This is a genomic window from Mycolicibacter longobardus, from assembly GCF_002102265.1.
GTDB lineage: Bacteria > Actinomycetota > Actinomycetes > Mycobacteriales > Mycobacteriaceae > Mycobacterium > Mycobacterium longobardum.
Map to the genome: position 1 here is coordinate 1 of NZ_LQPG01000058.1, position 57,671 is coordinate 57,671.

The window sequence follows — 57,671 nt, forward strand, 5'->3', positions numbered from 1 at the left end:
CTCCGCCTCCACCACCTCCGCCGCCGGAGCCGCCCCCGCCGCCGCCACCGGCGCCGGAGGCCCTCCCGTGACGGAGGAGGTAGCCGAACGCGCGGTGAGCTCGCCGCGGCCGCTGGCCGCCGATCTTCGCAGCGCCGACGACCGCGACCTGCCGAGCCGCACCGATGTGGTCGCTCACGCGCTGTCGAACACCATCGGCGGGCCGGTCGGCCGGCACGCGCTGATCGGGCGCACCCGGTTCATGACGCCGCTGCGGGTGATGTTTTTGATCGCCGTGATGTTTTTGGCGTTGGGCTGGACCACCAAGTCGCCGTGCCTGCAGAGCATCGGCCATGGCAGCCCCGACCAGCGGGTGGCCAACTGGGACAACGAGCGGGCCTACTTCCAGCTGTGCTACTCCGACGTGGTTCCGCTCTATACCGCCGAGCTGCTGGATCAGGGCAAGTTCCCCTACAAATCCAGCTGGGTGGAGAAGGACTCCTCGGGCCACGAGCAGATCCGCTACGACGGCCAGCCCGCCGTGCGCTACATGGAATATCCGGTGCTGACCGGGCTTTACCAGTATTCGGCGATGGCCCTGGCGAAGACGTATACCGCGATCAGCAAGGTGGTGGCGATTCCGGCGTTGAGCGGGGTCGCCGAAGTGGTGGTCTTCTTCGACATCGTGGCGTTGGGCTTGGCCCTGGCCTGGTTGGCGACGGTGTGGTCGACTGCCGGGCTGGCCGGCCGTCGGATCTGGGACGCGGCCCTGGTCGCGGCGTCACCGCTGGTCATCTTCCAGATCTTCACCAACTTCGACGCGCTGGCCGTCGCCTTCGCCGGGTGTGGCCTGTTGGCCTGGGCGCGACGCCGGCCGGTGGCCGCCGGAGTGTTGCTCGGGTTGGGCACCGCCGCAAAGCTTTACCCGGTGCTGCTGCTGTACCCGCTGTTGGTGCTCGGCCTGCGCACCGGGCGGCTGCGGGAGGTCAGGCGCACGGTGGTGGCCACCGCGCTGAGCTGGCTGGCGGTGAACCTGCCGGTGCTGGTCTACGCACCCCGGGGGTGGAGCGAATTCTTCCGGCTCAACTCCCGCCGCGGCGACGACATGGATTCGCTGTACAACGTGGTGAGGTCGTTCACCGGGTGGCCGGGCTTCGACGGCGAGCTGGGGATGTGGCAGCCGCCGACGGTGCTCAATGTGGTGGTCGCGGTGTTGTTCGCGCTGTGTTGCGCCGGGATCGGCTACATCGCGCTGACCGCGCCGCGCCGGCCGCGCCTGGCGCAGCTGGCGTTCCTGGCGGTCGCCGCGTTCCTGTTGACCAACAAGGTGTGGAGTCCGCAGTTCTCACTGTGGCTGGTGCCGCTGGCCGTGCTGGCCCTGCCGCACCGCCGGCTGCTGCTGGTCTGGATGACCGTCGACGCGCTGGTGTGGATCCCGCGGATGTACTACCTCTACAGCGTCCCGGACCGCAGCCTTCCCGAGCAGTGGTTCACCAGCACGGTGCTGCTGCGCGACCTGGCGGTGCTGGGGTTGTGTGCGTTGGTGATCCGTCAGATCTACCGCCCGGATCAAGACCTGGTGCGGGCGCACGGGTGGGCCGACGACCCGGCCGGCGGGGTGTTCGACCGCGCGCTGGATTTCACGCCGCGGCCCAGCCTCCGGTAGCCTAGCCGGGTTGCCGACGCAGGCGACCCTCCTGCCGTGGTCAAATCCACGGCCGCACTACGACCATAGGAGGTGATGAGGTTCCCATGCGTCCATACGAAATCATGGTCATCCTTGACCCCACTCTCGACGAGCGCACCGTTGCCCCGTCCCTGGAGACGTTCCTGAACGTCATTCGCAAGGACGGCGGAACGGTCGACAAGGTCGACATCTGGGGCAAGCGCCGCCTGGCCTACGAGATCGCCAAGCATGCCGAAGGCATCTATGCGGTCATCGACGTCAAGGCCGCGCCGGCCACCGTGTCGGAGCTCGACCGCCAGCTCAGCCTGAACGAGTCGGTGCTTCGCACCAAGGTGATGCGCACCGACAAGTCGTAGCCGGCTGTCGCAGCCGTTGCGTAGGCTCAGCTCCACAAGCAGCGTGACACCGATCCTAGGAGGGCCCCGTGGCTGTAGGTGACACCACGATCACCGTCGTCGGAAACCTGACCGCGGACCCGGATCTGCGGTTCACCCCCTCGGGGGCGGCGGTCGCCAACTTCACGGTGGCGTCCACTCCGCGGGTCTACGACCGGCAGAGCGGTGAGTGGAAGGACGGCGACGCGCTGTTCTTGCGGTGCAACATCTGGCGTGAGGCCGCTGAGAACGTCGCCGAGAGCCTCACCCGCGGGTCGCGGGTGATCGTCACCGGGCGGCTGCGGCAGCGGTCCTTCGAGACCCGCGAGGGTGAGAAGCGCACCGTCTACGAGGTGGAGGTCGACGAGATCGGCCCCTCCTTGAAGTACGCCACCGCCAAGATCAACAAGGTCAGTCGCGGCGGCGGCGCAGGAGGCTTCGGCGGGGGCGGCGGCGCTCCGGCTGCGGCGGCCTCGTCCGCCCCGCCCGCGGAGGACCCGTGGGGCAGTGCCCCGGCGTCCGGCTCCTTCGGTGGGGCCGACGACGAACCGCCCTTCTAGACAAACGAACCACAGCACGAAAGAGATAGGTAGATGGCCAAATCCAACAAGCGGCGTCCGGCTCCCGAGAAGCCGATCAAGACCCGCAAGTGCGCGTTCTGCTCCAACAAGAAGCAGGTGATCGACTACAAGGACACCTCGCTGCTGCGCACTTACATCAGTGAGCGGGGCAAGATCCGCGCCCGTCGGGTGACCGGCAACTGTGTTCAGCACCAGCGCGATGTCGCGCTCGCGGTGAAGAACGCCCGCGAGGTCGCGTTGCTGCCCTTCACCTCGTCGGCGCGCTAGCCGACCACTCAAGTCAGAGAAAGTACGAAGCGATGAAGCTCATTTTGACCGCTGAGGTGGACCACCTCGGAGCGGCCGGAGACACCGTCGAGGTCAAGGACGGATACGGCCGCAACTACCTGCTCCCGCGGGGGCTGGCGATCGTCGCCACGCGCGGGGCGCAGAAGCAGGCCGACGACATCCGTCGGGCCCGCGAGACCAAGCAGGTGCGCGACCTGGACCACGCCAAGGAACTCAAAGAGGCACTTGAGGCGCTGGGCCCGGTCACGCTGCCGGTGAAGACCTCCGGCGACTCGGGCAAGCTGTTCGGCTCGGTGACTGCCGCCGACGTGGTCGCCGCCATCAAGAAGGCCGGCGGGCCGAACCTCGACCGGCGCATCGTCCGGCTGCCCAAGGCGCACATCAAGGCCGTCGGCAACCACCCGGTGTCGGTGCACCTGCACCCCGAGGTCGACGTCGCCGTCACCCTCGACGTCGCCGCGGCGAACTAACCGCGTATCTGTTCAGCAGCCCCGGCGGCGCCCTGATCGGCGCCGCCGGGGCATTGCTGTGCGGAGAATTTGAGTTAACTTTGATTAACTCCGGCTAACTTTTCGCGTCTTGCGCAACCGGGGCTCGTTTACCCGGTCGTGGAAGCGCGTCCACCTGTCAGCAAGCCAACACGCCCAAGATGGCAACCTGCGGCGACACGCCGAAGAGATTGTCTTCCACAGTAATAATCTCCCTGATCATCGCGTTGAGCTGCGGAGACAGCTGACCGTTGAAGAACAATCCACAAGTCTTCCCCACGGTGCCAAACAATTGTGGGAGCGGTGTGCACACTTGATGCACACCTTTGTGCACAAGCCCGTTTTGTACGGCCGCCAGCAACGCCTAGCGTCAACCCGGCACGACGCGACGGGGGTGTCGGTGTCCATGGTTAGCGTGGGCATCAACGTCGAATAGACGTTCGAGCGTGCTGTGGAGGAGGTGGGGCGTATGGCGGTGGTCGACGACCGCGGTCACTCTGAGCTTGAGGAGCCACCGCGCGAGGACGTCGGCCGCCAGCCGCCCCAGGATGTCGCCGCGGAGCAGTCGGTGCTCGGGGGCATGCTGCTGAGCAAGGACGCCATCGCCGACGTGCTGGAGCGGCTGCGGCCCGGCGACTTCTACCGGCCGGTGCACCAGAACATCTACGACGCGATCCTGGATCTCTACGGCCGCGGTGAGCCCGCCGACCCGGTGACCGTGGCCGCCGAACTCGACCGCCGCGGCCTGCTGCGCCGGGTGGGCGGCGCCCCGTACCTGCACACGCTGATCTCGACGGTGCCGACGGCGGCCAACGCCGGCTACTACGCCGGGATCGTCTCGGAGAAGGCCCTGCTGCGCCGGCTGGTGGAGGCCGGCACCCGGGTGGTGCAGTACGGGTATGCCGGCGCGGAGGGCGCCGATGTGGCGGAGGTCGTCGACCGGGCCCAGGCCGAGATCTACGACGTGGCGGACCGGCGGCTGTCGGAGGACTTCGTCCCGCTCGAAGATCTGCTGCAGCCCACCATGGACGAGATCGATGCGATCGCCTCGCACGGCGGGATCGCGCGCGGAGTGCCGACGGGCTTCACCGACCTCGATGAGGTGACCAACGGGCTGCACCCGGGGCAGATGGTTATCGTCGCGGCCCGGCCGGGTATGGGGAAGGCGCTTTCGTTGAAGACGCTGCTGGCCACGCCGACCGGGTGGACCACCATGGGTGAGGTGGCCGTTGGCGACGAGCTGCTAGGCCCCGACGGTCGTCCCACCCGGGTAGTCGCGGCCACCGAGGTGATGCTGGGCCGGCCGTGCTACGAGGTCGAGTTCTCCGATGGCACCGTGATCGTCGCCGACGCTGAGCACCAGTGGCTGACGGAAACGAGGGCATCGCGGAAGTCGGCGCAAGCCGCGGCAGTCGGATACAACGGCTACAAGAATCAGCGCACATTCGCCGAAATACGGACCACCGCCGAGATTTCCGCGACGTTGCGCTGCAATACCGCAGACCAACGATTGAACCACTCGGTCACCAACGCACAAGCACTCGATCTGCCGGATCGCGAATTCCTCGTTCCGCCATACACGCTCGGCGCGTGGCTCGGTGACGGCACCAGCGCGGCGGCACAGATCACCACAACTGATCCAGAGATCATCATGCGGATCGAGGCGGATGGCTTTTTGGCCGTCCCCTCGAAGTCGGCGAAGTACCGCTATCAACTGCGGCTGCCGGCCGAGGATAATCCGGTCTCGCGCAGCTGTGTGGTGTGCGGTGCCGCGTTCATTCCCCGAACCAGTCAGGTACGCACCTGCGGTCGCTCGTGCGGCGGGCGCGCACGGTTCAGCTCGCCGCCCGTACCGCAGCCCAGCTGCCCGCAGTGCGGCGGACCGTCGGCGGGATTGCGCATGTGCCAAACCTGCCGCGAAACAATCGGAACCCTGCAAGCACGGCTCCGAACGATCGGCGTGCTCGGCAACAAGCACATCCCGGCGGAGTACCTGCGAGGTTCGGAGTCTCAGCGCCGGCAACTGTTGGCGGGACTTCTGGACACCGATGGAACTGTTACCGTCAGCGGTTCGGTGCAATTCTCCGTGACCAACCGCCGTTTGGCCAGCGATGTCGCGGAGTTGGTCGTCAGCCTCGGCTACCGCTGCCAGACGGCAACCAAGCGGGTGCGCGGACGTCGTGAATCCTCCAGTACCGCCTACACTTTGAACTTCACCACCGACGACGACGTTTTCGCGCTAGGGCGCAAAGCGAGGGTGCACAAGGAACGCCGAGTTGCCGTCGGTACGGCACGCTCAGGCTCCCGGTTCATCGTGGCCGCCCGCCGGGTGGCGGCTGTGCCGGTCCGGTGTGTTCAAGTGGACAACGACAGCCACATGTATCTGGCGAGTGAAGCCATGATCCCTACCCACAACTCAACTCTCGCACTGGATTTCATGCGGTCGTGCTCAATCAAGAACCGAATGGCCAGCGTCATTTTCTCGCTGGAGATGAGCAAGTCCGAGATCGTCATGCGACTGCTCGCCGCCGAAGCCAAGATCAAGCTTGGGGACATGCGGTCGGGACGGATGAGCGATGACGACTGGACCCGGCTGGCCCGGCGGATGAGCGAGATCAGCGAAGCGCCACTGTATATCGACGACTCACCGAACCTGACCATGATGGAGATCCGCGCCAAGGCGCGCCGGCTTCGCCAGAAGGCCGACCTGCGCCTGGTGGTGGTCGACTACCTGCAGCTGATGACGTCGGGTAAGAAGGTCGAGTCACGCCAGGTCGAGGTCTCGGAGTTCTCCCGGCATCTGAAGCTGTTGGCCAAGGAGCTGGAGCTGCCGGTTGTCGCGCTCAGCCAGCTCAACCGCGGTCCCGAGCAGCGCACCGACAAGAAGCCGATGCTCGCAGATCTCCGCGAAAGTGGAAGTTTGGAGCAAGATGCAGACATGGTTATACTTTTGCACCGCCCTGACGCATTTGAACGCGACGACCCGCGCGGGGGCGAGGCCGACCTGATTCTTGCCAAGCACCGCAACGGGCCGACGAAGACCGTGACGGTGGCGCACCAGCTGCACTTGTCGCGGTTTACGAACATGGCGCACTGATCACGACCGATTTTGTAGGGTCTCACCGCTGATGTCACTTTCTCAGCGGTGGTGTCACCTCCGTGTCACCTGTCTCAACTCGTGTCATGCGGGTAGGGGTATCGAGAAAACGCGATAGCCGATTAGCTCTCGTGGAGTATGGCGACAATGGGGCCCGCGCGCATTGGTCATATCGAGCGGCTTGCGGGAAATCTGTTGAAGGCGGCCCGGAGTCAGATCGGTGTATCCCAGCGTCAGCTCGCCGAACTGGCTGGCGTGCCGCAGTCGACGGGCGCCCGTATCGAATCAGGGGCTCGGCAGCCGTCACTGCCTGTGCCGGCGCTCATCCTGGCTGCGGTCGACCTCGAAGTCAGGATCAACCTGGCTCCCTACGAGGGTCACGATGACGTACTTGATGCTACTGACGCACGTCTGACGCTGGACCAGTTGGCCCGGCGGCGCGCTGATCAAGGAGCCTTTGCGGTTGCTCTCCGGGACGAGGTCGACAACCTATGAAGCGGGGAGGAACACCTCGACGAGCTGTCCGTTGACATCCCCGTACGGCAGCCGCCTCGGCTCGACTCATATTGTGATGAACGTCACAATCCGTGGAGTCGCTGTTGGGGGTTGCACAACTCTGCGGATCGCGGCGGGAGTGTCCAGGGCTTTTGCCGCAAATTAAACAGCGGCGTGACGGTCTGCGTGTTCACGAATTGTGTCAGGCTGATTGACGGCGCCTGTTGTTATACAGCAGAACGACGAGACTTTCTGTCCTGCAAGGTGTTTGATACCGGTATAGCACCGGCGAAACGCCGGCATCCCGCCGAATTCGGGAATAGCAAATAGCGGAAGGGAGTCCTCATGGATCGCCCAGAGCTTGGAGTTCGGGACAGAATGCGTGTGGAGTTCCGGCTTCCGCGCGCTTCCGCTGAGGCTGCCTATCAGTGCGCTCGTGAGTGGAACGTGTCGTTGTCAGAAGCTGGGGCCAGGCTCATCGACCTGGGATACGAACGAATCGCCAGATCGGCGACCATCTCCGAAATCGTCAGGGCGCCAATGTATGGCGAACCCTTGGCGGATAGTCAAGCCGAAGCGAGCGGAGGACCGACGAGACCGGACTGACCAGTTGTTGTCGCACTGACAACGCATTAGAAATGCCGAAGGCCGGGCGGGCACCCGGCCTTCGGTAGCGGTACACGTACCACCATTCACCTCAATCCCCATGCGAAGGGACTTTCATGAGTTCAACTTATCCGACCGCGCTTGTCAAGACGGGGTCGCCTGTGTCGGCCCGTCGGGCGGGCGCACACACGCCTGAGCTGGCTACCCAGGTTGATCGACGCGCCGCCGTGATCTCGTTTCGTACGACCACAGGCGATCAGATCCAGACCGCTGATTGGGCGGATGCCGCTGCGGTGCTCTCGGCACCGTTGGCCCCGTGGCGGACCTTCCGGTGGTGGTATGGCCAGCAGCACTACTCAGGAACCTACTGGGCGAAGACTCAGAACGACCATGTCATCTACGAGTCCCGCCTGGAACTGGCACGGCTGCTCTACGCCGATTTCGAACCGGCGGTCACCTCCATTGCGGCCCAACCATTTCTGATCGAAGCCGATGTCGACGGCAAACGGCGCCGACACATCCCTGACTTTCTACTCAGTACCCGAAACGGCCCGATTGTCGTCGACGTCAAGCCGCGTCATCGCGTCGGCGTTCCCAAAGTCGCTTACACCCTGGCCTGGACGCGCCACCTCATCGAGGACCGGGGATGGGACTACGAGGTGTGGAGCGAACCACCACCTGTTGAGCTGAACAACATTCGGTTCCTGGCCGGCTACCGCGATGAGCAACGGATCAATAGGGACGTCCTGGACGCCGTGAGCCGCCTCGACGTCGAGGGCCTCACTATTGAGCAGGCGATAACAGCCCATGCCGGCCTGCCTGTTCCACTGGTGCGGTCCGCTCTGTGTCATCTGTTGTGGTGCGGGGCCATCGCCACCGACCTGGATGCACCTCTGCAATCGACTGCTGTCCTACGCAAAGGACCGAACTCATGATGGGCCGCCTCCGCATCGGCCCGGGCAGCCGACTGAGCTTTTATGGCGAGCTGATCGAGATCGTGGAAATCCGCACAGGATTCGGTGGTAACAGCGCAATCGTCAAAACGGTTGGTACCGAGCAGATTCGCCGCATTGCCTTGAGCACACTTCTGGCCTACCGCCACGACGAGCCCAACGACGAGCCCAACGAATCCGGGTCGTCGGACTGCCTGGAGGATGTGGCCGCCACGATCCTGGCGGTGATCAGTGAGTCGGAACGCGTCCGGATCCGGGACTGCGCTGCCCATATCCGCGAGGTCCTCACCGGATACCGCTCTGGCAGCGCAGAAGCGAGCGAAAAGGGCGAGCCCCGGCCGGAGTACGACCCCGCCCTGCCCCAGACAGACAGGTACAAGGCGAAGGCAGCCGAGCTCGGCGTCAAACTGCGCACCATTCAGCGGATGGTGGCCGCCTTCCGGCAGCACGGGGAGGCAGGGCTTGTCCAAAGCAAACAGGTGCGGGTTCGCAATCTACCCAGGGTTGACGACCGGTGGCGCGAGGCCGCCATCGAGGTCATGGTGGAACATGTCGATCAATCCCGGCCCTCGCAGACCGCAGTTATCAAGCATGCTAACGCCCGTGTCATTGCCCGCTACGGTCCCGATGTCGTACCAATCCCAAGTCGCGCCAGCGCATTTCGCGTCCTAACTGTCCTCGAGGCCAAGTACGCGACCTTTCGGCTCAGCACCAAACGAAACCGGGATATTGCTGAGCGTAATCCGGGAACCTATGGGAAATTGCGACCGACCCGGCCAGGTGAATACCTGCTGATGGATACCACCAGGCTCGATGTCTTCGCGATGGATCCCCTCACGCTGCGGTGGACCCAAGTGGAGCTCACCGTGGGCATGGATTGGTACACCCGCTGCATCACCGGCCTGCGCCTGACACCGGTGTCGACGAAGTCGGTGGACGCCGCGATGGTGCTATACCAGTGCTACCGGCCGCCGGCCGCGCCCGCCAGCTGGCCGAAAGAAGCGACCTGGCCCGAACACGGCATCCCTCGATCGGTACTGCTTGACGTCGATGCGATCGACCGTGACGGCACTCGCGCCGCTTGGCCGGCGATCGTTCCCGAAAGCCTGATTGTCGACCACGGCAAAATCTACGTCTCCGAGCACCTGACGAGTGTGTGCCAGCGCATGCAGATCTCGATCCAACCCGCACGATTGCGTATGGGGCGTGACAAGGGTCCCGTCGAACGGTTCTTCCTCACTATTAGACACGACCTGCTCCAGTACCTCCCCGGCTATAAAGGCCCGGATATCCATTCCCGCGGCCTGGCCCCGGAACATGAGGCGCACTTCTACATCGATGAACTCGAGGCGATCATCCGAGAGTGGATTGCGGTGGTGTACCACCGACGACCTCACGACGGACTGGTCGAGCCAGGACTTCCAGGATTGGACCTGTCCCCGGCGACCATGTTCGAGCACGGTCTTGCCCGCGCCGGCTACATCGAGGCCCCGCAAGACCCCGATCTTGCCTACGAATTCCTCGCAGTCGAGAAGCGCACCATCCAGCATTACGGCGTCGAGGTCGGTGGCCGCCGGTACAACGGGCCATCCTTGGACCCGTACCGCGGCCAGCGCAGCCCCTACCCCGGTGGGCGATGGCCAGTCCACCGCCATCCCGACGACATCAGCTGCGTCCACTTCCGCGACCCGAGCGATCAAAAGTGGCACACCCTGATGTGGGAGCACGCACCAGCGCTCACAGCGCCCTTTGGCGACGATGCCCTCGCCTTCGCCCGCAGCCTGGCACGCAAGAAATACACCTACCCCAATGACGAGCTCGCGATGGAGCTCCTACTGGAACGGTGGAACCTCGGACTGGGCAAAGCCCCGACCGAACGACGCCTGGCCTTGCGCCAATCCCGCGAAGACGAATTGCTCTGTGCCACGACAGGCAGCACGCAGCAATTGGTGCAGGCGCTGTCATCCGTGCAACAGGCACTGCCGGATCAGACCCCTGTGGAGGATGCGGACGGCACCGGCCGCCCCCCAGTTGAACCGCCGTCCGAGGACGACTGCGGAGACGACGACAGCAGCGATGACCCTGACGACTTCTACGCCACCGCATGGGAGGACGCATGACCGCCTCGGTGCAGCCGCCGCCACACCCGGCGAACCTGGACAATCTCACGCTGGCGCGCAACGAAGGATTCTTCGCTTTCGCCGAGGCCCCGGTGCTGACCCGTCCCGAACCGCTGACCCGGGCAGGGATCAAGGCACTCGGCGAGGCCGCGCTGATCGACTACAACGCCCAACGACGCACCTGGCACGCCAACCTCGGACCCTTGCGGACACCGCAACTCGCCGAGCTGCACGAACAACTCTGGGACATCGTCGACAGCAACCATCAAACCGGCGACAAACCCAAAAGCGCTGTCGCCATTGACGGATACCCCGGACTGGGGAAGACCACCGCAGCCCTAGCCTTCGCCCGCGACTTCCACCGCCGCGAAATCACCGAACGCGGATCGGCAACGCCAGGAGGGCACCGGCGAATCCCCGTCTGTCGGGTGGGCTTGACCGGCAACACCGGCATGGTCGATTTCAACCGAGCCATGCTCGACTACTTCGGCCACCCCGGCACCCATCGCGGGACCGCCGCGCAGTTGGCCCACCGAGCCCTGGACTGCGTACTGGCCTGCCAAACCCGCCTGTTGATGATCGACGACCTGCACTTCCTGCGCTGGCGCAACACCCAAGGTGTGGAAATCAGCAACCACTTCAAATACATCGCCAACGAATTCCCGGTCACCATCATCTATATCGGCGTTGGGCTGACCAAGCACGGGCTGTTCTCGGAGGGGTCGTCCTACCAGGATGCGATCATCGCCCAAACAGGCAGGCGTACAACAAAGCTCGGGATGGACGCATTCACCATCAAGACCAAGGCAGAGCGCAAACGATGGCGTGATCTCCTGTTGACCCTGGAGCGCCGGATTGTCCTGGCCGACAGTCACCCGGGCATGCTGGCCGATGAGCTCTCCGACTACCTGTATGCCCGATCCACCGGGCATATCGGATCACTGATCACGCTGGTCAACCGGGGCTGCCAACGCGCCGTGCGGACCGGATCCGAACGGCTTACCCGAGACCTACTCGACCGGGTGAAAAACGACGAAGCCTCAGAGAAGGCCCGCCAGGAACTGCAGTCTGCACTGCAAGCCGGCAAGCTCACCACGCGAGTCAGCGTGCGAGCGTCATGACCGACATCCGACGCATCCCCATCAATGTCGATCCGATTGCCGGCGAAGCACTCGACTCCTGGCTGGAAGCACTCGGGCACCGCACCCACACCAGCTGGGGCGATCTCCGCGTAGCGGTCCACCTGACCGAGCCAGCGCTTCACTCGGTGCCCCGCTGGATGATCAGACTGACCCCGAATCAGCAGACCGCCCTGCATGCGGCCACCGCGGTGAACTCGACAGTCCTGTCGGCAATGACGTTGTCGCACTACGACGGCCGAGCGGCAGCGGTGATAAAGACTCCTACCCGCTTGGACACCACCTTCCCTTGGGGGCCGCGGCCCGGCTCGCGCTACTGCCCGCATTGCCTGGCCGAGTCCGGTGGCCGCTGGAAGCTGGCCTGGAGACTTGGATGGACCTTTACCTGCCTCGAACACAGGTGTTTGCTCGCCGACGCCTGCCCTGCCTGCGGTGTCCGCCCCCGAATCCGGCAGTTAGCCGCTGACGGCATCCCACGACCGGGACACTGCGCAGCACCGGCGGACAATCGCACAACCCGGGCCGAACGGTGCGGAGCGGATCTGAGCACCGCTGAAGTCCTCACCTTCGACAACGACGAGCATCGCGTCCTGCGTGCCCAACGCCGAATCAACGACATCATCACCGCAGATGTCGTCACCAGCGGTGTCTATGCCCACGATCCGCAACAACCAGCCAAGGTGCTCGCCGACATACGGGCAATCGCCGTCAAAGCGCTCACTTATGCCAGCCCACCGGAACTCGAACCGATCATCGGCAAGGATCTGCTCACCGCCTACCAGCTGGACCATCCACAACTGCCGACCGCACGGGCGGCGAGTCCCAGGAAGTCACTCGTTGTACAGGCGCCGACGGCTGCGAGCGTAACCGTCGCGGGCGCCCTCACCGCACTACAGGCTCTCGACCAACGAGATGTACAAACCGCAGGCGACTCACTGCGGTGGCTGATCACCGCGATCCGCTCACGCGGCGCCCACTCGTCCACTACGCGCCTGGCGTGGACGGGAGGCATCGCTGGCGCTGCCCAACTTGCAGCACTAGGCCCGAGCCTCAAACCCAGCGAACAACTCCGATTCCGCACCACCAGCAACTGGCCGGCTTTCCCGACCCGAACATTGGGTTGCATCACCGAGGTTGACAAGCTCCCCACCTCACTCTGGCAGAACGTCGCCCTACGGTTGACCGTCCCCGGGAGTCATCTGCGTCAGCTGCGACCGGCGCTCTCGGCCGCAGTATTGCTCATCGACACAAAGACGAAACTGTCGCCGCTGGCCCGCAGCATAAGCAGCCCACTCGACGACCATGGGGTCTCGCGCGCTCTGCAGCTCCTCAACCAACACGCCAACTGGATCGATATCAGCAAGGCCCTGCTGTCCCTGGTTGAACACCTCGCCCAATCAACGGTCCCGATCAACTACTCACGCCGCCGCCGTCTTGACTACCGCGAGTTGCTGCCCGACGACACCTGGCTGCGCATCTGCCGCGAAACCGGCGCCACCAGCCGCGGGCCGGCCCGCGCCCAGGTGGCCCGAGCCTATTTGCAAGAACGCATCTCCAGCATGCCGGTCGGTAGCGAGAACATCAGCCCCGCTCTACGGACCAAAATCGCCGACTTCCCCTACTACCTCACCGCCGAGCTCAGCTACGCGCTCGATCACGTCGCACTGGAATTCCTTGCCGAGCAGGGGGTCCGGGACGAACCAGTACATTTCGAGCCAGACACAGACTTCCTGGAGGGCCTACGTCTGCCGGGCCAGAATCCCGACCACGTCGATCTCGACGCTCTGCACCGCGGCATCCAGCAGGGGCTGTTCCTCGGCCACGCCGCCGAAGATGCCGGCACAGACCTCGACACCGCCCGCTACCTCCTCACCTGCCACCCAACCCCATCGGCCGCCACCGACCTCAACGCCTACCGCCGCGCCAAAGAGGCCTACCCACGCGAGGCCTTCATCGAGCAGTACGCACTCTGCGGGTTGAGCCTTGCCGAGATCGCCGACCAGGCTGGTGTCAGCCGACAGACCATCGCGCGCCTGGCCGCCGACTACCAGATCGAGACACGCAAACCCGGCCGAGCAACCAAGCACACCGTTGACCCCGACTGGCTCTACACCCAATACGTCACCCATCAACGCCCGCTACCCGACCTCGCCCGCGAACGCGGCGTCAGCACGACAACGATGGCTCGATGGGCGAAAACCCATGGTGTACCCCTACGGACACGGGGAGGAGCGGCCAGGAATAAGGCCAAGATCGCCACCTGACTCGGCGCCATTGGCTGCACCGAATGCCGCGTCCTACGCTGCGAGCAGGACAGGAGTAAATCGATGAGCAGCTATACCGACCGTCGCGCGCAGGTTCTGGCTGATCTCACCCCCGAGGATCGGGCCGTTTTCGATGAGGCCTACGCGACCGCCAGCGTGGTAATCGAGTTGGCCGAAACCGCCTACCGTGCACGCGAAGCCGCCGGACTAACTCAAGTCGAACTGGCCCGCAAGATGGGCGTCACCCAGTCAGCGATTACCGCCATCGAATCCGGCGTCCGTACCCCTACGTTCGAGCTGCTCGAACGACTTGCTCGTGCCTGCGGCCAACGACTCACGATCACGATCGACGCGGCCTCAGCGCGGTATCCGGGGACTGCCCCCGGCCAGGTTGACTAGACGAGCCCGCCGCCTCACGGACCGCTTACCGCCAAGTGCATTCGGAAGTCCGTCACCCGTGAACGCCCACTACCGGATCTCGCCCGCGAACGCGGCGTCAGCACCACCACCATGGCCCGATGGGCGAAAACCTACGGAGTACCGTTGCGACCGCGCGGAGGCGCCAGGAATAGCGCACAGGTCGCCACATGACGCCGATGACGCAGGCAAAACGCCACGGGCCTCAGGCGAAACTCCCGGCCCGCTCATTGGCAATCGCATCGAGCACTTCGCGGGTCCGCCGCCGTCGGATGAGATCCGCAGGCCGACGGTCACCAAGGTTGGGGTTCAGCCCGACGAGCCAGCGCTGAGCGTTCTCGATCGAATGCAGCTGCAACAGGTGGGCCATAACGACTTCGAGAAGGTCCACCCGCTCCGCGTTGACCCCATCGATTGCATCGCCGTCCTGCCACCGCGCGACCTGTGCGGCGTCCACCCCAAGTAGCTCCGCGAGACGCCGCGAGCCGAAGTCACGGCTGAGCGCGGTCACCTTCTGCTCCGTGGGTACCGGCATAACCCAACGCTAGCCCGCGTCGTCATTGCGGGCGACCTGGTAGGCATCGCAGGGTACGGCAACCACAGTCGCTCCGTCGCTCGGCAACGACAGCTACCCGCTGGCCCTGTCACCCCCACCGCGGATACTCCACGCCATGCCGACTGGTTCCCCAGGCCGAGGGTCTTGCCGCCGATCCGACGTGATCGAGCAAGGTGGCCTCGGGCGATTGCCTAAGGTCTGTAGACGCAACTATCGACAGCTGAAGGCGCAGGCATGGGTTCCATTCACGAGGTGATCGAGGCGTTCCGCAAGGCGCCGTCGAACTCCGAGCGTGGCACGAAGTTCGAGCAGCTGATGGTGCGCTACTTCGAGTTGGACCCGATGCTGGCCCAGCAGTACGACGCGGTATGGCGCTGGGTCGACTGGCCCGGCCGCGCAGGCAAAGCCGACACCGGGATCGACCTGGTGGCCCGCGAACGCGACACCGGCGATTACACGGCGATTCAGTGCAAGTTCTACGAGCCCACCCACACCCTGGCCAAGGGTGATATCGACTCATTTTTCACCGCATCGGGCAAGACCGCGTTCACCAACCGGGTGATCATCTCCACCACCGACCGGTGGGGCAAGAACGCCGAGGCCGCCTTGGATGATCAGACCAAACCGGTGCAGCGCATCGGGATGGCCGAGATCGCCGAATCGCCGATCGACTGGGACATCGCCTGGCCCGCCGGTGACCTGCACGTTGACCTATCGCCGGCGCTGAAACACCAGCCGCGACCGCATCAGGAACAGGCCATCGACGCGGTGTTCCGCGGGTTCGCCGCCGGCAACGAGCGCGGCAAGTTGATCATGGCCTGCGGCACCGGCAAGACCTTCACCGCACTCAAGATCGCTGAACGCACCGCCACCGACAATGGCGGCGCGGCGCGCATCCTCTTCCTGGTTCCGTCGATCTCCCTGCTGAGCCAGACGCTGCGAGCTTGGACTGCTCAAACCGAGCTGGACTTGCGGGCCTTCGCGGTCTGCTCGGACACCAAGGTCTCGCGCACCGTCGAGGACTACAACGTCCACGACGTACCCATCCCGGTCACCACCGATCCACAGCGCCTTGCCGATGAGATGGCGCACCGCAAGCGTGCCAAGGGTCTGACGGTGGTGTTCTCCACCTACCAGTCCCTGTCGGTGGTGGCGGAGGCGCAGAAGCTCGGGGTCGATGAGTTCGACCTGGTGATCTGCGACGAGGCCCACCGCACCACCGGCGTCACCTTGGCCGGCGATGACGAATCGAACTTCGTGCGCATCCACGACGCCGACTACCTCAAGGCGCAGCGCCGGCTGTACATGACGGCCACACCGCGCATCTTCACCGACGCGGTGAAAGACAAGGCCGCCGCGCATTCGGCCGAGCTGGCGACGATGGACAGCGAAGAAATTTACGGCCCGGAGTTTCACCGGCTGTCGTTCGGCGACGCCGTGGAGCGTGGCCTGCTCACCGACTACAAGGTGCTGGTGCTGACCATCGACGAATCGGTGATCGCACCTGGACTGCAACGCCAACTGTCGGCGATCGACGGGGAGCTGACCCTTGATGACGCCTCCAAACTGGTCGGCTGCTGGAACGGATTGGCCAAACGCGCCGGAACCGGACCCGACGGCAGCGGCTTCGCTCCCGGTGAAGTGCCGATGCGCCGCGCAGTGGCGTTCGCCCGGGACATCAAAAGTTCCAAGCAGGTCGCCGAGATGTTCCCGATCGTGGTCACCCGCTACCAGCAACTGCTTGATGAGCACGAAAACGATGGCCAACACGTCGAGGCCACCAACCGCGGCTTGACCTGCGCGGTGCACCACGTCGACGGCACCTTCAACGCCCTCCAACGCAACGCCGAGCTGACGTGGCTGAAGGGCGTTGTCGCCGAAGACGAATGCCGCATCCTCACCAACGCCCGCTGCCTGTCCGAAGGCGTCGATGTTCCTGCGTTGGACGCGGTGCTGTTTCTGCACCCGCGCAATTCGGTCGTGGACGTGGTGCAGTCAGTCGGGCGGGTGATGCGCAAAGCCGACAACAAGGACTACGGCTACGTGATCCTGCCCGTCGCGGTCCCCCAAGGAGTCGAACCGTCGACCGCACTCGGCGACAACCAGCGGTTCAAGGTGGTCTGGCAGGTCCTCAACGCGCTGCGGTCGCACGATGAACGCTTCGATGCGATGGTCAACTCGATTGCCCTCAACAATGACACCGACAAGAAGGGCGGTGTTGGGACCAACAAGCTGCTCGGCGGCCACATCGGCCCCATTCTCGACCACATCAGCGACCAGGACGACCTGGACGCCGATCGTGCACAGCAGATGGCCCTGTTCTCGCTATCGGCGTGGCAGGAGGCGATCTATGCCCGCATCGTCGACAAGGTCGGCACCCGCACCTACTGGGAGCAGTGGGCCGCTGACGTCGCCGACATCGCCTCAGCTCTGGTCACCCGGATCACCGCGATCCTCGACGGCGCGGACGGGGCGGCCACCGAAGCGTTCGGCCACTTCCTGCAGGGCCTGCGGGACAACCTCAACGACTCCATCACCGAAGCCGACGCGGTGAGCATGCTCGCCCAGCATCTGATCACCAAGCCGGTATTCGATGCCCTATTCGCCGGCCACGACTTCGCTTCGCACAACCCGGTGTCGCGCACCATGCAGAAGATGGTCGACACGCTCGGCGGCACCGGACTGGAAGCCGAAACCGCCCGACTCGAAGGGTTCTACGAATCGGTGCGCCGTCGCGCAGCCGAAGTGAGCAGCGCCGAAGGCAAGCAGGCGATCATTGCCGAGCTTTACGAGAAGTTCTTCCGCATCGGTTTCAAGAAGCAGGCCGAAGCGTTGGGCATCGTCTACACCCCCACCGAGATAGTTGACTTCATCCTCCGCGCGACCGACATCGTGTCTCGCCAGCACTTCGGCCGCGGCCTGACCGATGAGGGCGTGCACATCCTCGACGGGTTCACCGGCACCGGCACCTTCGTCACCCGCCTGCTGCAATCGGAGCTGATCACCGCGCAGGACCTAAAGCGCAAATACTCAACCGAGCTGCACGCCAACGAGATCATGCTGCTGGCCTACTACATCGCCGCGGTCAACATCGAGACCACCTACCACGCCCTGGCGGGCAAAACCGCCGACACTGACGACTACGAGCCGTTCCCCGGCATCGTGCTGGCCGACACCTTCCAGATCAGCGAAGCTGATGACTCGATGGACTCGCTGATGTTCCCGCACAACAACGCCCGCATCGAAGCCCAGCTGGCGACACCCATCAACGTGATCGTCGGGAATCCGCCGTACTCCGTGGGGCAGACCAGCGCCAATGACCTGAACGCCAACGTGAAATACCCCACGCTGGACGGGCGGATCGAAGACACCTACGCGAAGCGGTCGACCGCGACCAACAAGAACAGCCTCTACGACTCCTACATCCGGGCTTTCCGCTGGGCAACTGACCGTATCGGGGATGCAGGCGTTGTCGGGTTCGTATCCAACGGCGGCTGGATCGACGGCAACACCGCCGACGGGATCCGGCTATCCCTGGCCGACGACTACTCGGCGGTCTACGTCTACAACCTGCGAGGGAACCAGCGCACCGCGGGTGAGTTGTCTCGTAAGGAGGGCGGCAAGGTCTTCGGCGCGGGCAGCCGCAACACCGTCGCCGTCTTCGTCGGGGTCAAAGGCGCCGACCGCAGCGGGCCGTGCGACGTCTTCTACCACGACATTGGTGACTACCTCAGCCGCGAGGACAAGCTGCGGATCGTAGATGAGACCCAATTCGACGCCGTGGATTGGAAGACCATCACCCCGAACGAACACGGCGACTGGGTGAATCAGCGCGATGACGCCTACGGCTCATGGCCTGTGATCGGGGATAAGAAGCCTGCTCCAGGATCCGTCACTATCTTCACCACGCTCTCGCGCGGACTGGAGACGGCGCGGGATGCTTGGGTGTACAACTACTCCCGCCAGGAACTTAAAGCCAACGTCTCACGCCTGGTCACCAACTACAACGATCAGCTCGAACCCTTTGACAGCTACTGCCAAGCCCAAGGTGTAACCCGCCGTGACGAGAAAGCCGTCACCGCATACCTAGCTCAGAACCCACACGCAGCGGACGAGACGCGCATCAAGTGGTCGGCAACCCTCAAACAACACCTCGCTCGCGGGACGGTGAGTGCGTACTCAGGCGAGGAGGTGCGGCGAGGTTGTTATCGCCCGTTCGACGTTGAACACGTCTACTTCGGCCCCATGCTCAACCATCGGCGTGGCGAGCTGGCACAGATGTTTCCGACGCCACACCACAAGAACATCGGCTTCCTCGTGCTTGCACCGCGTGACGGCACGCAGTTCGCGACCCTCGCGACAGACCTGCTACCTGACCTATCGTTCTTCACGTACACGGCGCAGTTCTTCCCTCGATGGACCTACAAGAAGGTCGAATCCACGGACGGTGAACTGGCGCTCCACAACAGCAGTGGCGACGTCGACGAGTACGGCTACCGCCGCGTCGACAACATCACCGACGGCATCCTGGCTCTCTACCGCGAGGCCATCGGCGACCAGGTGACCAAGGACGACATCTTCTACTACGTCTACGGCCTGCTGCACGATCCGGCCTACCGGACGGCGTACGCCGCGGACCTGAAGAAGATGCTGCCGCACATCCCGACCCCAGAGACCCGGGAGCGGTTCGGCCAGTTGGCCGACGCCGGCCGCCGGCTGGCCGAGCTGCACGTCGGCTACGAGTCGGTCGAGCCGTATCCGCTTGAGGTGCAACTCAAGCCCGGCGGTGATCCGTCAAGCCGTGAGACGTGGCGGGTGACGAAGATGAAGTGGGCCAAGAAGAAAGACCCCGAGACCGGTAAGAACGTCGACAACGTCACGACCCTGCTCTACAACGGCAAGGTCACCATCACCGGCATCCCGGAAGAAGCCGAGCGCTACATGCTCGGCTCACGTTCGGCGCTGGCATGGATCATCGACCGGTATCAGGTGAAGACCGACAAGGCGTCGGGAATAGTCAACGACCCCAACGACTGGTGCGACGAACACGACGACCCGACGTACATCATCGAGTTGATTAAGCGGGTTACAACTGTCAGCGTGGAGACCATGAAAACCGTTGATAGCTTGTAGCCAACTGCAACCTCCAACCTGCCGTAGGAGGTTTCGACTGGCGGCTGTTTGGACCGTGGATGTCGCCGGGGTCTGCTGCACGGATTGGTGACATCTTCACCTGATTGTGCAGCGGAGCCCCGTTCCTGCAGCCCGGGGGAACTCCGTGCCGCGTGCGATCAGTCGGCACTAGCGACAGACTGTAGGTGGATAGAGGTGCCAAGCGCCGTCAGCGAGGAACGTAGACACATGACCCACAATGAAACGAACATCTCAGAAAGTGGGCCATTATGGCCCGATATCACCGAACTGTTCCAGGGGCCCGAAGATCGGGCATGGGCTGCCGACCGAGACCGCTTAGTGCACGACGTGGGTGACCCGTGGAGCAGACATGATGGCAAACCCAACGGCCCCGACGACAGGTGAATACCGGTCGGAATGACGCCGTTGCTCAGGTCTAAGTTTCGGCGGGTCGTCGAGGGCTGCCGGCGCGATGCGCCCGAGAGGGCCGACGGAGTGGCATATTTGGTCATTATCGGCGCGGAGGACGACCCGGCCGGGGCGCACTGCAGGCACCAGACGATCGAGTAGGAGTCTCGTGGGCGTCAGAGTCGAAGCCTGTCCAACATGGCGCTGCTCGGACTCTTTTGCGTCCGCCAGGGCTGAGGATAGGAGTCGGGATGGCGCAGCACCCGTGCGTATTGTGCCTTCAAACTCGCCAGCAGCATCGGGCGAAGATCGCCGTCATCCGGCGCCACCGACAAAGCGCATAGAAGAACTTCAACGGCGGTGTCGTAGTCATCGTATTTGATCGCGGAATAAACCGTCCGAGACTTCCAGATCAACGGTGGCCATCCCTCTGCTGTGCCCGAATAAGCTTTCGAACCCGCAGGAGACGCGATGGGTTTCGCTTCCGCCACCAGTTCCTCCGGCAAACCGGCATACCGAGGGGGTTGCATCATCTCGACTTCGGAATCGCCTGCAATCCAACAAAGCTCAGACCCCGAGGTAAGTACGCCACGCATGTCGCACTCAGCGAAGACGTCGTCGCTCGGTTCGAGGCCCGTCCATGCCGTAACAGTTGTACCCAATAGCTCTGATTCTTTGATGTCCGTGTTCTCACTGGTCGGGAGGAGGTTGACGTGCAGCAGCTTTACGCGGGAGAAAGCGGGGGTCCGGTCCAGTCGCAACGGGGTCTCCTTGAAATGAACTTCATGGCAGGCAGAGCCAACGAACGGCGACGCTAGCAGGAGGCGCAGACCGAACCCCAACTGGCCGCACCGTCAACACATGCTCAGTGTGATCGCCGACTACCTGCGGAACCGGTACCTCATCAGCGCATTCTCGGGCTGGCCGAGGAGATGACGACACGAGGTGAGACAACCAGCATCGCCGCAGTTCAGCGCATCGTCGTATGACACGGAGCCGGCAACCCTACACTAGTATTACCCCGGCATTGCTCGTAGCCTTGTTCGCGGTGGGCGTCGATAAGTTGTTGGCATGTCGGCAGATAACGACGTCGCCCCGGCGGTGAAGTCCCGGCCGACCAGGTCATCATGCGCCGGCGGACCTACAGGGGTACGGACCCTCCCTGCCGAGGGCACCTATCAGAGTTTTGATTCGCAGGAGCGAAATTAGGCCGCCGAGAAATATGATGGCCAGCAAGAAGTGCGTCGTAGCACCGAAAATGAATGCAGGGCTGCACTTTGGAACAGTCGCTAGCGAAGCTAGGGCTACAGCGATCGACGCTAGGCCGATGGCAAAGAAGGCCGCTAGGTTCGCGGCGGCGAGGCACCGGGGTTGTCTGGAAACGCGCGAAACTCGATCGCCGGCGTCTGAGCCGAGCTGGTTCTTTTGCGGATCGGAAAGTCTTTCTTCGCCGTGTAGTAGTTTCTGCTCCAGAATGCGGATGGAATTCACCCTCACGGATGCCAGCACCAAAAGCTGCACCTGGTAACACAATAAACCCCAGAGCGGGATTCCGATGAATGCCAGTGCCCACGCGTTTTTGATAAAGTTTGAGCCGAGCGCAGCGAACACGAGAGCTCCGTACGTGGTGATCACGTAGAGGAGATTCATGTTGGCTTGGTAGATGGCGGAGCCATCAGCGCGGTCCGCCAGATAGATCGTCGAGATCGGGTCGTCGGCCATTGTGTGGAGCGTTAGCCTCTCTGGCAGCGATCGCCGCCACCGGAAACGTTCTGAAAAATTTTCTGCGCCAGCCCACCTGGCGATGAGGGTACTGCAATGTTGCGGTCGCGCCAGGGATGCGCTCGATATCACCGCACAAGTTCTTGCCAGTCGTCCTCGACATACTCAAGGAGATGCGGGTCTGGTTTGGTCGTCGACACGACGCCGGACACGAGCCGCTCGACAGCGCCGACACCGCGGACGCCCAACACGATTGGTTATTACCGGTGGCCACTGCTGTACGAGGGTTGCCGTAACGGGCGTGGGTTTCCCGCGACTGCGTGGTTCTCGCCAGGGATCCGTGTTGCCGTGCGAGATCGACAGTTTCTTCTTAGCCAGCCGTTGCACTCGCTCCCTCTGGACTCACCCGTCGAATAAGGTGCTGTCGCCCGGCCGGCTCCAGCGGTGATCCGCCGCCTAACTTGGTGAAGGCCGCGAAGGCGTCGTAGCGATAGCGGCTGTCGGCGTTGCGCAAATGCCGTAGGACTGGCCCCGACAAGGCGAGGCTCAGGTTAGCGCGCGGGGGTCAACCCCATCGACGTTGAGGACATCGATGTACCGCGCGAAGGCCTTGTCGACCTCGCTTTTGATCTGGACGAGCGTGCCTTCTTCCATGCGGTAGGTCCGGTTCGGATCGCCTTTGAATGAGAGCCAGTTGAAGCTGGTCGTGATCCACTGGTCGTCGAAGATCAGGATCTTGGCGTGGGTGTTCTGCAGGCGGACGATCCGCAGCTTGTCGTATCGAGCCGCCAGGTTGTTGAGCCTGCGAAGCGCAAAGTCATCCGATCCGCTGTCATCTGGCCCGTATCCGTGACCGATATGCACTTCAACGCCTGCTCGAAGCCGTCGCTCAAGGGCAGCAACGAAATCTGTGTTGACCACCCCGCCCTTGACCCAAGGTGCGATGATCAGCAGTCGCTTCTTGGTGCCGTTGAGCGCCTTAGTGAGCAGCTGCGGGTGCTCATGGACGTCGACACTGCGCACCGCAATGTCCTCGATGCGTTGCGGAATCTCGACGGATTCGTCGCCGTCTCGGATCCTCAACTCGCCAGCGGCCCTGAGGATCTCGACCTGATCGCCCGTCACCCGCTGGTCCTCGAGCTCGGGGGCTAGAGTCGGACGAGGCTCCGAGCGTGCTACAACGATCCCAAGTTTGACGACGGCATCCGTGGCCGCAAGTTCCAGTCCATGGTTCGGCTGAAGGTCTCCATCAACGCATAGCCCCAGTTCCACCTCGCCGGAGTCAGGATCGCCATAGATCAGCAGTTGGGCCGGCATATACAGGTGTAGGTTCTGTGCCGCGATCTTTCGAACGCGCAGGACCTCCACTTTCCGCGTCCGGTCGTCGCGTGACTCGACCAGCTCGTTGAAGCGTTGCACGGCAAGGTCGTCTAGGTTGACGCGCGAGCTCTTCTTGGCCGGCAGAAGCACGAGGCCAGCTTCCAATGCGTCCCGCTTCTTGAGCAGGCTGGAACGCGTGTAGTCCTCGGCGTTCCAGACGAGCCGATCGAACGGCACGTTGAGTTGAGTCAAGATTGGCTGTACCGCTTCGGCATTGCGCGCGGCTTCTAGCCCCAGCGTCGTCAGGCCAAGTTGTCCGCTCCAAGCCTTGGTGAGGTTGTTTGAGCTGATCTGGTCGGCGACTGTGGTAACGACCTGGCTGCGCTGTAAGCCAAGGAGTGCAGCGATCTCATCAATCTCACGAACCCCGGCGTGCACGAACCGCAGAATGAATTCTTCCAGCAGGGGGAGCGGCTTGCGTTCTTGAGCCAACACGTCCACGCGGAGCATCGTGACCGGTAGGGCGGCATCGACCACCCTAATCAGCTGGAGACCCGGCCTGTGGTCGCCGAACCGGCGCCGAATCATTTCGGCCGACGTAAGACTCATCGCTCCGCCGTCCGCAGTTCGCAGTCGTCCGGATGTGTCTCGACATAGGTCAGGACCTTCTTCAAGGCACCGGTTGTACCTCTGACGAAGCCAGCGTCGCCGACGATGGTGAGGCCGAATCGAGCTCGGGAGAGCGCAACGTTGATTCGTCGCCAGTAGTCGGGGCCGATGAAGCCGAGTTCAGCCCTGGAGTTGCTGCGCGTCACAGAGAAGAAGGCGACATCCGACTCACGCCCCTGCACGGCATCGACGCTCATAACCGTGATCGACAGGTGCCGCAATCGGTTACCAAGGGGAGCAAGCTGCTGTTTTAGGTCGGCGACTTGCGCAACGTATGGCGCGATCACAAGGACATCTAGCCGTTCACGGTTCCTCGGCAGGCCGACGACCTGCTTGTCGATGGATCCGTTCAGCACCGTCAGTCGATCGACGACGATGCGAGCCTCGGCACGGTTCGCGAAGCTCTTGCCCCTGCCCTGGGGAGCTGCTTCTCGGCGAGCCTCGCCGTGTGCCGACGTATCGAGCCACAGTACGGGCTTGCCGTAACCCAGAGAATAGCCGTCGAGCCCGCCGTCATTGGGGGAGCGCAACTGCTCTTTGTAGAAGCAGGTCGAGATCATGTCACCGATCGGGCGGATCATCCGGTACTGCTGATTAAGCATCACCTGGGAGTGTTCCGGCAATCGGTCCGTCAGTCTTTGGAAGAGCGTTTGTTTGACATATTCGGGCAGAAGCTGGTGGTCATTCATCAGATCCTTGTTTCGCAGCAGGTCTTCGTCGACTGGCGGCAGCTGGTTTGTGTCACCGACGACGACCCAGCGCTTGGCTCGGGAAATCGGCACCAAGGCTTCGGTGAGGGTTGCTCGAGACGCCTCATCGACGATGCACAGGTCGATGTCGAGATGCCGCACGGCGGGATGCCTGAGGTATCCGACACAGGTTCCAGCGATAACGCTCGTCTGGTCGAGGAACGTGTTTGCGAGGCCAGGATCCGAGGCGATCCGCTGCAGCCATTCGCCCTGCAACTGGAGCCGGGTTAGTAGCTGCTGCGCCTCGCTGCTTCCACCTATGAGGGCATCTACAGCAGTCATAGTGTCCTCTGCAGTCATCTCGACTGACAGAGTCAGGTCGCTGCCCAGCTCGGATTGCGCCTCGGCTAGTAACTCATCTCGGAGGTCAGCCAGCGCGTCGACCCTGTCTTGCACCGATGTTGTGGAGGTTGGCTCTGACAGGGATGTTGCCAACTCCGACCGCTGATCTTCCTCGTCATCTGGACGCGCGGCCTGGAGGTGGTCGAGTTGTGCCAGGGCGGCGGACAACTGCTGTAGCGCCAATGCGGCTCGCAGATGTGACGGTGGCAACCCCGCTTCAGTGGCACGTGCTCCGAGGTGACTCTCCGCGTTCTTGCGCACTGCTCGTGCCCAACGCTTCATCTGAGCATCGAGCAGAAAGTGCCGCACTGATTCATCGACGCGATTCGGGTCAGCGCTTGCGAGCCTGACCATGCTGGCTTGACCGCCGTCGGCAAGTCGCTGCAGTGCGTTATCCACGGCGACGTTCGTCTGCGAGGCGATGAGCACCCGTGCCTCGGCGTTTACCCGCAGTGTCTGCTCAACGAGCTCAGCGATGAAGCTCGTCTTGCCTGTACCCGGTGGTCCTTGGACAACGAAGATGTCAGGCGATCCCATCGCTGTCTCGATGGCCTGGCGCTTGCGTTCGTCCAGATTGCGGTTCCAGATTTGGATCGGAGCCGACTTGGGCTCCGTGTTGCGGCCGGGATCGAGCAGCAGCTCCCGTAGGTCCGAGCGGGCTGACTTGTCGCGCTGAACGTCGTCGACGGCCCTACGCTGCCGGTTCAGAGCCGCTTCGTCGGGGCCAAGGTGCGGATCGAGGACGGCCCGGTCGGGAAGTCCCTCCCACCTCCGAGCACTCAGGATGACAACTCGGTCGGCCTCGTGATCGATGACTTCGCCCCATCCGAGCTTTCGGTCGGTCACCAAATCTCGAACGCGCCATTCTGTGCCGACTAGATCGTGATCTACCGCGGTTTCTAGAATGAACGTGGCCTCGCGGCCCCGTGCCTGCCACTTTTTGTAGGGAAGTGGCTTCTTCTCTCCGCGGGCAAGCTCTTCGCGGGCATTCAGTACTCGACGCCAGATGTCGAATAGTTCGTCGCCGTCTCGCTCCCCTCCGTCAGTTGGGTCCGCGTGATCCCGAGCGGCGTAGAAGGCATCGACGGTGTCGATCAAGGTGGCGATGCCGGTCCTGGCTAGAACAGGATTGGCCGGCTGGCTAAACATCCAGTCGAAGATTTTCGGCACCAGAAGTGCTCGGCGCCTGTGATTTTCAAGTCGCTCGAAGTCCAACTCTGCCGCTTTGATGATCACAGCGCCGCTCTCGTCGGACTTCAAAGTGAAGCTCCAAGCCTCGCCGTCGATGCGGATGCTGTCACGCTGGGGTTCGCCCGACTCCTGGTCGTTGAAGAAGGAGGCGTAGACATCCCCCGACAGGTCGGCGTTTGCCTTGCCGATCGCCTCCTGTCGTGCGTCATCGCTACCCGCCAGCGCTCTGACCGCCGATTTCGTAAGACGCAGCCAGACGGGATTTCGCGCGAGCTGCTGTTGCGCCCGTCTGCGCTGTTGGATGGCCTTTAAGCCGCCTAGGAGGTCGCCGGCGTTCTTAGGCCGGGCGTCAGGCTGCGTGGCGATGCACGAGCCCAGCAGATGCCGAACATCAGGAGGAACGGGGATTGTCTCCAATGCCCGTTCGACACCTGCGAGGTCCTTAAGTTGCTCCTGGGTCATGCATTGAATGAGGAGAACACCCATTGAGTAGACGTCTCGCACGTACTGGATATCTGCGTTGAGTTCCGGCGGTGCGTACGGCTTCGAATGCCAGGCTGCGACGGTATGCGAAGTTGCTGGTGCCTCGCCCCGGATCTTCGCGATTCCGAAGTCTGCGAGCAGTGGAACGCCGGAGTCTGAGACAAGGACGTTCTGCGGCTTGATGTCTCGGTGCTCTATCTGCTTCAGATGGGTGTAGGCGAGCGCATCCACCAACGGCAGCGCTATCTCGGTAGCCAGACGATCCCACGAGTCCCAAGGCCCGGATGCCTTCAGAACATCGTCGAGGTTCCGCTCGACCCAGTCCAGGACGAGGACGTAGGTGGCGGTCTCGTCTATGCCGGACCAGCGGCAGCGCACGATGTTCGGGTGCGAAAGGTTCTTGAGCGTCGTCGCTTCGTTATTGAAGACCTTCCGGGTCACATCGTCGGACTGACCGGAGAGCAGTTTAACTGCAACAAATGATTCGTCGCGATCATCAATCGCCTTGCGAACGACGGAGAAGGTCCCGCTACGGCGCTCGACCTTCAGAAGCATGTAGTGGTCGGCAATGACGTCGGGCATGCCCAGACCTCCTCTTGTTGTCGACGCTGACTGACGGGAGATCCCTATCGAAACATGGCCGTCGGACACGAAGGCGTCTACCCCGAGTCCGGTGGACTCGCCCGGTGCTCGACGCTCGACTTGGTCGCCGGACTGCGACGGCTACAGATTCAACAACGAACCTGGGCGGACTCCAGGCAACTCTGCGATCCTTTCGGCGGACGAGACGCGCGCGGCGGTCCGCGCGCCTGGGGGATTGCTGTCGCCATGCGTACTTAACATCGTCATCATGACCGGAGAGGGCGATTGGCCCGAAGAGAAGACAGCCGGCGAAGAGCCGCGACAATCCGCTGCGGCGAACCCAAGTCGTAAGCCCGCTCGCGACGAGCGCGACCGAAGTCTTGAACGCATCGAGAAAGTTCTCTATGGGGTGCGACGTACGCGATCAGCCAAGCTGGCGCCTGATCGGTTCCTGACGCCGATCGACTACCTCATCAACCTAAATATGCAGTACCGCGCCCACCGCAGGGCGCTAGCCGGCTTCCGATGGGGCGATGAGGATGAGTGCACCGTTCCACCCACTGACCATGTTCGAATCCCGTCGCTGTTCGTCGTCGAACTCTTCCCACCGAGTGTTAAGGAAAATCTGGACCAAGCAATAAATCGAAACCGCTGGGATACAAAGCAATTACGAATGCTCGGCCGCCGCTATATGCCTACTCCCGACGAGGCTAGATCGGGAGCCCGCTGGACGTGGTGGAACCTCGGCGAGGTTGTACGTCGCGGTAGCAATGCCATCGGCCATGATGCCGTCCGTCGAAAGATGCCCAAAGAGTTCGATCGAGTCGAACTCAAAGCTCTTCAGATCGGCCAAGGGATCACGGCTGTCATGGCGAAGTTCGATCTTGATGACGACGCGATATCTCGGCTCGATGAGGCTTGGCACCGGGATTACCAGCCTGAAATGTATTGGGGTAAGCGGGGTGGGGAGTGGCCACGACCCTTGGACCCCGATTTTGTGGCGTTCCGAAGGGTGCAAGAGGAACGAGGTCGCCTGCATGGTGCTGCACGGCAATGGTTTTCCGCTAAGTGGCCCGGGTTTTTTGCAACAAATGGACAGCCGCAGCCTTTACTGGATGTCGTCCTGTTCGATGAGATAAGTGCCTACCCCGAGACGCGTCCAGCGAGAGGGGTTGATGGAGCTGTTCGCGCCCTCGGGCTTCCGCATACGGTCTACGTTCAGAGGTCGAGCAAGCTCCCGGCAATGACCATCGGGGAGCGGGATATACGAACTGACTCGGACATGGAGGATCGCCGAACGTGGGCGATTTGGGGCAACCGAACCGAGATCCTCGCCGGCCTCACGAAGGAGCTTACGTCCTATGGGCTTGGCCAGAATGACAGTTCGATCGCTTACTACGTCCGAGGCGCGGTTGAGGACTATTTTTTACGGTTGTCCATAAGCGAAATGCTGGAAGTGTGTCAGGGGCGGTACGCATCGATGCGAGACGCTGCCCGCCAACACGGCCAGCTGGGCCGCCTACGAGCTAGCTTGCTGACCCTCAGCGTCGACATGAGCAGCATTGACCGAGACATTCGGGCATACAACGGACGCGGCTGGCGGCGAGACCCGGCACAGTTCTTCTTCGAAGAAGCGCCGTTTCTCGTCGCCGAAGGCGTCGAACGCGGCCGTGAGATACGTGAGCCGATCAACATGAATGAGCACCTACTGAATGAACAGATGGGAATGCTCGAAACGCTGCTGGCCGCAGACGAGGATTATCGCGGCATTTTGACTGCGGCAGCGTCTCTGACGTCGTCGCTGGAGTCCCTTCGGGTGGCCAAAACGGCTGTATGGGTGGCGATCTCCTCGCTGGGCGTTGCCGCGGCTACTTTGCTGATTACGAATGTGTCAGACGACAACCTGTTTGGCGTCCTTGCGCGTTGGCTTGGCCGGCTTCACTGATTGGGACGGAGCCGCCAGCGCCATCATCACCCGGACGGTCGCCTCAGAGGTGCTGCCGGCTCGGGGCGACCAGATACCTGGCGGTCACGTGACGAAACGATGTGCGCGTCGCCGGTTGCCGGCGCACCGGGTCATCTCTGCATAAGCCGCAGATCGTAGATGTCCGTTGGCATCTGACGTGGGGCATTGTCACGGCATCTGAGGTATCGGCGTGTCTTTGCCAATCTATCTGGGGTACTGCCCGTAGCCTCGACTCAGTGTGCGCTGCAACGGTGGCGGCATGGCCGCAGGTCACTCGACCTGGCGGACCCGGGCATACCCCCAACCGCCCAGCACACCGTTCCGACACGTCGGACAGCCGATCTCGCCGGCCAAAAGCCGGGACTCGACGCAGGCCAAATCAACCTCTACCGTCACCATCAGTGCCTGCGAGCACTACAGCGCGGCACCCAGCGAGCCGACAAAGACTTTAGCGGGGTGTCGCGCACCCATCAGTTACCTCGTCACACTGATGGTGAACACGAGCCCAAGCAACCGGCAGATCCGGCCGACCGGCCTATCGGCAACCCCAGTGGCGAATCCCCACCCCGTGGTCGTCACCCAGAGAGACGGTCAACATCCGTTCTCGCTTGACCTGAGGCACTGTTTGCTGCCTGACCAGCGGTTGAATTATCGCCGGCCGGTGTGGTTGCGGGTTCCCTGTCCTTGTGTCGGTGGGAGGCGAGGAAGTCGTCGACGATGCGTGTGCAGTCGTGGGCAGTCATGGTGCGCAGGCCGGTCATCCGCGCGAAGGCGAATGGCCCGATGAGTTGGCACAGTACGAGTTCGACGTCGAAGTCGCCGAGTTCAGCGCGGGCTTCGGCGCTTTGCAGTATGGCGTCGAAGGGTTGTCGGTATTGGTCAATGACTCGTGCGCGCAGGGCCCTAGGGGCGTGCTCGGTACTGGCGTGATCGGTGGTTGCGGTGGGGCCCAGGGCGAGCCAGGCCAGCGCGGTGACGTGCAGCGGGGCGTCGTCGAATAAGGCGGCCTGGCGGGTGAGCAGTTCGATGAGCCGTTCGCGCAGCGTTCCACTGGCGGGTGCAGGCGGGGTGACTTGGGGCAGTAGCCGCTCGAAGGTCGCTGCAAGCAGCTGCGACGAGCTGTTGAAATGACGGTAGAGGGTGGTGCGAGCCACCTTGGAGGCTTTGGTGACCGCATCAATGGTGACGGCCTCAACGCCGCCGCTGGTGAGCAGTGCGGCCGCTGCGTCCAGTAGGCGATTGCGAGACCGGATCCGGCGGGGGTCGATGTCGTCATCGTCCTTGCTGTCATCGTGGCCGAACTGCAACCGGCTGCTCACCTCGCTCACCTCGCTGCTTCCGGGTTTTTGGCCGGCGTTGCGCGCTTGGGCCGATTATGGCACCAACGGTAGCCCAGCGAAACGGTTCGTCGCTGGCAGTGCCATCGTGTTCCGGATTGGCTCCGTGACACCCAGTGATTGCTACCGCTAGTAGTGTAGCGCTACCAATAGTACCATTTGTGCATCGCTCGACGGTTGATGGAGGCGCCATGTACACCCAATGGATCCAAGCGTGCACTGTGCAGCGGGTGTCGCTGCGTGGCGGGCTGATGTTGGGCTTCGATGACGGCAATGAGGTGGTCATCTACAGTCCGCTGCTGCTTACGTTGCCCGCTGTCGGTGACTTTCCGATCGAGGCAGTGTTCATCGACCCCGCCCGGGTCGCGACTCATGAGATCCCACTGCTGGACTTCGCCGGCGCGGTGTGCACGCAGGCATGGTGCGGTGATGGCGGTGCGCTGCACCTTGGCTTTTCGAGCGGACACGGCATCGACGTTGACGCCCATCCGGAGGTCACCGCCTGGGAGTTGTACGGCCGGCACCATGGCTACATGGCGTGCCTGCCGCAAGGGCGGGTCCGGGTGGTCCGCTATGACGTCCCCGAGGCCTACGACTCCGAGGTAGATCTCGCCGCACGTCGTTAATGGTTCATTCCGCAATGGCCTACGCCGGGCCGCGCGTGGGGCCCGGAATAGCACCCGTTTCGACCACTGTGGCACTATGAGTAGCGTAGCGATATCGAAAGTTTCGTTTGATGGGGGGTGGGGTGATCGACGGCGATCGGGACTTCTCGGGTACCACAGCGACACTGCCGAAACGGACTGGCGGTTCGGCCCCTGCGGCCGCTTCCAGCGAGTACAGCGTGCGATTGGCCGCCCTGGCCGGGTTCACGGTGCGACACAAGGCGCTGGTGATGGGGGCATGGGTCGGCGTTGCGCTCGTGCTGGCGCTGCTGTTTCCTCAGCTGGAGACGGTGGTGCGGCAGCAGTCGGTAAATCTGCTCCCCGGCGATGTCCCGTCGTTTCAAACGGTGGACCGCATGAGCGCGGCGTTCAGCGAACAGGGTTCCAAAACGATGGTGTTCGTGGCGATGGAAGACCCCGCCGGGTTAACCCCCGCGGTGCGGCAGCACTACGAGCAGCTCGTGGCGCGGCTCAGCGCCAACACCGATCACGTCCTGCTGGTTGAAGACTTGCTGGCCGACCCTGTCACCGCGGCCCACGCGGTCAGCAACGATCACCAAGCTTGGTATCTGCCGGTGGGTGTGGCTGGCACCCTGGGTGACCCCACCGCGGCCGCCTCCGTGCAGGCGGTGCGCGATATCGCCGCTGGGGTGTTCGCCGGCACGTCGACCACAGCGTATGTGACGGGGCCGACGGCGACCTTCAGTGACATGATCGCCTCTGCCGAGCATGACCTGCTGCTGATTTCGATCGCGACTGCCGGCTTGATCGCGCTGATCCTGCTGATCGTGTACCGGTCGGTATTCACCGCGCTGCTGCCGCTGCTGGTGATCGCAGTGAGCCTGGCCGTTGGGCGCGGTGTGCTATCGGTACTGGGCGAGCTGGGCATGCCTGTCTCGCAGTTCACCGTGGCGTTTATGACCGCGATCCTGCTGGGTGCAGGCACCGATTACACCGTATTCTTGATCAGCCGCTATCACGAGCAGCGGCGCACACACGTGCCCGCCGACCAGGCCGTTATCCACGCTACCGCCAGCATCGGTCGGGTGATCCTGGCCTCGGCGGCCACCGTCGCGTTCGCGTTTTTGGCTATGGTGTTCGCCCGCCTGAGTGTGTTCGCCGCGCTCGGCCCTTCGTGTGCGGTCGCAGTGCTGATCGGATTCGCAGCCACCGTCACACTGCTGCCGCCGGTGCTGGCGCTCGCGTCCAAACACGGCATCGGCGAACCCAAATCCGATCGCACCCGCCGGTACTGGAACAGCGTCGCGGTCGCGGTGGTCCGGCGCCCCGGCCGGTTATTGATCACCAGCCTGGTCATATTACTGCCCTTGGCAGGAGTCGCAGCGACAATGAAAATCAGCTACGACGACCGCAAAGGCCAGCCCGCCAGCACCGCGAGCAACCAGGGCTACCAGCTGCTGGACCACCACTTCGGCAAAGATATCGTCATCCCTGAATTCCTGGTGGTGGAAAGCCCCACCGACATGCGCACCGGTAAGGGGCTGGCAGACCTCGACGAAATGGCCTCCCGCATCTCCCAGATCCCCGGCGTCACCAAAGTCTCCGGGATCACCCGGCCCACCGGAGAGCGCCTCGAACAGGCCCGACTCTCGTGGCAGAACGGCCAGATCGGTGACAAGTTGGCTGGCGCCGTCGCCGACGGCAACGAACGCAAGGACGACCTCACCAAGCTCACCGACGGCGCCGACCAACTCGCCAGCGGGCTCGCACAGCTTGACACCACCCTGCGCAGGGCTTTGACACCACTGACCGGGATACTGGCTCAAGCTCAGTCCGCGGGCGCTCAGGCCCAGCAGTTCCGACCGTTGCTCCAACAGCTTTCAGCGACCGCCCCGGCCATCGACCACGCAATCCAATCCGGCCCCGGGCTGCGACCTTTGGCGGAACAAGCCCAAAGCGCCATCACAATCCTCGACCCCCTCGCCGCCGCCCTCAACACCTCCCCGTGGTGCCTCACCACGCCGCAATGCGCCCAGATCCGTGATCAGGTTCAGATTCTGGTGAGCTTGCGCGACAGCGGATTCTTCACCGAGGTCGCCGACCTCGGTGACCACTACAACCCCACCAGCAACGCCACCGTGGCTGGCGCCCTCACCGATGTCCAAAACGCGGTGACCGGCCTGGACAAGGCCTTCGGAGCCCTCGGTGATCCCACTGATCTGGCCGGCAACATAGGTCGACTCCAAGACGGCATCAGTCGACTCGCCTCGGGCGCCCAAGCACTGGCAACCGGCGTGCACACCTTGGCCGACAGCAACATCGAACTGCTGTCCGGGATGAGCCAGATCGCCACCCAACTGCAGAACTCGGCTCGCGCCAGCGCCTCCTCAGACTCTGCCAGCGGCTTCTACCTGCCCGCCAACGTCTTCGAGAACCGCCGATTCGCCGATGTGGCGAAACAATTCCTGTCAGCCGACGGCAAAGCCGCACGCTTCGCCATCGAATCGACACCCGACCCCTACAGTGGCGCAGCAATCCGCCTGGCGCACGAGATCGTCGACGTTGCCAACGCGGCGCGCCCCAACACATCACTGGCAGACGTCACCGTCTCGGTTGCCGGGTTCCCCGCCGTCAACTCCGACATCCAACGGCTGCTGCGGGCGGACTTCGCCCAACTGGCCATCGCCACCCTGCTCATTGTCGGCCTCATCCTCGTGGTGTTGCTGCGCGCCGTGCTGGCCCCGCTGTACCTGCTGGGCACCGTCGTGTTGAACTACCTGGCCTCACTCGGCATCGGCGTCCTGATCTTCCAATGGGGACTCAACTACGAAATCGCCTGGCCGGTGCCGCTGTTGGCATTCATCATCCTGGTAGCAGTCGGCGCCGACTACAACATGCTGCTCGTCTCACGGCTGCGCGAAGAATCCGGACCCAACATCCGCGTCGGCGTACTACGCACCGTCGCCAACACCGGCTCCGTCATCACCTCAGCCGGCCTGATCTTCGCCGCCAGCATGTTCGGCCTCACCACCGGCTCGATCGCCATCATGATCCAGGCCGGCCTCATCATCGGCTGTGGGCTCCTCCTCGACACCTTCCTGGTGCGCACCCTCACCGTCCCCGCCATCGCCACACTGCTGCGCGAAGCCAGCTGGTGGCCCAACGTGCGGCACCGTCATCGCGGCCGACGGACCCGACAAGTTGCTGATCGTAGATCCACTAGCGAATCGGCCAGGCATGGTCAGGATGGTCAGGGCGTACCGGGAAGCGGTGAACGAGGCTGATGGGACCGAGCCGACGGCACGAGCGCGGGCTCGTGTCTCATGCTTCGGGTCCCAGCCGGAGCCAAGCAGTGTTCCTTCTGGCCGACAGCCCGGGCCCGCGCTCGTTCCCCGCCACGAAAGTCCACTTACCCCAGTTCAAATGGCAAACCATCCGCTGCCGATTGTCACTTGATCTGAGGCACCGCAGGTCAGCGTCCCCGACCTGCCTCAGATAGATCGACAACGGACAGTAGAACGGCCGAAGAAATGACACGAACTTGAGACAAACCCAGATGACAACACGTGAGACAACCTGCATCGCCGCAGCTCAGAGCGACACCGTATGACGCGCAGCATGAGAACCTACAGATTTGTAGGGCCTCACGCTGCGTGTCATATTCTCAGCGGCGGTGTCATCTCCTTGTCATACGTCTCACGAACGTGTCATACACGTTTACGCATACCTACCGGGTGGGCATCGGTGGCAAGCCCGTGGCCCAAATGCGCGCGGGCGAGCGGAATCCCAACTCCATTTCGGGTCGACCCGGCATCGCAGTCACCGACCAGAACTTCCGAATCAGACAGAGCCACAGCCCATTTGCTCACACCGTCGCGATCGCCGGCTAGCACCAGTGCCTTGAGTCCGAAGCGGGTGCGCACGACCAGGGACGATGTCGGCGAACACGACCGGGGCACTGGGAGCATGCTTAGGATAGGGTAACCTATGCACGTACCCTATACGGGTACACCGCATATGTTCCGTTCACAGGTGGCGTGCGCTCGCTCAAGGCGCACGCACATACTTAGCAAGGGAGATGTCGTGTCATTAGTTCTTGGATCCGCTCCGACCGGATCCGGCGCCGCCAGCACGAGCCGATTCGCGGCAGCAGGTGTCGCCTTGGTAGGAACCGCCCTGATTCTCGCCAATCCGGCCGTACCCGCTCCGCCCGATATTCAGCACAGTCATGTTCACCTGACCGCTGGTGCCGACGACTTCATGGGCTGGTCCTCGGTATTCGAGCGGGCGGGGGACAACCTCGACGCATTGTTCAGCAACTCCAACATCCCCGGGCTGCTGGAGCAGATCGGCGGCAACCTGACGGACTACAGCCAGCTGATCATCGGCATGGAAAACGTCCCGCTCGACGTGAGAATTGTCGATGGAGAACCCATGACCAGGTTCGTCACCTCGGGGTTTGCGGGTGTCGGTGAGGCGTTGCAGAAGATGATTTTTGGAGTTGAAAGCGACCCCTTCAAGTACCCCGGGCTGGAAACTCTGTTCGAACGCATGGCCGGCTACGCCGCGGACGGCAACGCTTTCGGGGTCTTCAACGACCTCAACGTCTGGGCTCTCTACGGACTCGAGGACATCGGGAAGGCTATGGCTCCCGTGCTGTCCATTCCCGCCCGGATGCTGGAGAACGTTTCGAGTGCCGTTTCTGAGTTTGTTGGGCCCCTCGACGCGTGGTCTTTCATAACGGAATTCAGCGGGACTCTGATGGAACCGGTGATCGGGGTCTTTTACCAGCTGTCGAACACCATCACACAGGCTGTCGGCGGAGACCTGAATGCGCTGCTCAGTGCCCCCGCCGATCTCATGAACGCCCTGATCAATGGGTGGGAGGTCCCCGACACCCCAAACGTGTTCGTTGGGCTGCTCAATGACGGAAGCCTGTTTGACGTGCTGCTGGTGGACTGGCCGGCACGGTTGGCCGAAGCGCTTGCGGTGGGCACGGCGGATCTGCCGACCAATGTGGCCAGCGCCGCGGCGGACGCCGTCGACCCCGGCGCCTTCCTGGACCTGTTCGGGTCCGGGGACGTGCTGAGCGGTCTTTTCTAGCGAAACGGCGGGCGGGACGGACTGCGACCGGTTCGTCCCGCCCCGCCGCGGCGGTGCAGTCAGGGCGGGCGCCAACCAGGGGGAGCACGGCATCCGCTGACCGCTTGCCATCAATACCCCATACGGGTATATGTTGGCGGTATGACTGCCCCCCATGAACACGGTCACGCCATGCTGATGGACGCCGACGCCCCGAGCCACGCCGACCATGGTCATGGTCACGGGGATCATGCCGCGCAGTTCCGGCGGCTGTTTTGGATAATGCTGGTACTGGCGGTCCCGACCGTTGCGCTGTCGGGAATGTTCGCGATGATCGTCGGTTACACGATCCCGGCGTTGCCCGGCGTGACGTGGGTGGCGCCCGTTCTCGGCACGATTATCTACGTCTGGGGTGGTGCGCCGTTCCTCACCGGGGCGATCAGCGAGATCCGGTCCCGCGCACCGGGAATGATGCTGCTGATCGGATTGGCGATCACAGTGGCGTTCGTCGCGTCGTGGGGTGCGAGCCTGGGTGTGTTGAGCCCGCAGTTGGAGTTCTGGTGGGAACTGGCGCTGCTGGTCGTGATCATGCTGCTGGGGCATTGGCTGGAGATGCGGTCGCTGGCGCAAACCACATCGGCGCTGGACTCATTGGCGGCGCTGTTGCCTGATGAAGCCGAACGCGTCGAGGGCGACACCGTGGTCAGTGTCGCGCCGGCCGAGCTGCGAGTCGCTGATGTGGTGTTGGTGCGCCCGGGCGGCACCATTCCGGCTGACGGCACGGTGGTCGAGGGTGCGGCGGCACTGGATGAGTCTATGGTCACCGGTGAATCGCGCACGGTGCGCCGCTCAGTCGGGGACAGCGTCGTCGCCGGCACTGTAGCTACCGACTCCGGGCTGCGGGTGCAGGTCACCGCGGTCGGTGATCAGACGGCGCTGGCCGGGATCCAGCGTCTGGTCATGCAGGCGCAGAACTCGTCATCGCGGGCGCAACGGCTCGCCGACGTCGCCGCCGGCTGGCTGTTCTGGTTCGCGCTGGGCGCGGCGGTCATCACCGCGGTGGTGTGGGGCATGCTCGGTCACCCGGACCAGGCGGTGACTCGGGTGATCACCGTGCTGGTGATCGCCTGCCCGCACGCGCTGGGGCTGGCCATCCCGCTGGTGGTGTCGATCGCCACCGAGCGGGCCGCGAGAGGCGGCGTACTGATCAAAGACCGGCTGGCACTGGAAAGCATGCGCACCGTCGGCGTGGTGCTGTTCGACAAGACCGGCACCTTGACCAAGGGTGAGCCGGCGGTGACCGACGTTGTCGCACAAGCCGGTGCCGAGGACGACGTGCTGGCTTTGGCGGCGGCCGCCGAATCCGACAGCGAGCATCCGCTGGCCCGCGCGATCGTGGCCGCCGCCCGCTGGCGCGAGCTGACGGTGCCCAAGGCGAGTGAGTTCGCGTCGTCGCCGGCCGTCGGTGTGAGCGCCACCGTCGGCGGGCGCGCCGTGCACGTCGGTGGGCCGGCGATGCTGGCAGAGCAGCACCTCGACGAATTACCGCAGGTGCAGCCGTGGCGCGACGAGGGCGCGATCATCTTGCACGTGGTAGCCGACGGCACGGTGGTCGGGGCGCTGAAACTGGCAGACGCGGTGCGTGCCGAATCCGTGCAGGCCGTCAATGCCCTGCACCGGCTTGGGATCCGAGTCGCGATGATCACCGGCGACGCCGAAGCCGTCGCGCAGGCGGTGGCCGGCGAGCTGGGCATCGACCGGGTCTTTGCGGGAGTACGTCCCGAAGACAAGGCGGCCAAGGTTATCGAGCTGCAGCGCGAGGGTGCCACGGTGGCCATGGTCGGCGACGGCGTCAACGACGCGCCGGCGCTGGCCCAAGCCGATGTGGGCATCGCGATCGGCGCCGGCACCGATGTCGCGATCGCCTCCGCGGGGGTCATTTTGGCCAGTTCGGATCCGCGTTCGGTGCTCTCGGTCATTGAGCTGTCCAAGGCGACCTACCGCAAGATGACGCAGAACCTGTGGTGGGCGGGCGGCTACAACGCCATCGCGGTTCCGCTGGCCGCCGGCGTGCTGGCCCCGGTGGGCTTTGTGTTGCCCATGTCGGTGGGCGCGATCCTGATGTCGCTGTCGACTATTGTCGTCGCGCTCAACGCCCAACTGCTGCGGCGCCTGGACCTGCACCCGCAGGCCAGCGTGGCGGCGATGGATTCCGCGAACGTTGACCATGCACACCACGTGCCGGCGGGAACGAATCCCCACTAGAGCGGGCACTAACCGGACGACAGGCCAAAAAGATGAGAGAGTCGGCGTGAACGGATCGATGGACCTTCAGCTGAACCGGCGGGCGTTTATCACCGCCTCGCTAGTCGGCGGAGCCGGGGTGGTGCTGGCCGCTTGCGGCCGCTCGACGAGCCCGGCAGGGGTAAACCTCGACGCGGCGATCGCCGCGGCCGAAGCGGCCCGCCCGCACACCGGACGCACCGTCACCGCCACGCTGACACCGCAACCGGCGAGCGTCGATCTCGGTGGCCCGCTGGCACGGACGCTGGCCTACGGCAGCGGCATACCCGGCCCGCTGATCCGCGCCAATGTCGGCGACGAACTCGCCGTCACCGTCGCCAACCGGCTCGATCACCCCACCTCGGTGCACTGGCACGGCATCGCGCTGCGCAACGACATGGACGGCGCCACCCCGGCCTCGGCCAACATCGCCGCCGGCACCGACTTCACCTACCGGTTCTCGGTGCCGCATCCGGGCACCTACTGGGCGCACCCGCACACCGGGCTAGACGCCGACACCGGCCTGTACTTTCCGGTGATCGTCGACGACCCGACCGAGCCGGGCGCCTACGACGCCGAATGGATCGTGGTGCTCGATGACTGGACCGACGGGATCGGCAAAAGCCCCCAACAGATCTACGACGATCTGCGCGGCGGGCATCAGATGCCTTCGATGGACACCATGCCCGGCATGCCCGCCGCGTCGAGCGCTCTTCTGGGTGGGGACGCCGGCGACGTCACCTACCCGCACTACCTGGTCAACGGACGCATCCCCGCCGCACCGACTGTCTTCGACGCCAAACCCGGGCAGCGGATCCGGATCCGGTTCATCAACGCCGGCTCCGACACCGCCTTCCGGGTCGCGCTGGCCGGACATGTCATGACGGTCACGCACACCGACGGCTATCCGGTGGTACCCACCGACGTTGATGCGCTGCTGCTCGGGATGGGTGAACGCTACGACGTCATCGTCACCGCCGGCGACGGCATGTTCCCGTTGGTGGCGCTGGCCGAGGGCAAGAACACGCTCGGACGGGCGCTGCTGTCCACCGGGGCCGGTGCACCACCTGAGGCCAGTTTTCGGCCGACCGAACTCAACGGCAGGGTCGGCACGGTGGAGATGTTCACCGCCACCCCCGCCGCCGGGCTCGGGTCGGCGAACTCCGACGTTGACCTCGCCGTTGATCTGACCGGTTCGATGGTGAAATACGACTGGGGCATCAACGGCAGGCCCTACCCCGACAACGCGCCGCTGACCATCAAGCAAGGCCAGCGGGCCACCGTGGCGTTCACCAACTCCACCGAGATGTGGCACCCCATGCACGTGCACGGCCATACGTTCCAGATGATCAAACCCGATGGCAGCCTGGGGGCCCGCAAAGACACCGTCATCGTGTTGCCCCAGCAGAAAGTGAGCGCCGTGCTGGTCGCCGACAACCCCGGCGACTGGATGATCCACTGCCACAACACCTACCACAAAGACGCCGGCATGATGACCAGCCTCAACTACACCACCTAAAGGGTGCGCCGAGCCGGTAGCTGTCTTTGCGTGGTGGCGCGCTGGTCCCCGGCGATCCGGATGATCTCGTCGGCGACCAATTGCGGTTCGGTCAGGAGCGCTTGACGATTCGGGTGCACCGCGGCGACGTGACGCGCGGCGAGCCGTGTCGCAGTGTGGCGGTGCGCCGCGATGAACGCCTCACGAATGGGCCTGTCGAAGATCGTCGACTTCATCCCCGAGAACACCGTGACCGGGGTGTCGCCCACGGTTGGCGGGTTTCGTCGCAGGCCGCGCAGGTCCTCGAGGACCGCTTGCTGCGCCCGCCTCCCCAGTCGCCGGGCAGACCGTTGTGGTTTAGGTGCATACCCGCCCCGGGTACAGCGTTGCTGTCACAACGAGAACGCAGCAATCCACCCCAAGGAGGGGCACATGAGCACCGCTGGCAGCATGCTGAAGTCCTACCCACAAGACCTCGGCGGTGTCGACCGAGACAAGCTGGTGGCCTGTATCGAGGCCTGCATCGAATGCGCGCAGGTATGCACCGCGTGCGCGGATGCCTGTCTGAGTGAAGAATCCGTCGACCAGCTGACCAAGTGCATCCGCACTAACCTTGACTGCGCGGATGTCTGCGAGGCCACCGGCCGGGTTTTGTCTCGACACACCGGCTACGACGCCAATATCAGCCGTAATGTATTGCAATCCTGCGCCACCGCCTGCAAAACCTGTGCCCAAGAGTGCGATAGCCATGCCGGGAGCCATGAGCACTGCCGCGTGTGCGCAGAGGTATGCCACCGGTGCGCGCGGGCATGCCACGAACTCATCGAGTCACTCGGCTGAATGCCTCGCTGGCATCACCGGCCCCCAACACGGTGGCCGTGTGGAGCGAGTCGGACGCTGACGGTGGCGATCTGATGTAGGGGCATGCGGCCGGGCAGTGCCGTGGTGATCGCCACCGTGAACTGCTGGGATTGTCGGGGCGGCGCCCGCGCCGTCATCGGGGGTACCCCTACGGGGTAGGTATCATGGGCGGCATGACACCTACCGATCCTCTGCCGTCCGGCGGTCCTGGCGTATGCCGGGAATCGTTGACGCCGTGGTCGACGATCGGTCGCCGCCGGGGCGCGATCGGCATGGCCGATGCTGCCGAGATCGCCCCGCGGCGAAGACGCCAGGAGGCCAGATGACAACCCCCCACGGATATTCGGCGCAGAAAGAAAACTATGCCAAACGGCTGCGTCGCATCGAAGGGCAGGTGCGTGGGATCGCCAAAATGATCGACGACGACAAGTACTGCATCGACGTCTTGACCCAGATCAGTGCGGTCAACAGCGCAATGCGGTCGGTAGCGCTCAGCCTGCTCGATGAGCACCTCGACCACTGCGTGACCCGCGCGGTTGCAGAGGGCGGCGACGATGCCCACGCAAAGCTGGCCGAAGCCTCTGCCGCCATCGCGCGCCTCGTGCGCTCTTGAGCGCGACGGCGCGGTTAGGCGCCCACGGCCGGGCCGGCGTGCCCCAATTGGCATCGAACAAGCCTTGACCCTCGTACCCTACCGGGGTATGGTCGAAGACATGAACGAGACCAAGGAAACCCAAGCCAGTTGTTGTAAGTCGGGCACCTGTAACTGCGGCGACGCCGCATGCACTCAGGGCCCGGGCTGCCAGTGCGGCCACCCGAAGTGCACTTGCAACAACTGATCAACCCACCACCCAAGCACCGCCACAGCTCTTCGCCCCCTTGGCCTGGGTTCGCTCACTGCGACTGAAGGCCAAGGGGTGCGGCGCGAGCCGAATCCTTCTCATCGCAGGCCGCTAGCGCAAGCGCGACATGCGTCGTGCCCGACGGGCCAGCCACCGACATAACACCGCCGGGCAGGAGCACCAGGGCCCGGCGGGCGTTTTTTCGTGTGCTGACGTCGGCGGGTGAACACCGCACGTCCGGAGCCGCCACGGCGCCTGGGCGGTGGCTTACCTCTGGCAACACCAAACGGACCGTAAGGCAGATTTGATGCAGACCGCGCAGCGCGCAGACCGGTACTGGTTGAGGGCACTGTCGTGTGCCGGATTTGGGTCAGCGGGAGCCCGGCCGGTGTCAGCGTCGCACGGAGCGTTCGCCACGTCGCGGCGTGGCGTTTCGTGATCGACGACCTCGCGCTGCGGTGGATTGTCACCGTCCTGTTCGCCGCGAGCATCGCTGGATACGGGTGCATCCTTGCCGCGCAACACAACCGGTGGACATGCACTGTCAATCACGTGCTGCATCTGGCGATGTCGGCAGCCATGATTGTGATGGCGTGGCCCGCTGGGATGGCCCTGCCGGTGGTCGGCCCGATGATCTTCTTCTTGCTCGCCGCGGGCTGGTTCGTGCTGGCGCCCGGACGGGTGTTCTCCGGTATCGCTGACCGCCTGATCAACAGCTATCACGCCATGAAGATGACGGCGATGGCGTGGATGTATGCGGTGATGAGCGGCCACTTGCCAGGCCAGACCTGCCACCCATCCGGTCACTCCGGACATGGCTCGCCGGGCATGCAGATGGCCGCGATGGACATGTCAGGGCCGGAGGCCGCCTGGACGGAAACCGAACCCGGGTGGATCATCATCGTCAACGCGATCGCCGCTGTCGGCTTCGCCATCGCGGCGCTGTACTGGCTGTATCGCTATGCCGCCGAACGTCGAAGCAACGCTGTGTCGCACCGCCCGCAACCGGTCGTCCTCGGGCCGTTATGCCAGGCATTGATGGCGGCCGGCGCGGCCCTCATGTTCGCCGTGATGGTGTAGCGCTCAACCGGTTCCCCCACGGTCTGCGCGATGCCCTGGCGGGAGGGAAATGACCGACATCGGAGCCGGGCGCCTCCAGTCCTGATCGGCGAGCTATTGCCCGCCACGCCGATAATGCTCTCCTCGTTACAGGAGGTGGCTGACCGATGCGGGGTGCACCAGCAGCGCAACGCCGAGGACCACAAACGTCGCCCCCGCCACCCGTCGCGGCCAATCGCCGAGGGAGGCGATTCTTTCCAGCCAGATCACCACCGAGAGCGCCAGCATCCACGCCAATTGCATGGTACCGAAGGCGATCAGGAGTACGAAGAGCATCCAGCAGCTGCCGAGACAGAACATGCCGTAGCGGGCGCCGGCACACAGGGCCCGGCCCGGGCCGTTGAGCTGCGCGCCCGGCCGCGGGGACGTCGGCGGCTGGCAGTGCCGCAGGCAGGTCGCTTTCAGCGGCGTGAGCTGATACAGCCCGGCGGCCAAAGCTGCGGCACCGGCCAAGCGGCCCGCCCACGGATCGGCGTGTGCCAGTGGTCCATTGAGGCGGCTCCACGCCAGATAGGCCGGGAACCCCGTGGCGCTCCACAGGGTCAGGTATCCGGCGACGAAGACAACCGCCGGGGCGGCGTTACCGACGGCAGCGCCGATATAGGTGCGTACCACGGGCAGGACCGCGGGAAGCATCATCGCCGCCATCATGGCCACCCACGCAAGCAGGAACGCGGCCAACGACATCGGCGTCATGGTGTCCATGGGCATATCTGAGGGGGCGTCCATGGGCATGGCGTCGCCGCCCATTCCTGCGGCGCTGACCACAGACCACCACCAGCCCACACCCGCCACACCCAGCAGGCCGGCCGGCAACCACGTATCGGTCCACGACTGCTGACGTACCTCGCTGCTGCTCACTGCCTATCGCCAACAGGAGCAGGGTCGACGGCGGCGGCGTCGGTCTCCAGATCGGTTTCCAAAATCCAGCACACCGTGGACTGGTCGTGTTCGGTGGGCGCGGCGTGCGCTGCGCGCTCAAGCAGGGTCTGCAGGTGGCCTTCCAGGGCGACCAGTTCGGCGATCTGCGCGCGGACCTGATCGAGACGGGTGCTCAGGATCTGCCGCACGTGCCCGCACGGCAGCTGACCGCGGTCGTGGATCGCCAGGATTTGGCGCACCTTCTGCAAGGTCAACCCCGCCGCTTGGCCCCGATGGATGAACCGGAGCCGTTCTACGATCTCGGGCCCATAGTCGCGATACCCCGATGCGGTACGTGCCGGCGGCGGAAGTAGCCCCGAGTCCTCGTAGAAGCGAATGGTTTTCGCGCTGGTATTGCTGAGCTTCGCCAACTCACCGATCTGCATGGCACCCATCCTTGACCTTCCACTGTACTGGAAGGTCAAGGATGGGTTCAGGTAGCCACACAGCGGGGCCATCAGCGCGTCAGCGCTTGGCGGGCAACAAACAGAAAGGGAGTGCTTGGCATGGCGTGGCATGGATTCTTGGTGAAAGCGGCACCGACAGTGGTGACCGGGGTGGTGGGGGCCGCGGCGTATGAGGCGCTGCGCACGGCCATGGCGAAGGCTCCGCTGCGTCAGGTGACGGTCGCCGTGACCGCCTGGGGCATCCGCGCTGCCCGCGACGCGCAGCGAAAGGCCGAAAAGAACTCTGAACAGGTCCGATTGACGGTCGCCGACGTAATGGCCGAGGCGCGAGAGCGCGCCGGGGACGACGCCGAGCCGGCAACGGCGACGAGCCCCGGTGGAGACCATGACCACTGATGTGCTGCGGGCCGCCGACGCCCCGTTTGAGGTCGTATCGAATGCATCGGGTCGGATGCGGGTGCACGTCAGCGGGTTTGGTGTCGATGCGGTTCGGGCCGTGGCGATCGAGGAGGCGGTCGCCGCGGTGCCGGGTGTGCAGGCGGTGGCAGCCTATCCGCGCACCGCGTCGGTGGTGATTCGGTATTCACCGCAGCGCTGCGACACCGCGGCGGTGCTGACGGCGATCGGGCAAGCCGAGCACCTCCCCGCGGAGTTGGTGCCCACCCGTGCCCCGCACTCGGCCGAGGTGCGCACCCCCGGTGTGGTGCGCAAAGCCTTCGATGGAATCCGCCGATTGCTGGGCGGCCGGCCCGATACCGACGGGCCGCCAGACACCGTGGCCGGTGGCGGGTGTGCGCAGGCACCCGGCGGCGCGTGCGGCACACCGTCATCGGGCGAGCTGAACAGACGGGAGCAGCGCAGGTGGTTGCGGCGGCTGTGGCTGGCAATGCCATTGGCGCTGCTGGCGTCGGTGTCGACGATGGTTTTCGGCGCCTTTGCGTGGGCGGGGTGGGTGGCGTTCGCTGCGACGGTGCCCGTCCAGTTCGTCGCGGGCTGGCCGTTCCTGCGGGGCGCGGTGCAGCAAGCGCGGGCAGGCAGCGCGAACATGGACACGCTGATCGCCCTGGGCACGCTGACCGCGTTTGGTTACTCCACCGTCGAGTTGTTCGCCGGTGGAGCGTTGTTCTTCGAAACTGCGGCGTTGATTGTCGCGTTCGTGGTGTTGGGCCGCTATTTCGAGGCCCGGGCTACCGGCAAGGCGTCCGAGGCGATCAGCAAGCTTGTGGAGATGGGCGCCAAGCAAGCCTGCCTGCTCGTCGATGACCAGGAGCTGCTGGTCCCGGTCGAGCAGGTGCAGGTCGGGGACCTGGTGCGGGTACGGCCCGGGGAGAAGATCCCGGTCGACGGTCAGATCGTCGACGGGCGCGCCGCCGTCGATGAGTCGATGCTGACCGGCGAATCTGTCCCGGCGGAAAAGGGGGTCGGTGACCGAGTGGCCGGGGCGACGGTCAACATCGATGGGCTGCTGAGTGTGCGCGCCACCGCGGTCGGCGCCGATACCGCGCTGGCTCAGATCGTGCGCCTGGTCGAGCAGGCCCAGGGCGGCAAGGCTCCGGTGCAGCGGCTGGCCGACCGGGTTTCGGCGGTGTTCGTTCCGGCTGTTGTCGGTGTTGCCGCGGTGACGTTCGCCGGGTGGACGCTGCTCGCCGCCAACCCGGTCGCCGGGATGACCGCCGCGGTCGCGGTGCTGATCATCGCCTGTCCGTGTGCGCTGGGCCTGGCCACCCCGACGGCGATCACGGTCGGCACCGGCCGCGGCGCGGATCTGGGGATTCTGGTCAAGGGCGGCGAGGTGATGGAAGCCTCGAAAATGATCGACACCGTGGTCTTCGACAAGACCGGCACCCTGACCCGCGCCCAGATGCAGGTCACCGACGTGATTGTCGGCAAGCGGCGGCAGCCCAACCTCGTGCTGCGGATCGCCGCCGCGGCCGAGTCAGGCTCCGAGCATCCCATCGGTGCGGCAATCGTCGCGGCCGCGCGTGAGCTCGGCTTGCAAATTCCGGCAGCGACACAGTTCACCAACCACGCCGGGCGCGGCGTACGGGCCGAGGTCGACGGCCGGAGCGTGCTGGTCGGACGGCGCACGCTTGTCGACGACGACGGTTTGGTGCTGCCGGAGCACCTCGCCGCGGCGGCCGCCGAGCTCGAAGAGCAGGGCCGCACTGCGGTGTTCGTCGGCCGCGACGACCACGTTGTGGGTGTGCTCGCCGTGGCTGACACCGTCAAGGACGACGCTGCCGACGTGGTCGCTGCGCTGCACGCCATGGGGCTGCAGGTCGCCATGATCACCGGCGACAACGCCCGCACGGCCGCCGCGATCGCCACGCAGGTCGGCATCGACCACGTGCTGGCCGAGGTGTTGCCGACCGACAAGGTCACCGAAATCCGGCGGCTCCAGGACGCGGGCAGGGTGGTCGCGATGGTGGGCGACGGCGTCAACGACGCCCCCGCCCTGGTGCAGGCCGATCTGGGCATCGCGATCGGCACCGGCACCGACGTGGCCATCGAGGCCTCCGACATCACGCTGATCTCGGGCCGCCTCGACGGCGTTGTGCAGGCGATCGGGCTCTCACGGCAGACTCTGCGCACCATCCACCAAAACCTGGGCTGGGCCTTCGGCTACAACACTGCCGCGATTCCCCTGGCCGCCCTCGGCTTGCTCAACCCGGTCATTGCCGGAGCGGCGATGGGGCTCTCCTCGGTCAGCGTGGTGACCAACTCGCTGCGGCTACGCCGATTTGGCCGCGACACCCGACAGGGGCTCGCCGCGGCCGCCTAGTTACCCGGCAGTGTTGGGTCACCGCTGCGCACATGGTGCGCCGACCTGCGACGGTCGTGCGGTCAGCGGCCGTGGGGGTGCGATGGGCCCCGCGTGACATCGTGACCGGTGGCAGTTCGAACCTACTGATTCGGCCCTCTTCGTGCGGTTATCCGGCCGCCGGCGACCCGGGGTATCACGGTGGGTGCTTGAAGGCGGAACTGGGGCCGCGTACCGGCGGTGTCGGTAGCGCGTCCGGCCATGCCGGTCAGGGGTGCTGCGCCGAGCAGGCCCGGCGCATCGGTCGAGCCGGTCGCCGTGGCGGTGAGGGTCGCGCCGGACAGGGCCGTGGGGGGGCTGATCGCCGAGGGCAGCCCGGCCCAGGTGTGCGGCACCGACAGGGCGCCCAGGGACGCCGCCCGGCCTAATCCGGCCGACACCGTAGCCGGGGCTCCGGCGCCACCGGCGCCCGCCCAGCCTGCCGGCGCGCCGAGCCCTGCGGTTGGACCCGCCGCGGGTGCCACAGTGGCGCCGGGCGCGGAGGTGCTGGCTGCGGCGGCTGGAAGCAGGGACTTGAGCTGGTTGGCATTTGAGAGCAGTGAGCTGGATATCCATCCGGCCGAACTGGTCATGGATAGACCGGTAGTCAGGGGGCTCAGCGTCGAACTCAGCGACGACAGTGACGAGGAAGTCGATGCGTCGGAGGTCAGCGGCAAGGCGAGCCCCTGCAACGTCGTGGGCACCGCCGACATCGCTTGTGACTCTTGTGACAGTGCACTTTGGGTGTTGGTGGCCGCCGATGTCGCGGTGGCTTGGGTGAGCGCGGCGGCCTGCCCGGTCAGCCCGGACGGGCTGGTGCTGGGGTGCGGAGAAGTGAACGGGGTCAGCGTGGACGCAGCTGCCGAGGCGCCCGCATAGCCATACATGGCAGCGGCGTCTTGGGCCCACATTTCGGCGTAGAGGGCTTCGGTGGCCGCGATCGCCGGGGAGTTTTGCCCGAGGATGTTGGTCGCGATCAGTGACATCAGCTGGCTGCGGTTGGCCGCGATCAGCGGGGGCGGCACCGTCATGGCCCACGCGGTCTCATAGGCGGTGACCGCGGCGCGGGCCTGGGCGGCGGTCTGCTCGGCTTGGGTGGCGGTGCTGTTCAGCCACGCCACATGGCCGGCGGACCCGGCTGCCATTGACGCCGAGGCCGGGCCCAGCCACGGCCCACCGGTGAGATTGGAGACCACCGATGAGTAGGAGGCGGCCGTCGAATACAAATCGGCGGCCAACCCGTCCCAGGCCGCGGCGGCGGCCAGCAAGGGCCCCGACCCCGGCCCGGAATACATTCTGGCGGAGTTGATCTCCGGTGGGAGCGCCCCGAAGTCCATTGTGCTTCCTCCGATTGCTTAGGTGGCCGCGGCCGCGTTGGCGGTTTCGGCGGCCGCATACGATCCGGTGCGGGCCGCCAAGGTGGCCGTGAACTGTTCGTGAATCGCGGCGGCTTGGCCGCTGACCGCGTGGTAGATCTGGACGTGCGCGACGAACTGCGCGGCGCTCAGTGCCCGCACCTGGTAGGCGGCGGCAACGATCACTGTGGTCGCCGAACCCACAGCGGCCAGGTCCCCGGTGGCTGCTGCCAGCAGGTCCGGGTGGGTGACTAGAAATGACACGGGATGTCCTTGTCTGAGCGGTATTCCAAGGGCGGGCAAGCAGGACGGCTGCCGTGGAGCCGATGCCGGTGACGCTGTCGCGCTGAAGGTTTCGGATCCGCTGCCATGTCATATGCAGGGCGGGACACGCGTTGCTTTCAGCGTTAGCTGCCGAGGCGGCGCTGTCGGGCGGTACTGCTCATCAGTCGGTTATCACCGGCGGTCGTGGTATCGCACAACAGCCCTGATGTGGACCGATCAGCGACGAGAAACACAGAACCGCGTCAAACGGTCCTGGCCCGTGAAATGTGCGGCGAGCCCACGTGGCGGGCCCCGCCCGGCTACCGCCACCGGCTGCGTGTGCCAACCGGCGACAGCGACCACTGCCACGATCACGGCCAGGACCGGCAGCGTCGGGGATGACGACTGGGGCAAGACCGCGGCCACGAACGCCTTGTGGCACAGGCTTGTTGGCCGGTGGTCGAGGTGCGGCTGGTCGACGGTGCCGGCCACCGGACCCGCGTGTGAGGTCAGTACCGGTTGCGGTGCTGTAGATGCCGCCGGCCCGGATCGCAGCAGTCCACAATGGGCCCCACCAAACACCCACAAGATGAACACCGTGGCGATGGCCGCCATCGCGATCGCCGACCGTGACCGTGGCACACGCCCAGCGTGGCACCGCACCACGCTGCGGTGCGGCGGGCCGGTTCGATACCGATAGTTCATGATTTAGCGCCTGATCAACTGGCCGTGCGGGTTGGGCACAGTTTTCTTGGCCTCAAGGTGGTGTCCGCGGTCGAGGCGGTACAACGCGGCTGCGGCGATGGCACCGACGAGGACCAGTCCGGCCCACAGGAGTTCACTGGCGCCGAGTTGTCGTGCCAGGCCCATGAGCGAGCCGGTGGCGAGGTTGCCGAGCAGGATGCCGATGCCGACGATGGTGTTGTAGAACCCATAGTGGGTGGCGACCAGCCGGCCCCCGGCCAGTGCGACGACGGTGTCCATCTCGAATGGGAAGGTCGCGGCTGCGCCGATAGCGAGCATGGCTGCTGACATCAGCAGCGCGGCGATCGCCGCAATGCTGCCGAAGCGGGCCGCGTCGGGGACGAGCACCAGCGGCGTGAAGGAGGCCGCCACGACGGCCATCCCGATCGTCAGGCTGCGCCCAGGGCCCCAGCGGGCGGTGAACCAGGCGGTGATGCGCAGCTGCCCGGCGACAGCAACGATCCCGGACACCACGAACAGCGCCGCCACCACCTCGGACTGCGATTGCGGTGCGAGCACTGACGCCTGCAGCGGTAGCGCCAGATAGATCTGGAACGTCAGCACGTAGGAGCCGATCATCGCCGCGGCGAACAACAAAAATGACCGGTTGCCGGCCACCACACGCCAGTCCTCGAGGATGGAGGTTTTCGCCGTCGGCGGATCGGCGGCGTGTTTCGGCAGCGCGAGAAGTTGGGCGACGGTCAGGGCGGCGAACACGACCGCGGCGCCTGCGGCGGTGATGCGGAAGTCGAACGCCATCAGCGCCAACCCGACCAGCGGGCCCAGCAGGATCCCGGCTTGATAGAAGATGTTGAACACCGCGAACGCCTCAACCCGGCGGTCGCCGGCGTCGGCGGCCAGATAGGCGCGCACCGCCGGGTTGAACAACGCCCCCGCGAACCCCGTTGCCGCCGACGCGATCAGCACCGCGGGCAGCGACTGGGCGATGACCAACAACGCGAACCCGCCGGTGCGCAGCAGACATCCGGCCACGATCAGCGGTTTGTAGCCCAGCCGGTCGGCCAGCGTGCCGCCCACGATGAACATGCCCTGCTGGGAGAAGTTGCGCACCCCCAGCACCAGCCCGACTGCCCAGGCCGCCATCCCCAGTGGGCCGGCCAGGTAGCCGGCCAGGTACGGCATCAGCATGTAGAAGCCGATGTTGATGCCGAACTGGTTGACCATCAGCACCCGGGCGGGCACATCGAAGCTGCGGAACTGCGAAATAAACGTCATCGGCCCACCACTCCAGCCGGATCGAGCACGGTGGCGCACCGTGTCCAGGACTGCACCACTTGCTCACCGGGGTCGGTGATGACAGCCGGCTCGGCCGGCGGTAGGTGACCGAGCAGGTGGTGTTCGCGGCAGTAGTCGTCGTTGTAGATGGTGTCGAAGTAGCGTTGCGGGCCGTCGGGGAACACCGCAGCGATGGTGGTGTCGGCTGTCATGGTGCGTGCTGCCCACCCGGCGACCAGGGCGACCGCGCCCACACTCCAGCCGCCGCTGGCGTGGTGGGTGGCCGCCAGGGAGCGCACCGCCCACACTGCTTCGGCCGGGGCCACCCAGTGCACCTCGTCGAACAGTGCGTAGTCGACATTGCGTGGATAGATGCTCGAGCCCAGCCCGCGCATCAACCGGGTGGCGGCGGGTTGGCCGAAGATGGTCGAGCCGATGGTGTCCACCCCGATGACCTTCAGGTCCGGGTTGAACTCACGCAACACCCGGGCCACCCCGGCCGAATGCCCGCCGGTGCCCACCGAGCACACCAGCACGTCGATGCGGCCGAGTTGGTCGCCCAACTCCAGCGCCAGCGACCGGTAGGCGTCGATGTTGTCGGGGTTGCTGTACTGATCCGGGCACCAGGCGTCGGGATCGGCGGCCAACAGCTGCGCGACCCGGTCTTTGCGGGCCTGCTGCCACCCGCCGACCGGGTGCGGCTCGGCGACCAGATCGACGTCGGCGCCGTAAGCGCGCAGCATGTTCTGCACGATCGGCTCCATGCCCGGGTCGGTCACCACCGTGACCGGATGCCCGTAGGTCATGCCGGCCAGCGCCAGCCCCAACCCGAGGGATCCACTGGTGGACTCCACGATGCGGGCGCCGGGCCGCAGCACGCCGCGGGCCCGGGCGCGTTCAACCATGTGCAGGGCGGGGCGGTCCTTCATGCTGCCGCCCGGATTGAACCCTTCGAGCTTGGCCCAAAACCCGCGACCGGCCGAGGTCAACGGCGCCGAAATCCGCAACACCGGAGTATTACCGACCAAACCGTTGGGCCGGCGATACGGACTGGGGGCGGGTTCGCAGCCCGCGGCCCGGGGTGTGCTCGCCGGGGCGAGTTGGCGTGAACTGCGCAGGTCGATGGCCGCAAAGGGCAGCTCGGCAAGCTCGCAGGGGTTCAAAGACAGAAGATTGGTCATGGGATCGTCGCTTTCAGCGTGAGGCCGCAACCGCAGAGCGCAGCCAAGTGACATGGGCAGCAGACACCGGCCGTCGTGACAGGGCACAACAGCCTGGCGCTGACCATTCAGCGACGAGAAAGGCAGAACCGGATCAAGCGCTCTTGACCCGTGCGGGCACCGGCCAGCCCACCCGGCGGGCCCCGACCAGCCGGCACCACAAGAGAGGCCACTGAAGTCGCGGCGACGACCAAGACCGCCACCAGACCCAGCGCAACCAGCGCGGTAAACGACGACTTCGTGAGCATCGTGGTCGGGAACGCCTCGTGGTGAACGCCCAACGAACCGTTGGCAGCGTGCGGGTGATCGAGCGTGATCGCGTGCTCACCGCCCAGCGAGGACACCACGGAATGCGCTGGGTCAGCGACGTGGGACACCGGCGACAGTACGTCGGAGTGGGCGGCGATCGCCAACATCCCCACCGCCGCCAGCACGGCGGCCAGGAATCGCAGCCGTGGCCGACTGCGTCGGACCTTCGCCCGCATCCCCAAGTACCCCATACCCCTAGAGGGTACGCACGGTGTGCGCCGGTGTCTAGCGCGGGTATGGGCACATTTCGATAACGCTCCCGAGGCCCAAGTCAGACCGCCCCTTGGCGCCGCCGGGCGCGGACGGACCGCTCTGATTGTTTGTTGAAAACGGTTTTCATCAGCCGTTGGTTCGGGGTACAGTCGCCCGCACCTTGTCGATAATGATTGTCATTAACGCGCGATGGTGGTTGTGGGACGTCTTTGTCCCGCTGCCTGACCGGGCGTGGTGACGCGAGTCGGACGGAGAGTTCTGGTGATGACGCGACGTGTGGCGATCGATGGTGTGCCTGGCGACGATCAGGCATCGGTGATCGGTGTTGGGCGATGAGCGCACCGTTGTGGATGGCGTCGCCGCCGGAGGCGCATTCGGCCTTGTTGAGCAGCGGACCGGGGCCGGGTACGTTGCTGGCCACTGCGGGGGCGTGGACATCGCAGAGTGCCGAATACACTTCGGCGGCAGATGAACTCATCGCAGTATTGGGGGCGGTGCAGGCCGGGGCATGGGAGGGTCCCAGCGCGGAATCGTATGTGGCCGCTCATGTGCCGTATCTGGCGTGGTTGATGCAGGCCAGCGCGGACAGCGCTGCAGCGGCCGCCCAGCATGGGACCGCGGCCGCGGCCTACACCAGCGCGTTGGCCGTAATGCCGACGTTGGCCGAGTTGGCCGCCAACCACGCCAGCCACGGGGCGTTGGTGGCGACGAACTTCTTCGGGATCAACACCATCCCGATCGCGCTGAATGAGGCCGATTACGCGCGGATGTGGATCCAAGCGGCCACCACAATGGCCACCTACGAGGCAGTCGCCGGCACGGCGGTGGCGTCAACCCCGCAAACCGCGCCGGCGCCGCAGATCCAGAAATCCGACAGCACCACCAGCGACGGCGGCGGCTGCGGCACCAAAATCGATCCGTGGACCGGGGAAACCGAGGACGTCTATTGCCCGTCCGACCCGCGCTTCTGGCAGGGCTGGGCATCCGAACTCACCGAGCAAATCTCCGACGTGCTGGCAAATCCGTCGCAGCTATCGACCCTTCTTCCCATGATGGAGGCCGATTTTCTGTTCCACGTTCAGGTGCTTGTGTCCAACCTGCCCCAGATGGCCCCGCAGCTGTTGTCGGTGGGCTTAGGCCTCGCTATCGCCAACCTCGGATGGGCGGCCGGTCTCGCCGGGCTGGCCGGCCTGGCTCAGCCCACCGGGGTCCCGGCCACGCCGATGCCAGAACCCGTTGCGGCTCAACCCAACCTGTGGCCGACCGCCGGGATCGCCCCAACCATGCCAGCCGCTCCGACCACCGCTGGGGCCGCGGCGCCCGCAGCTCCGGCAGCACCAGTCACTGCCGCCGGTGCCGCACCCGTGCCGGCCGCCGGTCTTGCAGGATTCGGTTATCTGCTGGGCGGCGGCGGCGGACCCGGTCCCGCCGTCGGCCCAAACCTCACCGACCGTAGCCGCGTCAAGGCGCCGGCCTCCGACCTCAGTGCGCAGGAGGGGACCGCCGCGGCCGCGTCGGCACGGGAGCAGGCACGCGCCCGCCGCCGGCGGCGAGTGGCGGTGAAAGATCGCGGCTACCGCGACGAGTACGCGGATCTGGACGACAACATGGACACCGCCCCGGGCCCGTCGACCAGCGATCGGCTCGCCGCGCCGACGGCATCGGATCGCGGTGCCGGCGTGCTAGGGCTTGCCGACACCGCGCGCAAGGCCGACATCACACCGGCAGCGGGGTTGACCACGGTGGCCGGTGACGGGTTTGAGGGCGCCCTGACCGTGCCGATGGTGCCGAGCACCTGGGGCCATGACGGCAGCCCCCGCAAAACGGAGTACGAGGAGGACGACAGCTGACCATCACCTACCGATTAGCTCACCCTCCCGCACCCCGTAATCAATTTAGCGGCAGGCCTTTTACGCCGATACTTCCGGACATTGGGAGCGCGTCGTGCGCCGTATATCGGCATCTAAAGGTCAGTTCCGGGCCTGATGGTTGTCGACGGCACTTCGGGGCCGCCGGCACCAGTGCCACGAGGTCGATCTGGAGCAGCGGAAGGCGCTAGCGCCAACACTAGCAACGGGGCGGTCGGTGGGTGTGACGGTTTCGACGCCTTCGATGATGGCGTACAGGAGCCGAGCTTCTCAGTTGACTCCCGCTTCGCGCGCCCTGATCCGCATGCCCGGCGGGCAGGACAGAAGGGTGGTCAACTCATCGACATTCGCGCGGCGCCGAATATCGGGAAACGAGACGTGACATGACAGATACCCGCCACTGCCCGACTTCTACGTTCTTGAACTGCCGCGTGACGGGCGGGTCGAGGGTGCTTGCCCCGCAGTGCGCAGCCGCTTTCGAACGATTGACGTGGATACCCCACCGGGGTATGGTGTGGAGTTGTGAACGAAACCAAACAAGCCCAAGCCAATTGTTGCAAGTCCGGCGGCTGCCAGTGCGGTGACGCCTTGTGCACCCAGGGACCGGGCTGTCAGTGCGGTCACCCCGCCTGCACGTGCAACGATTGATCCACCACACCGCAGCACGACGACTGCACTCGACAGCCACAACCGGTGTGCGCTGAAGGCAGCCAAGCAAACCCAGCGAGTGTTGGAGGCGACGAGCTGCACGCCCAGTCCAGCAGCGGTAACGAGAGCATGGCCGGCCGGTAAGCGCCTGGTCATGCTGCCCGGCTGTGATCATCGCCGAGATGCGGCATCTGGGCCCACATCCAGTAAGCGCTGATCGATATGCCGAATCTTCGGCCCGAAAAGGTAGGCAAGCAATGCCAGAAAGCACCCCCGCCACTTCCACCCCCACACGTCCGGATTGGACCCGCTGGCTCTACCCCGCCGCCGCCATCACCGGCATTGCGGTCGGCATCTTCATCATCGTCGCTGGCCTGTATCTCGTTTTTTCGCAGCCGAACTGTGGTGGCGCCATGAAAGACGGCATGCCCTGCTGTGCCGAGATGAAAGAGAACATGAATCACAAGATGGACGACATGAAAAATAAGCCCGGCATGCCGTCCCCGTCGCAGATGCCGATGCCGATGCCGCCCATGCCCACACCTGGGCGGTAAATCGTCGAAGTGCGGGTCGCGTGGCGCAGGCGGCCGAGCGGACCGATGTCAATCCGCAGACGTTGCGGTATAACGAGCGACGCGGTCTGCTGCCGACGCCGGCTCGGTCGGAGTCGGGGTATCGCCGCTACGGGCCGGAGGCGGTGCACAAAGTGCGGTTTGTCAAACGCGCCGAGGAGCTCGGTTTCACCCTCGCGGACGCCGACGTATTGCCGCACCTGGCCGGCGGTGGACCGGAGAGCTGCCCTGCGGCCGTCGCGATGGCCGACGAGAAGATCACCGCGTTGACCGCCAAGATCAACGATCCGGCCCGCATACGCGCGACCCGCAATCGGCCCCCGAGCCGACCGCGACTGCACGCTTCAGCATGCCCTGGCTTCCGATCCTTAGGAACGGCCATGACCAGACCCGCCACGCCGCGTATCCAGCTGCTGCACGTGCCCGACTGCCCGCTGCTCGACCGGGTGCGGGACCTGGTCGCACAGGCGCTCGCCGCAACGGGGACAGCGGCCTCCGTCGAGGAGCTCTGCGGTCCGTACCCCTCGCCGGCCTTGCTGATCGACGGAGTCGACCTCGTCACCGGCCGACCGCCCGACCCGGATGCAAATTGCCGGCTGACCCTTCCGTCTGCTGAGCAGATACAGGCCGCCCTGCGCAGGAATGCACGCTGATATCGAAGGGCACCCCCATGGACACCTCCCTCGCCACCCGCTTGATCGCCGCCGTGGACGCCAGTCCGGATTGCACCGCCCGACGCCAAATTGCGGCGGCCGCTGCTTCAGCTGCTCGCCGCCGGCGCCCGGTCAGCGTCGAACAACTCGCCGGGAGCGCCGGGCTTTCGGTCGATCAGGTTCCCGCCGAGCTTGCCGCGTTGACCGACACGGGTTCACCGGTGCGGCGGCAGGGTGAGACGACGTGGGCGATGCGGCCGAGGATCGTCGGGAACACCAGAGCATCCAGGGCCGTGCAGGTATACGTTCCCAACGGTACCCACCGTAGCGTCCACACCCGAATCGAGATGTTCGAGATCTCCACCGGCCCAGTGATTTACAGTCACTCCTGCATGCGAGCGGTGTGATATCACCGCGTTAACATCACCGACGACCAAGCGCGGGCATGTGCGGGCTACCGACGGCGTCAGCGGAATCACCGGCGTCGGCATTTTTCTCGGCCCGAACACTCCCACGTTGGAGGCGATGACACGCCACCTGGAGTGAGCGGTTGATCTTGAGGCTGGCCGAGGAAATGACACGGGTCTGAGACAAACTCAGATGACACCACGTGAGACAACCGGCATCGCCGCAGGTCAGAGTGCCGCCATATGACACGGAGCATGAGACCATACAGATTTGTAGGGTTCACGCTGCGAGTCATCTTCTCAGAGGTTCGGTAGAGGCGACGGTTGCCGTGTTGCTTCCGGCCGGCGGGTTGGCGCGGCCGACAAGACGCGGGAGTTCCACCGCCTAGTCCAGTGCGTACCACACACTGGCCAAGAATGCTGGCTCTTCCGAGTTAGCAGGGGCGTAGCTGCCTGGCCGTGAGCGGCGCCCGTCGTGATTGGCGGGTGCAGGCCCACCGTACTCGGCGGCGTTGGTTGTCGGGGTTGCGGAAGCCGAAGGCGACGCGTCCGACGTGTTTGACGATCCTGTTGTAGCCCTCACTGCGGGCGTTCGACAGGCCGGTCGTGATCGCGAGAACCATTGGCCCCTGCCATGTTTGGATGGTTGCAGCGAGGTCGTGGATCTCGGGGACTTTGGTGGCGGCACAGAATTGGTAGAAGCGATACAGCGCGGCGGCGATGTCGTAGCGCATGGCACCGGTCGCGGTGCAGGCCAGGACGTCGCGGAGGAGTTCTTTGGCGATCCAGGCGGCCAA

At 64.8% G+C, this 57,671-nt stretch carries 44 protein-coding genes and 2 pseudogenes (1 of these 46 running past the window's edge); 28 read left to right on the top strand and 18 right to left on the bottom strand.

Translation table 11 applies throughout. From position 1 onward, the window contains the following. Positions 1-67 precede the first annotated feature (67 nt). The 5 genes from AWC16_RS22820 to rplI all read left to right on the top strand — a co-directional run bounded on the left by AWC16_RS22820 (position 68) and on the right by rplI (position 3,379). Positions 68-1,645, top strand: a complete 1,578-nt coding sequence (locus AWC16_RS22820) for a glycosyltransferase family 87 protein (RefSeq protein WP_085267026.1) — start codon at positions 68-70, stop codon at positions 1,643-1,645. An 86-nt stretch (positions 1,646-1,731) separates the two neighbouring features. Beyond that, positions 1,732-2,022 carry a 30S ribosomal protein S6 gene (gene rpsF, locus AWC16_RS22825; protein ID WP_047319220.1) on the top strand — a complete coding sequence of 97 codons (291 nt, stop codon included), beginning with the start codon at positions 1,732-1,734 and terminating at the stop codon, positions 2,020-2,022. A gap of 68 nt (positions 2,023-2,090) precedes the next feature. Beyond that, on the top strand, positions 2,091-2,600 hold the full coding sequence (locus tag AWC16_RS22830; protein ID WP_085267005.1) for a single-stranded DNA-binding protein: 510 nt from the start codon (positions 2,091-2,093) through the stop codon (positions 2,598-2,600). Positions 2,601-2,633: 33 nt separating this feature from the next. After that, positions 2,634-2,888 carry a 30S ribosomal protein S18 gene (gene rpsR / locus AWC16_RS22835; protein WP_046285275.1) on the top strand — a complete coding sequence of 85 codons (255 nt, stop codon included), beginning with the start codon at positions 2,634-2,636 and terminating at the stop codon, positions 2,886-2,888. 32 nt (positions 2,889-2,920) lie between these two features. Continuing rightward, positions 2,921-3,379 (top strand): 50S ribosomal protein L9, encoded by a 459-nt coding sequence (rplI, locus tag AWC16_RS22840; RefSeq protein ID WP_085267006.1) that lies wholly within the window; start codon positions 2,921-2,923, stop codon positions 3,377-3,379. 157 nt (positions 3,380-3,536) lie between these two features. On the opposite strand, the gene AWC16_RS24590 is transcribed toward rplI, so the two are convergent. Further along, positions 3,537-3,710, bottom strand: coding sequence for a hypothetical protein (locus AWC16_RS24590; protein ID WP_165759297.1), 174 nt, complete (start codon positions 3,708-3,710; stop codon positions 3,537-3,539). A gap of 156 nt (positions 3,711-3,866) precedes the next feature. On the opposite strand from AWC16_RS24590, the gene dnaB reads away from it, so the two are divergent. The 7 genes from dnaB (at position 3,867) to AWC16_RS22875 (ending at position 14,470) form a co-directional block, all read left to right on the top strand. After that, complete coding sequence (gene dnaB / locus AWC16_RS22845) at positions 3,867-6,494, top strand: replicative DNA helicase (protein ID WP_085267027.1); 2,628 nt, start codon at positions 3,867-3,869, stop codon at positions 6,492-6,494. Between the two features lie 147 nt (positions 6,495-6,641). Further along, positions 6,642-6,989 (top strand): helix-turn-helix transcriptional regulator, encoded by a 348-nt coding sequence (locus tag AWC16_RS22850; RefSeq protein ID WP_207572397.1) that lies wholly within the window; start codon positions 6,642-6,644, stop codon positions 6,987-6,989. A gap of 833 nt (positions 6,990-7,822) precedes the next feature. After that, on the top strand, positions 7,823-8,530 hold the full coding sequence (locus AWC16_RS22855) for a TnsA-like heteromeric transposase endonuclease subunit (protein ID WP_234812398.1): 708 nt from the start codon (positions 7,823-7,825) through the stop codon (positions 8,528-8,530). After that, on the top strand, positions 8,527-10,668 hold the full coding sequence (locus AWC16_RS22860) for a Mu transposase C-terminal domain-containing protein (RefSeq protein WP_085267008.1): 2,142 nt from the start codon (positions 8,527-8,529) through the stop codon (positions 10,666-10,668). The genes AWC16_RS22855 and AWC16_RS22860 overlap by 4 nt, the downstream gene beginning before the upstream one ends. Next, positions 10,665-11,789, top strand: coding sequence for a TniB family NTP-binding protein (locus AWC16_RS22865; RefSeq protein WP_046188563.1), 1,125 nt, complete (start codon positions 10,665-10,667; stop codon positions 11,787-11,789). The genes AWC16_RS22860 and AWC16_RS22865 overlap by 4 nt, the downstream gene beginning before the upstream one ends. After that, a complete protein-coding gene (locus AWC16_RS22870; RefSeq protein ID WP_046188564.1) occupies positions 11,786-14,071 on the top strand; it encodes a TniQ family protein in 2,286 nt (761 codons plus the stop codon). Before AWC16_RS22865 ends, AWC16_RS22870 begins: the two co-directional genes overlap by 4 nt. Before the next feature lie 63 nt (positions 14,072-14,134). Further along, positions 14,135-14,470: a helix-turn-helix domain-containing protein gene (locus tag AWC16_RS22875; protein ID WP_046188565.1), complete on the top strand. Its 336-nt coding sequence runs from the start codon at positions 14,135-14,137 to the stop codon at positions 14,468-14,470. Between the two features lie 223 nt (positions 14,471-14,693). Here AWC16_RS22875 and AWC16_RS22880 read toward each other — a convergent pair whose 3' ends face one another. After that, positions 14,694-14,999: an antitoxin Xre/MbcA/ParS toxin-binding domain-containing protein gene (locus AWC16_RS22880; RefSeq protein ID WP_157861720.1), complete on the bottom strand. Its 306-nt coding sequence runs from the start codon at positions 14,997-14,999 to the stop codon at positions 14,694-14,696. Positions 15,000-15,278: 279 nt separating this feature from the next. Here AWC16_RS22880 and AWC16_RS22885 point away from each other — a divergent pair, with 279 nt between their 5' ends. Next, on the top strand, positions 15,279-20,177 hold the full coding sequence (locus tag AWC16_RS22885) for a DEAD/DEAH box helicase (protein ID WP_085267009.1): 4,899 nt from the start codon (positions 15,279-15,281) through the stop codon (positions 20,175-20,177). 584 nt (positions 20,178-20,761) lie between these two features. Here AWC16_RS22885 and AWC16_RS22890 read toward each other — a convergent pair. The 4 genes from AWC16_RS22890 to AWC16_RS22905 form a co-directional block, all read right to left on the bottom strand. After that, positions 20,762-21,346 (bottom strand): hypothetical protein, encoded by a 585-nt coding sequence (locus AWC16_RS22890; protein ID WP_131701183.1) that lies wholly within the window; start codon positions 21,344-21,346, stop codon positions 20,762-20,764. A 364-nt stretch (positions 21,347-21,710) separates the two neighbouring features. After that, complete coding sequence (locus AWC16_RS22895) at positions 21,711-22,307, bottom strand: hypothetical protein (RefSeq protein ID WP_046188574.1); 597 nt, start codon at positions 22,305-22,307, stop codon at positions 21,711-21,713. Between the two features lie 546 nt (positions 22,308-22,853). Beyond that, entirely contained in the window at positions 22,854-24,128 is a 1,275-nt protein-coding gene (locus tag AWC16_RS22900) for a phospholipase D-like domain-containing protein (protein WP_125079730.1), read from the bottom strand. A 104-nt stretch (positions 24,129-24,232) separates the two neighbouring features. Next, positions 24,233-27,643, bottom strand: a complete 3,411-nt coding sequence (locus AWC16_RS22905) for a serine/threonine-protein kinase (protein ID WP_046188576.1) — start codon at positions 27,641-27,643, stop codon at positions 24,233-24,235. 268 nt (positions 27,644-27,911) lie between these two features. Here AWC16_RS22905 and AWC16_RS24160 point away from each other — a divergent pair, with 268 nt between their 5' ends. After that, positions 27,912-29,588, top strand: coding sequence for a hypothetical protein (locus AWC16_RS24160; RefSeq protein WP_125079731.1), 1,677 nt, complete (start codon positions 27,912-27,914; stop codon positions 29,586-29,588). A gap of 596 nt (positions 29,589-30,184) precedes the next feature. Here AWC16_RS24160 and AWC16_RS22920 read toward each other — a convergent pair. Continuing rightward, complete coding sequence (locus tag AWC16_RS22920; RefSeq protein WP_046189997.1) at positions 30,185-30,928, bottom strand: TetR/AcrR family transcriptional regulator; 744 nt, start codon at positions 30,926-30,928, stop codon at positions 30,185-30,187. 209 nt (positions 30,929-31,137) lie between these two features. Between AWC16_RS22920 and AWC16_RS22925 the strand changes: the two genes are divergently transcribed. The 5 genes from AWC16_RS22925 (at position 31,138) to AWC16_RS22945 (ending at position 40,456) form a co-directional block, all read left to right on the top strand. Further along, a complete protein-coding gene (locus tag AWC16_RS22925; protein WP_046189984.1) occupies positions 31,138-31,572 on the top strand; it encodes a DUF6188 family protein in 435 nt (144 codons plus the stop codon). Positions 31,573-31,682: 110 nt separating this feature from the next. Next, positions 31,683-34,856: an MMPL/RND family transporter gene (locus AWC16_RS22930; protein WP_188108924.1), complete on the top strand. Its 3,174-nt coding sequence runs from the start codon at positions 31,683-31,685 to the stop codon at positions 34,854-34,856. A gap of 799 nt (positions 34,857-35,655) precedes the next feature. Then, positions 35,656-36,675, top strand: coding sequence for a hypothetical protein (locus AWC16_RS22935; RefSeq protein ID WP_085267011.1), 1,020 nt, complete (start codon positions 35,656-35,658; stop codon positions 36,673-36,675). Between the two features lie 141 nt (positions 36,676-36,816). Beyond that, positions 36,817-38,919 (top strand): heavy metal translocating P-type ATPase, encoded by a 2,103-nt coding sequence (locus tag AWC16_RS22940; RefSeq protein WP_085267012.1) that lies wholly within the window; start codon positions 36,817-36,819, stop codon positions 38,917-38,919. A 58-nt stretch (positions 38,920-38,977) separates the two neighbouring features. Further along, positions 38,978-40,456 carry a multicopper oxidase family protein gene (locus AWC16_RS22945; protein ID WP_085267029.1) on the top strand — a complete coding sequence of 493 codons (1,479 nt, stop codon included), beginning with the start codon at positions 38,978-38,980 and terminating at the stop codon, positions 40,454-40,456. On the opposite strand, the gene AWC16_RS22950 is transcribed toward AWC16_RS22945, so the two are convergent. Further along, positions 40,453-40,704, bottom strand: coding sequence for a hypothetical protein (locus AWC16_RS22950; protein ID WP_085267013.1), 252 nt, complete (start codon positions 40,702-40,704; stop codon positions 40,453-40,455). The genes AWC16_RS22945 and AWC16_RS22950 overlap by 4 nt on opposite strands. Before the next feature lie 163 nt (positions 40,705-40,867). Here AWC16_RS22950 and AWC16_RS22955 point away from each other — a divergent pair, with 163 nt between their 5' ends. From AWC16_RS22955 to AWC16_RS22965, 3 genes are all read left to right on the top strand, one after another. Then, complete coding sequence (locus AWC16_RS22955) at positions 40,868-41,275, top strand: four-helix bundle copper-binding protein (RefSeq protein ID WP_085267014.1); 408 nt, start codon at positions 40,868-40,870, stop codon at positions 41,273-41,275. A 343-nt stretch (positions 41,276-41,618) separates the two neighbouring features. After that, positions 41,619-41,909: a copper-sensing transcriptional repressor RicR gene (gene ricR, locus AWC16_RS22960; protein ID WP_085267015.1), complete on the top strand. Its 291-nt coding sequence runs from the start codon at positions 41,619-41,621 to the stop codon at positions 41,907-41,909. A 664-nt stretch (positions 41,910-42,573) separates the two neighbouring features. After that, positions 42,574-43,218, top strand: a complete 645-nt coding sequence (locus AWC16_RS22965) for a DUF5134 domain-containing protein (protein ID WP_085267016.1) — start codon at positions 42,574-42,576, stop codon at positions 43,216-43,218. A gap of 126 nt (positions 43,219-43,344) precedes the next feature. Here AWC16_RS22965 and AWC16_RS22970 read toward each other — a convergent pair whose 3' ends face one another. Both AWC16_RS22970 and AWC16_RS22975 read right to left on the bottom strand, forming a co-directional pair. Then, a complete protein-coding gene (locus AWC16_RS22970) occupies positions 43,345-44,118 on the bottom strand; it encodes a DUF2182 domain-containing protein (protein ID WP_085267017.1) in 774 nt (257 codons plus the stop codon). Next, a complete protein-coding gene (locus tag AWC16_RS22975; protein ID WP_085267030.1) occupies positions 44,115-44,564 on the bottom strand; it encodes a heavy metal-responsive transcriptional regulator in 450 nt (149 codons plus the stop codon). The genes AWC16_RS22970 and AWC16_RS22975 overlap by 4 nt, the downstream gene beginning before the upstream one ends. Positions 44,565-44,684: 120 nt before the next feature. Here AWC16_RS22975 and AWC16_RS22980 point away from each other — a divergent pair, with 120 nt between their 5' ends. Then, positions 44,685-44,981 carry a DUF1490 family protein gene (locus AWC16_RS22980; protein ID WP_085267018.1) on the top strand — a complete coding sequence of 99 codons (297 nt, stop codon included), beginning with the start codon at positions 44,685-44,687 and terminating at the stop codon, positions 44,979-44,981. Positions 44,982-45,036: 55 nt separating this feature from the next. After that, complete coding sequence (locus tag AWC16_RS22985; RefSeq protein WP_109561555.1) at positions 45,037-47,367, top strand: copper-translocating P-type ATPase; 2,331 nt, start codon at positions 45,037-45,039, stop codon at positions 47,365-47,367. Positions 47,368-47,489: 122 nt separating this feature from the next. On the opposite strand, the gene AWC16_RS22990 is transcribed toward AWC16_RS22985, so the two are convergent. From AWC16_RS22990 to lpqS (AWC16_RS25410), 6 genes are all read right to left on the bottom strand, one after another. Beyond that, a complete protein-coding gene (locus tag AWC16_RS22990) occupies positions 47,490-48,722 on the bottom strand; it encodes a PPE family protein (RefSeq protein WP_085267019.1) in 1,233 nt (410 codons plus the stop codon). Between the two features lie 18 nt (positions 48,723-48,740). Beyond that, entirely contained in the window at positions 48,741-49,004 is a 264-nt protein-coding gene (locus AWC16_RS22995; RefSeq protein WP_085267020.1) for a PE family protein, read from the bottom strand. Positions 49,005-49,241: 237 nt separating this feature from the next. Continuing rightward, entirely contained in the window at positions 49,242-49,709 is a 468-nt protein-coding gene (lpqS, locus tag AWC16_RS25825; protein ID WP_085267021.1) for a putative copper homeostasis (lipo)protein LpqS, read from the bottom strand. Between the two features lie 3 nt (positions 49,710-49,712). After that, entirely contained in the window at positions 49,713-50,984 is a 1,272-nt protein-coding gene (locus tag AWC16_RS23005) for an MFS transporter (RefSeq protein ID WP_085267022.1), read from the bottom strand. Continuing rightward, a complete protein-coding gene (locus AWC16_RS23010) occupies positions 50,981-52,165 on the bottom strand; it encodes a PLP-dependent cysteine synthase family protein (protein ID WP_085267023.1) in 1,185 nt (394 codons plus the stop codon). Before AWC16_RS23010 ends, AWC16_RS23005 begins: the two co-directional genes overlap by 4 nt. 107 nt (positions 52,166-52,272) lie before the next feature. Further along, positions 52,273-52,704, bottom strand: a complete 432-nt coding sequence (lpqS, locus tag AWC16_RS25410; RefSeq protein WP_234812399.1) for a putative copper homeostasis (lipo)protein LpqS — start codon at positions 52,702-52,704, stop codon at positions 52,273-52,275. Between the two features lie 354 nt (positions 52,705-53,058). Here lpqS (AWC16_RS25410) and AWC16_RS23020 point away from each other — a divergent pair, with 354 nt between their 5' ends. From AWC16_RS23020 to AWC16_RS23790, 3 genes are all read left to right on the top strand, one after another. Further along, the gene (locus tag AWC16_RS23020) at positions 53,059-54,576 is read left to right on the top strand and encodes a PPE family protein (protein WP_085267024.1); all 1,518 of its coding nucleotides are present in this window, start codon (positions 53,059-53,061) and stop codon (positions 54,574-54,576) included. Positions 54,577-55,499: 923 nt separating this feature from the next. Further along, complete coding sequence (locus tag AWC16_RS24595) at positions 55,500-55,796, top strand: hypothetical protein (protein WP_165759298.1); 297 nt, start codon at positions 55,500-55,502, stop codon at positions 55,794-55,796. Between the two features lie 20 nt (positions 55,797-55,816). Continuing rightward, positions 55,817-56,467: a MerR family DNA-binding transcriptional regulator gene (locus AWC16_RS23790; protein ID WP_109561554.1), complete on the top strand. Its 651-nt coding sequence runs from the start codon at positions 55,817-55,819 to the stop codon at positions 56,465-56,467. Positions 56,468-56,642: 175 nt separating this feature from the next. Here AWC16_RS23790 and merB read toward each other — a convergent pair whose 3' ends face one another. After that, on the bottom strand, positions 56,643-56,831 hold the full coding sequence (gene merB, locus AWC16_RS25810; RefSeq protein WP_420094317.1) for an organomercurial lyase: 189 nt from the start codon (positions 56,829-56,831) through the stop codon (positions 56,643-56,645). Here merB and AWC16_RS25420 point away from each other — a divergent pair. Then, positions 56,773-57,010, top strand: a pseudogene (locus AWC16_RS25420) (membrane dipeptidase); the annotation flags it as partial. The gene merB and the pseudogene AWC16_RS25420 sit on opposite strands and share 59 nt — an antisense overlap. 298 nt (positions 57,011-57,308) lie before the next feature. On the opposite strand, the pseudogene AWC16_RS23045 reads toward AWC16_RS25420, so the two are convergent. Further along, positions 57,309-57,671 (bottom strand): annotated as a pseudogene (locus AWC16_RS23045) (ISL3 family transposase) (it continues 1,010 nt past the right edge of the window).

Excerpts from the sequence above, each read along its gene's own strand:
- AWC16_RS24595 (WP_165759298.1), top strand. The coding sequence starts at position 55,500 with ATGCCAGAAAGCACCCCCGCCACTTCCACCCCCACACGTCCGGATTGG.
- AWC16_RS22945 (WP_085267029.1), top strand. The coding sequence starts at position 38,978 with ATGGACCTTCAGCTGAACCGGCGGGCGTTTATCACCGCCTCGCTAGTC.
- ricR (WP_085267015.1), top strand. The coding sequence starts at position 41,619 with ATGACAACCCCCCACGGATATTCGGCGCAGAAAGAAAACTATGCCAAA.
- AWC16_RS22930 (WP_188108924.1), top strand. The coding sequence starts at position 31,683 with ATGGGGGGTGGGGTGATCGACGGCGATCGGGACTTCTCGGGTACCACA.
- AWC16_RS23005 (WP_085267022.1), bottom strand. The coding sequence starts at position 50,984 with ATGACGTTTATTTCGCAGTTCCGCAGCTTCGATGTGCCCGCCCGGGTG.
- AWC16_RS22870 (WP_046188564.1), top strand. The coding sequence starts at position 11,786 with ATGACCGACATCCGACGCATCCCCATCAATGTCGATCCGATTGCCGGC.
- lpqS (WP_234812399.1), bottom strand. The coding sequence starts at position 52,704 with ATGGGGTACTTGGGGATGCGGGCGAAGGTCCGACGCAGTCGGCCACGG.
- rpsR (WP_046285275.1), top strand. The coding sequence starts at position 2,634 with ATGGCCAAATCCAACAAGCGGCGTCCGGCTCCCGAGAAGCCGATCAAG.
- AWC16_RS22895 (WP_046188574.1), bottom strand. The coding sequence starts at position 22,307 with ATGGCCGACGACCCGATCTCGACGATCTATCTGGCGGACCGCGCTGAT.
- AWC16_RS22875 (WP_046188565.1), top strand. The coding sequence starts at position 14,135 with ATGAGCAGCTATACCGACCGTCGCGCGCAGGTTCTGGCTGATCTCACC.
- rpsF (WP_047319220.1), top strand. The coding sequence starts at position 1,732 with ATGCGTCCATACGAAATCATGGTCATCCTTGACCCCACTCTCGACGAG.
- AWC16_RS22925 (WP_046189984.1), top strand. The coding sequence starts at position 31,138 with ATGTACACCCAATGGATCCAAGCGTGCACTGTGCAGCGGGTGTCGCTG.
- rplI (WP_085267006.1), top strand. The coding sequence starts at position 2,921 with ATGAAGCTCATTTTGACCGCTGAGGTGGACCACCTCGGAGCGGCCGGA.
- AWC16_RS22860 (WP_085267008.1), top strand. The coding sequence starts at position 8,527 with ATGATGGGCCGCCTCCGCATCGGCCCGGGCAGCCGACTGAGCTTTTAT.
- AWC16_RS22955 (WP_085267014.1), top strand. The coding sequence starts at position 40,868 with ATGAGCACCGCTGGCAGCATGCTGAAGTCCTACCCACAAGACCTCGGC.
- AWC16_RS23010 (WP_085267023.1), bottom strand. The coding sequence starts at position 52,165 with ATGACCAATCTTCTGTCTTTGAACCCCTGCGAGCTTGCCGAGCTGCCC.
- AWC16_RS22905 (WP_046188576.1), bottom strand. The coding sequence starts at position 27,643 with ATGCCCGACGTCATTGCCGACCACTACATGCTTCTGAAGGTCGAGCGC.
- AWC16_RS22865 (WP_046188563.1), top strand. The coding sequence starts at position 10,665 with ATGACCGCCTCGGTGCAGCCGCCGCCACACCCGGCGAACCTGGACAAT.
- AWC16_RS22980 (WP_085267018.1), top strand. The coding sequence starts at position 44,685 with ATGGCGTGGCATGGATTCTTGGTGAAAGCGGCACCGACAGTGGTGACC.
- lpqS (WP_085267021.1), bottom strand. The coding sequence starts at position 49,709 with ATGAACTATCGGTATCGAACCGGCCCGCCGCACCGCAGCGTGGTGCGG.
- AWC16_RS24160 (WP_125079731.1), top strand. The coding sequence starts at position 27,912 with ATGACCGGAGAGGGCGATTGGCCCGAAGAGAAGACAGCCGGCGAAGAG.
- AWC16_RS22940 (WP_085267012.1), top strand. The coding sequence starts at position 36,817 with ATGACTGCCCCCCATGAACACGGTCACGCCATGCTGATGGACGCCGAC.
- AWC16_RS22990 (WP_085267019.1), bottom strand. The coding sequence starts at position 48,722 with ATGGACTTCGGGGCGCTCCCACCGGAGATCAACTCCGCCAGAATGTAT.
- AWC16_RS22885 (WP_085267009.1), top strand. The coding sequence starts at position 15,279 with ATGGGTTCCATTCACGAGGTGATCGAGGCGTTCCGCAAGGCGCCGTCG.
- AWC16_RS22985 (WP_109561555.1), top strand. The coding sequence starts at position 45,037 with ATGCGGGTGCACGTCAGCGGGTTTGGTGTCGATGCGGTTCGGGCCGTG.
- AWC16_RS22975 (WP_085267030.1), bottom strand. The coding sequence starts at position 44,564 with ATGCAGATCGGTGAGTTGGCGAAGCTCAGCAATACCAGCGCGAAAACC.
- AWC16_RS22850 (WP_207572397.1), top strand. The coding sequence starts at position 6,642 with ATGGGGCCCGCGCGCATTGGTCATATCGAGCGGCTTGCGGGAAATCTG.
- AWC16_RS23020 (WP_085267024.1), top strand. The coding sequence starts at position 53,059 with ATGAGCGCACCGTTGTGGATGGCGTCGCCGCCGGAGGCGCATTCGGCC.
- dnaB (WP_085267027.1), top strand. The coding sequence starts at position 3,867 with ATGGCGGTGGTCGACGACCGCGGTCACTCTGAGCTTGAGGAGCCACCG.